Origin of the sequence: Sinorhizobium terangae (genome assembly GCF_009601505.1) — a bacterium.
GTDB classification, from domain to species: Bacteria; Pseudomonadota; Alphaproteobacteria; order Rhizobiales; family Rhizobiaceae; genus Sinorhizobium; species Sinorhizobium terangae.
The window spans coordinates 1-56387 of record NZ_WITC01000127.1; the positions used below are offsets into that span (position 1 = coordinate 1).

Genomic DNA, 56387 nt, shown 5'->3' on the forward strand with positions numbered 1-56387 from the left:
GGACTAAGCCGCTCGCGCGGCAATGGCGCTTGTGGCTGGCGGTGCGTTTCCTGATCGACGTCGGTTCTTTGTGTCTCGGGTTCCTGGCCTGACGATTGAGACTTCTCAATCTGATGGACAGGAGGGTCCGATGACAGAGGAGAAGACCACCGCGCTGCGTGAGCGGATGATCGAGGACATGCGCATCCGCGGGATGGGCGACAAGGCGCAGCAAGGCCACATCCGGGCGATCAAGGATTTCGCGGCCTTTCTGGGGCGCTCACCCGACACGGCGACGCCGGAGGAGTTGCGGGCCTACCAGCTACACATGACCAATGCCGGGGTGACGCCCTCGACATTCAATGTCCGGATCATCGCGCTCAGGTTCTTTTTCGGGATCACCTGCGGGCGCGAGGAGATGAAGCGGTACATGCAGTTCCAACGCAAACCGCAGAAGCTGCCGGTCGTCTTGAGCGTCGAGGAGGTCGCCGACCTGCTGGCCGCGGCTCCCGGGCCCGGGCTGAAGTATCGGGCGGCGCTCAGCATCAGCTATGGCGCCGGGCTGCGGGCGTCGGAGGTGTGCCACCTCAAGGTCACTGACATCGACAGCGAGCGCATGCTGATCCACGTCGAAGAAGGCAAGGGCGGCAAGGATCGCAAGGCCATGCTATCGCCGGGCTTGCTGGATCTGCTGCGCGATTACTGGCGGGAGGCGCGTCCGCGGGGATGGTTGTTTCCCGGCAAGCCGAAGATCAATCCGATCTCGCCGCGCCAGCTCAACCGGGCCTTCACCGCGGCCAAGCACATGGCGGGCATCGCCAAGCCCGCAACGCTGCATACCCTGCGCCACAGCTTCGCCACGCATCTGCTGGAGGCGAACACCGACGTGCGGGTGATCCAGGTTCTGCTCGGCCATGCCAAGCTGAGCAGCACCGCCCGCTACACCCACGTCGCCACCAAGTTGATCCGCGACACCATCAGCCCGTTCGAGCGCCTGAAGCAGTTGGAGGATCTCACCCTGAGGCGTCGGCTGGAATGAAGCGCGCGCCGGGGTGCCCCGGCAAAAGCTGGAGATCGCTGACATCTTCCGAGCCTATGGGCCTGCGTGGCGGCGAGCCAATGCCGGGCATGTCAGCCTGACCCAGCTCAAGGTCATGGCGGCGATCGAAGCCTGCCGAACCGAGGCGCTCGGCGGGCATGTGGCGGCTTGCACCAAGTGCGGGCATAACCACATCGCCTATAATTCCTGCAAGAACCGGCACTGTCCGAAGTGCCAGGGCCCCGCGGCGCGCGACTGGATGGCCGCCCGCGCCGAAGACCTGCTGTCGGTCGAGTATTTCCACGTGGTCTTCACCCTGCCGGCCGAGATCGCGCAGATCGCTTACTGGAACAAGAAAGCTGTCTACGACCTGCTGTTTCGGGTATCGGCCGAGACGCTGAGCACTATCGCCGCCGATCCCCGGCAGCTTGGCGCGCACATCGGCATGACCAGCGTGCTACACACCTGGGGATCGGCGCTGATCCATCACCCGCATGTGCACATCATCGTGCCCGGCGGCGGGCTGTCGCCGGATGGCACGCGGTGGATCTCATGCCGCCCCGGGTTCTTCCTGCCGGTGCGGGTTCTGTCGCGACTGTTCCGGCGGTTGTTTATCGCAGGGCTGCGGGCACTGCATTGCGCCGGCGATCTGAGGTTCTACGCTGATCTGACAGCTCTCGCAGAGGCTGACGCGTTCGCCGCCTGGCTGTGCGCAAATCAGAATGGGTCGTCTATGCCAAGCCGCCGTTCGGCGGTCCCGAAGCGGTGCTCGCCTATCTCAGCCGCTATACCCACCGGGTGGCGATCTCCAACAGCCGTCTGATCAGCGCCGATGCCGAGACCGTCACCTTCCGCTGGAAGGACTACCGGATCAAGACCGGCGACCGTCAGAAGGTGATGCGGCTGGCCACCGACGAGTTCATCCGCCGCTTCCTGCTCCATGTGCTGCCCGACGGTTTCCACCGCATCCGCCATTACGGCCTGCTCGCCAGTGCGGGCCGCAAGACCAAGGTCGCAAAGATCCGCGCTCTGCTCGGAGCGGAAACGGCCAAACACAATGATCCGCCAAGCGCTGAGACGATCCCGCTCACTCTGAGACAGCCATGCCCCGAGTGCGGTGGCCCGATGCGCATCATCGAGATCTTCCGACGCGGTCAGAAACCCAGAGCCCGGGCGCCACCGAGAAAGCAGGCCGCATGACAAGGTGCCCGTCACATTGGCCAAAGCCGACCCGAAAACACTCTGCATTCCGGGATCGGATCGCTTTGCGCCCAATAACACTGAGCATCGCAAAAGCGTCGAAATCGGCACCAACGAGACCGCCAGATCTGCTTCCGATCATCGCCTCCCACACCCTCGGGTCGGCGCCTTTGCGTCTGTCGGCAGCGCCGAAGTCCACAACAGACGCCCGCGGCCCCGCGCTTTCCCCATAGGTCCCACCCAGCCTCCGCGGCTTCCTCCTTCCAAGGTTTGTCAACGCGGGCCGCCCAACGCCAGCGGCAAACGTCGCGCTGCGGCCCGCATCGAAAAACCTTCAGGCAAGGTGCCGTTCGGCTCGTCTGCCAGAACGAACACGTTGCGCCGTGAGCAGACGTTCCCGGCGCCGCCTGAAACCGGACCTTCACTGCTACCGCCCGAATCGACCTTTCGGTGCATCCTATTGATGAAGTCCGACCGTACGCCTTGATCCACCGGTGGCCGCGTCCCATGCCAGAACGTCACCTTGGACCAGCCGCGTCCTCCATAGACGCGCGACCATCGGACTCACAGATGGTCATTTCAGCCAGCCGACGAACGACGCAGGCCGTGCGGTCCTCTTTGCTCGGGTCGTGCGGCCTAAGGACTTCTGGAGTATGCTGAAGAACCTTGCACTCCGAGTAGACGGAGGAGGAGCCATGGACGTCGGTGCCTGGCTGCGCGATCAAGGGCTGGGACAGTACGAAGAAACGTTCCGCCAAAACGACATCGATCCTGAAGTCCTAGGAGATCTTACGGCCGAGGACCTGATTGGGCTTGGCGTCGCTTCAGTCGGGCACCGTCGTAAACTGCTTGCTGCCATCGCCGCACTGCGAGAGGTCGCTCAACAACCGAGCGGCTCAGCCGGGGTTGGCGGAACACCTGTAACCCTACCGGAGCCGGAGCGCCGCCAGCTCACCGTGATGTTCGTCGACCTTGTCGACTCGACCAGGCTTTCCTCACGACTCGATCCAGAAGAAATGAGCGAACTGCTGCGGGCCTATCAGGGTGCGGTGGCGAGTGCTATAGCGCGCTTCGAGGGCCACGTTGCCAAGTACATGGGCGATGGCGTGCTCGCTTACTTTGGCTACCCGCGTGCTCACGAGGATGAGGCCGAACGAGCGGTGCGAGCGGGGCTTGCCGCCATTGACGCAGTGGGAAACCTGCAACCACCGCATGGGGAGACACTGCAAGCCCGCGTCGGCATCGCGACCGGCTTGGTGGTTGTCGGCGAACTGATTGGCGAAGGTGCAGCGCGTGAGGAGACGGTAATCGGCGAGACGCCCAATTTAGCGGCACGACTGCAAAGTGTCGCCGAGCCGGGAACGGTGGTGGTGTCATCCACCACCCGGCAGCTGATCGGCGGCCTGTTCGATCTCGCCGAGCTCGGCTCCCAACCAATGAAGGGCTTTCCTGCGTCCGTACCCGCTTGGCGCGTGCTCGGTGAAAGCTCTGCGGAAAGCCGTTTCGAAGCCCTGCACGGGGCGAGCTTGACTCCGCTCGTCGGTCGCGAGCACGAGATAGGACTCCTGCTTAAGCGCTGGGAAGCGGTCAAAGAAAGCGAAGGCCGTGTGGTGTTGCTAGCGGGCGAGCCCGGCATCGGCAAGTCGCGCCTTGTTCGTGCCCTGCGTCGGCGTCTCGAAGGCGAGCCCCATACGACTGTAAGTCACTACTGCTCGCCCTATCATCAGACCAGTCCGCTTCATCCGGTTATCCGCCTTCTGGAGCGGGCAGCTGGCTTCGCCGCGGAGGATCCCCCCGCAGTGAAACTGAGCAAGCTCGAAGCGCTGCTCACGCAATCGACCGAAGACGTCGCCGAAGCGGCCCCGTTGCTCGCGGCGTTGCTGTCTGTTCCAGCGGACGATCGCTATCTGCCGTTGGAGTTGAGCCCGCACCGGCAGAAGAAGCGGACGCTGGAGGTACTCGTTGATCAGCTCATCGGGCTCGCGGCGCGTCGGCCCGTCCTGGCAGTATATGAGGACGTGCATTGGGCAGATCCAACCTCGCTGGAGCTATTAGATCTCGTTGTTGATCGCGTGCAGGACTCGCCCGTGCTGGTGCTCATCACATTCCGCTCCGAGTTTCTCCCACTGTGGATGCACTATCCGCACGTTACGGCATTGACGCTTAGTCGTTTGAGCCGTCGGCAAGGCGCAGATATGGTCGAGAGCCTGACCGGCGGCAGGTCTCTGCCTGACGAAGTGCTCAACCAGATCGTCGGACAGACAGACGGCGTGCCGCTCTTCGTCGAGGAGCTCACGCGCGCGATACTGGAGACCAACTTGCTTAAAGACGAGGGCGATCACTACGCTCTCGCGAGTCCCGTGTCGGCGATCGCAATTCCAGCTACGCTTCAGGAATCGTTATTGGCTCGGCTCGACCGACTTGCGCCCGCCAGGGAGTTAGCGCAGGTGGCGGCCGCAATCGGTCGAGAATTCTCGCATGAGCTGCTCGTGACCGCCGCGCCGTTGCAGACGAGCGAGGTAGAGGAAGCACTGGACGACCTCATTGCTTCAGGATTGGTGTTCCGCCACGGGACTTCGCCGCAGGTGACCTACAGCTTCAAGCACGCACTCGTACGCGACGCTGCCTACGCGACCCTTGTGCGCACGAAACGACAACGGTTGCACGCGGCGATAGCCACAGCAATCGAGCAACGTTTCCCCGAAACTGTCCAGACGCAGCCCGAGCTTCTGGCCCAGCACTATGCGGAGGCCGGGCGGCTGGAACCTGCAGTCAATTACTGGCTCAGGGCCGGGCAAGCAGAGATTGCGCGCTCCGCAACCACCGAAGCGATTACACATCTGACAAGAGGGCTGGAACTGCTTGAAGGACTGCCTGATGATGCCGCGCGATGGCGGCAGGAACTCGAACTACAAGTCGCTCTCAGCGTCGCCCTGATGACAGCCAAGGGTTGGGCAGCGCCAGAGGTCGGCCGGGCCAACGCGCGAGCACGCGAATTATGCGAGCGGATCGGGGATAAAGGCAGGCTCTTCCCTGTCCTCTACGGGGAGTGGGTCTTCCACGTCGTGCGCGCCGAGCTGGAGGCGGGAAGGAAGGCGGGAGAGGAACTGCTCAAGCGCGCGCAGGAAGAACGGGAGGCGTCCGGGGAGACTGTCGGTAACCGCATCGCCGGAACCGATGCCTTCCTTCGCGGCGAGATTGCGACTGCCCGTAAATATCTGGAACGGTCGCTCGCCCTTTATGACCCGCAGCAACACCGCTCTCTTGCGTACCTGTTCGCCCAGGATCCTCGGGTGGCGGGACTATCGGTCCTCTCCTGGACCCTCTTCGCTCTCGGTTATCCCGAGCAGGCTGAGGCCAGGAGCAACGAGGCATTGGCGGACGCAAGGGAACTTTCCCACCGCAACACCCTCGGTTACGCCCTGCTTTACGGCTGCATCCTGTCACAGCTTCGCGGCGACTGGCGAGAAGCGCGAGATCGGGCGGATTCACTGATCACGCTCGCAAGAGCGCAGGGCTCTCCGCACTTCCTGGGTGCAGGCACGATCGTTCGAGGCTGGACGCTAGCAGAGACGGGTGAATTGCCGGCGGCCATCACCCAGGTTCGAGAGGGCTTGGCGTCGTGGCAGATGACTAGAGCGAGATTCCTGGTTCCATTCTTTTTGAGCTTGCTCGCGCGCGTCGAGACCCATGCCGGGGGAGCACAGCGGGCCTTGGATTTGCTGACCGACGCGCTGGATCGAGCGCGCGAAACGGGCGAGCGGTGGTTCGAGGCGGAATTGCATCGGCTGACGGGCGAGCTGATGCTTAAGCTGCCCGCGTTTGATCGTGCCGAGGCGGAAGCACGACTCCGGCACGCGGTCGAGATAGCGCGAGGGCAAAACGCTGACTTATGGGAGTTGCGCGCGGCGACAAGCCTAGGCCGACTATGGGTCGTGCAGAAGCGGTTTGGCGACGCTCATCACCTGCTTGCGCCACTCTACGGCAAGTTTACCGAGGGATTCGCGACATTGGATCTGCAATCGGCCCAACGGGTGCTTCGTGAGACAGCCGGCTTCCATGGCAAGTTATCCGACTAGTCAGCCGTTGCAATGTTCCGCCCTAGGCTGCGCTGACAGCACGTGGGACGGCAAGGATGTGGTGTGATCGAGCGTTACCACTGCAGTAGACGTTCGCTTTCCGGCAACGAATTAGAGCTCCTGAATATCCGATCCGGAGTCAAGACTGGTGGTTCTGCTCACTGAGGGAATCATCGTTTAGGGTCGAGAATTCGCGTTCCTCAGAGGTCGCAGCCTTTCACGGCTCCACTGATCTGTTTTCCGGACCAATCGAAGCGAAGCGCAATTCGGTGGTGCGAGCATCTGCCTCACGCTCTCACAAAACGATAAGCGTTGTGCTTACGCTCCGCGTATCCGAGACCCGGATAGCTCCAGTTCCGACAGGTCGATCGAGAGGACCTCGCCTTCGCCCGCGACTCTCGAGACCACCGCTCTGGCGACGGTGGACTTCGCCATTCCTCCGGGGCCCGCGACGGTCACCAGGCGTCCCTTGCCGAGCTGGTCGGTGATTGTCGCGAGAGAGTAGTCGCGTCCGAAGATTTGGGATTCCGGACGCTCGCGCTGAAGCTTGTGAGGCGGTAGGGAAGAAGCGGCCCTTGGACCGTGGTGCTCCACCGGGGCGATGAAGGTGTACCCGCGGCCGGGTATGTTTGCGATGAAGCGCGGCTCGCGTTGCGTGTCCCCTAATGCTTTCCTTAGCGCGGAGACGTGCACGCGGAGATTGGCCTCATCCACAAAAGTGTCGGGCCAGACTTGCCTCACAATCTCCGCGTTGGTCTTCAACTCGCCGGGATGGGAGATAAGAAACAGGAGGATATCCAGGGCGCGGCTTCCCGGCGGAACCACGCGCCCGTTCCGCGACAGGCAGCGCCTGACGGGCACTACCGAGAACGGCCCGAAATGGAATGCCTCTTCCACGTTAGCGTCCCCCTGCGAGAGCGTGCAGGTTGAGCCTAACGCGCCGGGGATGTCAAATTGCAAAGGCTCTTGGGGCTTGGCGGCTTCCGCCTTTGTGATCGGATCGACGATGCCGCCACATAGTCTTGAGCGTGGGCTTCCCCGATTCGGATACCTGAAGGCGCGCGATAATGAGGAGGTACGCTCGCTTTAACAAACAACGGAGCGGCTGCAATGGCGCGCAATCCGGGCAATCACCACGACTGCCTCCGATGACCGATGCGGTCGAGACGCGCCCTTTGTGCCGATACCGGCAAGGTGCGGAAGTGGGTCCAATATCGGCCGCATGCGCTACGGCCCGATCTGGATCTCTCCCTCGATCCGGGTGATCTCAAAGTCGCTGATCAGTATATCGAGCCTGATTTTCCAAAGGCCGGGGAGGGGCAGCAGGAGGTCGGACGTGCGCCAGGTTCCGTCCGTCGCCTTGCTCGCCTTGCGTTTGATCTCGGCGACACCGGCGGACGGGTTGGAGAAGACGAAAGTGACTTCCTTCGGGTCCAGCGCGGAGAAATCGCCGGCCATGACGAGGGCGGAGGCTTCGACCGGTCCCGGTCTTCCGGGTGTGATCGTTATTTCCGCCATCGCCTTCTCACCGTGAATGTGGACCGAGGCGGGCTCCGCTGCGACCGACACCAGCGCGCGCGGTGGCGGCGTGAAACGCCAGGAAGCCGCCACGCCGAAAATCATCAGCACCACAAGCGCCTCCGCTGCGATCGAGCGTACGAGATACCGTGTGGCGCCTTGATCGCCGGCTTCCACGCGGCCGGTCAGCACCCATCGATTGATTGCCGCCAGAGCAAAAAGAATGAGGAGGAGAGCGAGCTTGACCAGGAATACATTGCCATAGGCCGTGTCGAGAAGGGCCGACGGCTGGCCCACCTGCACGACCAGGAGCACGATGCCCGCCGCCACGAGAAGGGCGATGGAGAAGGGAATGAAAACGGAGAAGCGATGCAGGGCCTTGAGGGCATGCGCACGGCCGGTCTGGAACAGCCTTGCGATAGGCACCAGGGCACCGACCCAGAGCGTGATCGCGATCGCATGCAGGAAGACGCTCGGGCGCATCAGCCATTGCGGTTCGGCGGCGCTGGCATGGCCGCTGAGGGAGAGGGCAGCCGAACCCGTCAACAGCGCCAGGAGCGAGGTCCAGCGCGCGACCTGCCGCCGGCGCGAGAGCAGCGCGACGCCTGCAAGGGCGAGCGCGGCGATCATCACGACAACAGTCCTGCCGAAGCTTGTTCCGAGTCCGGTCGACCAAACCGATGGTTCGGCCAGCGCGGAAAGCGGCATGCCGAGCGCATCCAGCCCCTGAAGCCCGGCGGATAAACCTGTCCCTCCCAGCCCGATGCCAAGCATGGCCGTTATGAAGCGCAGCCCGGCTCGCGCGCCTTGCAGCAACCAGCTCAAGGCGAAGACGCCGCCGATGCCGAAGAACAGACCCGCATAGAGCGCCACCCGGCCCAGCCAAAGTGCGGCGCGCACCGGCCAGTCGATCACTTCGCCGGCGTAAGTGGACCTGCTTGGCGACCTTATCGAAAAGACGATCGAGCCGCCGACCGGATGCCCGTCTTCGGAGACGACGCGCCAAGACAAAACGTGCGTGCCTGCGGAGAGGTCAGGCGGTACCTCGATTTCCACCGTGCGGTCCCGGAGGGTAAACCGCTCGAGTGCGACTGCGGAGCCATCCGGCTTGACCAGTTTCAATGCCAGAGGCGACACCGGCTCGCTGAACGACAGCGCAAGCCTTGCGGGCGCAGCCGGAACGACTGCGCCATCCCGCGGCTCGGTCGCTGTCAACGACGCATGGGCGAGCGCCGCCGTCGCCAGAAACAGCCAGGCGAGAACAGCGATCGTTGCCCGGCCAAGACCGGGCGGGAATTTCATGGCCGCGAGCGTGTACACCGGGTAACCCAGACGTCGAAGGAGCCGGCGCCGAAGCGCCAGCTTATTGGCTCAATATTCAGCGCTCAATGTCCAGAGACTTTTTCGAGCAGTTTCAGGCCCGGCGCCGGCAATTCGAGGTCGTCGGACGACTGGCCGGCAGCCGGAATCTCGATCCAGCGCTCGGCGAGGCCGCCGGCGCACTCCTGCACGACCGGGAAATACAGCGTCTCGCCGGCCTTGAGGTCGGGCGTCAGGAAGACGCGCAGCGCGAATTCGTCGTACTCGTCGTCGGCGAGGCTTCCGCCGCTCCAGATCAACTCCTTCACGCCTTCGCTGGTCGGCGTGCCGTAGTAGTCATAGGACTTCGCGTAAGTGCCCTTGACCTTCTCGATGGTCCAGCCGGCCTTCGGCTGCGGCTTGACCGCAATGACGCCTTCGGGGATCTGCACCCGGACGGTCGTCGTCGGCTTGCCCTCGCAGCCGTGCGGCACCTGCAGGATCGCCTTGTAGGTCGAGCCGACGGGCGCCTCCTTGACCTGCAGGCTGACATGCGCCAGCGCGGCGCCGGTTCCAAGCGCCAGAATGGCTGCGGTCGCAATGAACGTCTTCAACATATTTCGTCTCCATGTCGCCGGCGGTTCGGCCCGGCGGTGATCAAAATGGCACGAGGGCCTGACAGAATGCCGGGTGTCTTCCGCCTGCGAATGCCAGGCGCGGTTTCTCGGCTTCATATTGGATTGGATGCGCTGGCGCGACTAAACGTTCGCGAAATCAGCGTGGCGTAGATATTTTCACGCCTTGCGCGGAGGCGCCCTTGGGCTTCCTTGAAACTCTTTCAGCCATTGGCGAAGTTCGGGACCATCCCTTGCTACAGGGAGATTGACGGGCGGCGCAGACGGCGCATCGAGAACGTAGAGCTGTCTCCCCGGGATCGCAGGATGCGCGAACATCCCGCAAGCGAGCGTGCAACAGTCCGGCTTTTTCGAGTGATCGGTCGATGGCGCCGGGTCATGCGTCCCGTGGTTCGCATCTGAAATGCAGAGCGGGTTTCCGAACGTATCCAGCCCGAGCGGCTTGGTGCCGGCCGCAAGCCCGCTTGCAGCCTGCAGAACGAGCATGCATGCGGCGACAAGCGCCACCCAAATGCTCTTTCTACTACGCAGGTGCTTCAGCATGATTGCTCCGATCGATCACCCATCTATCAGCGGAGACTCCATTTGAATATGCTCTCGGTCAAAGAAGTTCGAGGGAAATGCCTGCCCGGGAGGAGAAATCGCTGGAGATCCGCAGCATAAGTCCCTTGGCTGATCTCGAAGAGGCACATGCGCTTATCGATGCCATGAGCCAATGGCGCATCGATCAAAGGGTATTCTTGTAGATCCGACCGTCCTTCATGATGACCTTCAGATTGTTTCGGTCGGCGATCAGTGAGATGTCGGCCAGCGGGTCGCCACCGACCAGCAGCAGATCGGCGAGCGCGTCCGCTTCGATGACGCCGAGCTTGCCGGTATAGGGGCTCCGCGGCCCCGAGAGGGCAAGCAGTTCCGCATTGTCCGCAGTCGCCATCTTGAGTACTTCAGCCGGCGCATGCCACCGGATGAGCTTGGCGAGCTGCGCTCCCTGGCGGGCCGCGATCCTTTCCGAAAATAACGTGTCGGTGCCGAAAGCCGTCTTGACCCCGTGCTTCTTCGCAAGCTCGAAAGCTGTGTCCGTGCCGCTGATGACCTGCATCTGGGAAAAGCGTTGCGGCGACCCCTCCGGAAATGGTGCCGCGTCCTCGTCATCCAGAAACGGCTGAAGGCTCCACCAGATGCTCTTCTCCGCCATCAGCCTGGCGGAGTCCTCGTCGGCAAGATGCCCGTGCTCGATGCATTTGACACCCGCCGCGATCGCCAGGCGGATGGCTTTTGGCGTGTAGGCGTGCACCGTCACGTACGTGTTCCACCCCGCCGCCGCCTCGACCGCGGCGCGGAGCTCTGCTTCGGTATATTGCGTGGAGTCGAGCGGATCATGGTCGGAGGTGACGCCGCCGCCCGCCATCACCTTTATTTGGCTCGCACCCTGGAAAAGTTGCTCGCGCGTTCGCCGCAGCACCTCGTCGACCCCATCGGCGATGGCAGCCGCGCCGCTGCGCTCGGAAAAATGCAGCCGGTCGCCATCTTCGCGGGGCAGATCGTGAACGGTGCGAAAGTCTCCGTGGCCGGACGTTTGCGAGATCATCGCACCGGCCGGCCAGATGCGGGGACCGACGATCGCGCCATCGTCGATCGCCCGCTTCAGCGCGAACACGGGCCCACCGACATCCCGTGCGGTGGTGAAGCCCTGCATCAGGAAGTCGCCGGCAGCGCGCGCGGAGCGCAACGCCAGATAACTGGGATCGGCGGTCAGCGCCACCGCCAGGGGAATCGTCGAGAAGGCGAGATGCGTGTGGGCGTCGATCAGCCCCGGCATCAACACGCCGCCGGCGCCGTCTATCGTCAGCGCTTCCGCGGGCGCGCCGCCATCCTCCACCGATTTGATCCTGTTGCCTTCGACGAGCACCTTTACACCCTCGCGAAGGGTCGGGGAGGTACCATCGAAGAGGCGGATGTTGGTGAAGAGGATCGGTCGAGCCGGCGCAGGGGGAGGCGACTGCAACTGCGCCGACGCGGTTGTTCCCAGGCCGACACCGGTCACCATTGCTGCCACTCCGGTCATGAAAGTGCGCCGGGAAAAGCCAAGCTTGACGCGCTCGGCAATGTATCGGATTTCGGGCCTGTGGCAGAGGCATCCAATGTGGTCGGGTGGAGCCGTCGTTGCCGCCGAGCAGTCGAACATGACATTCCCCCCTCGCGATGATTACCAAACGAAGATCGGACGGCATGCGACGCCCGTAGTTACGCCGCCGCCAAGCTTCACTCACCTGCCGGAACATTGCCCAGACTGCCGGCTGGCAGCCTAATCCTCAAATCGGATCCGATCTAAAAACATGTAGTCATTCAAAGTGCTACGGCGACCTTTGCGCGCCTGAAAAGACGCGCGGCGCCGTAGGTCTATTTGTGTTGATTGCGACCGAGGACCTTGCCCATCAGCAGCATGATGCCTATCGCGATGAAAACGACGCCCGCGGCCATGTATCCTGCCGCCCCATAGCGGTAGCCTGACGCAGCCAGCAGGAAACCGATCACGACAAAGATCAATCCGCCGACCTTGCCGATCAACAGGCTGGACTTCTCATCCTCCAAGGCCATGATGACATCCCCGTCGCGTGGAGCCGGCATGAATATACAACGTCTGCGCGCTCCGGTCGAGCAAAAGCGGACACGCATACCTTGTGCCGGCGACCTCTCGGTCCGGCCGGCGCTCGCGCCCGCGACAGCACGATTGCATCCTTTCGGGCGCCTCAGGCCAACACGGCCACGCCCTTGTCGGTCTCGCCGGTTCCGGCGGCGGACCATCGCTCCGCTGCAAGCTCAATGAACGCCTTGACCAGCGGCGAAAGGTGCCGGCTGCTCGGGTACAGGACATAGAGGCCACCGGCCGGCGTCGTGTAATCGTGAAGAACGCGACGCAACCGCCCGTCGTTGATAAGCCCCTCGGCCATCCTTTGGGGCACCTGGGCGATGCCGTAGCCGGCGATCGCGGCGGCAACGACCGCCTGCATTTCATTGGCGGCGAAGCGTCCTGCCACGGTGACCGCTTCCTGGCCGTGCGGCCCGTCCAGCATCCAGTGCGCGCTGGCAGCGGAGGGGCCTGCGATGACGCACTCGTGGCGGGTGAGGTCCGCCGGTCCGTCGGGAACCCCTGAGTGCGCGACATAGTCCGGGCTGGCGCACAGGAGCCTGTGCGTGGATCCCAGCTTGCGGGCGATCAGGGTAGAGTCTGCAAGGATGCCGGTGCGGAAAGCGAGATCGATTCCGTTTTCGACCAGGTTGAGACTTTCGTCGGTCAGGCGCAGTTCGACCTTGGTTTTCGGATACATTGCAAGAAAGTCGACCACTGCGCGGGTAAGGAAATGGCCGCCGAAGCCGACAGGAGCGGAAATGCGAATTGTGCCTGACGGCTCCGCCCTCGCTTCCGCGAGGCGTAGATTCGCTTCCTCGATCGTCCTGAGCGCCTGGCTGCTCTGCTCATAATAGAGACGCCCGGCGTCGGTCATGTTGAGGCTGCGCGTCGTACGCTGGAGCAAGCGGACACCGACCTCACGCTCGAGCGCGGCAATGCGGCGGCTGACGGTCGTCTTGGGCATGCGGAGCTGGCGTGCCGCAGCGGTAAAACTGCCGGCTTCGACGACGCGAGCGAACACCACGATATCGTTGAGATCGAGCATTGTATCCTGCTGTGGGACAAAGTTTTCCAATTATAGGCCATTATGGACCAATGCGGCAGGCCCTAGCTTTGCTCTTATTGAAAACAAAGGAGCGGACACATGACCACCAAGCGAAACGTTCTCGTCACCGGCGCCACCGGCCAGCAGGGAGGCGCCGTCGCGCATGCACTGCTCACCAGAGGACACCGCGTCAAGGCGTTGACCCGCAAGCCGGACAGCGATGCCGCGCGGCAACTGGCGTCGGCGGGTGCGGATGTCGTGGCCGGCGATCTCGGTGACGCGGCCTCCATTCAAAAGGCCGCAAGCCACGTCGACGCCATGTACCTGATGGGCAACAGCTATGAGGCGGGCACGGAGGACGAGACCCGCCAGGGGATCATTGCCGCCGATGCGGCGAAGGCCGCCGGCGTCGGGCACCTGATCTATTCTTCCGTGGCCGATGCCGACAAGAAGACGGGCATTCCCCACTTCGAAAGCAAGTATCTCGTCGAGAAGCATGTCGCCGGGCTCGGCATCCCTTACACGATCAGCGCGCCGGTCGCCTTCATGGAGAATATCGTCGCTCCGTGGTCGATCGATGCACTGCGCCAGGGCACCTACGCCTTCGCAATGCCCGCCCGTCGCTTCCTGCAGCTTGTGGCCCTTGCGGATATCGGCGCCTTCGTTGCCGCCCTTGTCGAGCGGCGCGAGCATGTGTTCGGCACGCGCTTTGATGTTGCCGGGGACGAACTGTCCGGCGAGGAACAGGCGAAAATCCTCTCGCAAGCGATTGGTCGCACCATCAACTACCAAGAAATCCCGATCGATGTGGCTCGCCAGCAAAACGAGGATGCGGCGCGTATGTTCGAATGGTTCGACCGCGTCGGCTACGACGCCGATGTCGCGGCATTGCGCCGGGAGTTTCCGGAGGTTCACTGGCACAGCTTTGCCGACTGGGCGCGCGCGTTCGATTGGAGCGCTCTTGAGCGGACCTCCGCTGCCAGCTGAGTTCCCTTGCGGTGATCGTCATTCCCGTGCTTGTGACAGGCGAGGGCGATCGAACGTGAAGGTCCTCCGCGCCGCGGCCGCGGCGCTACTGGACACCTTTTGACAGGCATAGGAGTAGCTATAGCCCAGGCGGTTGGGATCTCCCGGGCGCGTCGAAGAATGCCTCCGCAAGGCGTGGCTAATTTTCGCTACTTTGAGATGCGGTGCTCCGGTGGCAAACTCAAATCAGACGGGAAATTTTCCTCCCGCATTTCGCCCACGCCTGGCCCCTCCCAATGGGCGAAAGACCTCGGAGCCCCGGGTTCCCCTACCGGGGCTTTTTCTTGGTACCTTCGAAAAAACTCCAAGGACTACTGCGCCCGTCCGCCCTCTCAACAGTTCGCCCGGTCTCGACACGAGAACCAAAATCGTCTCGGCTGCCCGGTCTCCGATTGGACCGCAGCTCAGCCCCGGCGCAGGACCCAGCGGAGCGCGGCGGCGATCGATAGGCCGAGGAGCGGCCAGACGGCCCAGAAAGTTCCGTCGAAGGTGAGGAGGTTGACGGCGATGACGATGAGGGCGGCGAGAGCAAGCAGGCCGAAGACGCGGTCGATATCCGTTCTCCGGCGCAGCCAGAGCAGGGCGTAGACGATCGCAAAGCCGAGCAACGGCCAGACGGCCCAGAGCACGCCGTCCCAGGTGAGGAGGTTTATCGCGACGACCGCGGCGGCGAGAATGGCGAAGACCGCGAACTTGCGGGCGCGGGGCGCTGCGGGAGAGGTCTCGGAAGGCGCTTGCGGCCGGGCGGCTCCGGCACCGGATCGTCGGCCCCAGGTGCCGGCGGGTGCCGCTGGTCCCGAGCCTTGAGACGCTGTGCTTGTCCCGGTGGGCGCCCGTGACCGTGCTGCGTCGGAAGTGGGTTGCCCGTCCCGTCCACCATCCTCCCGGTTGCCGATCCTGACCGCGTAGCTCGCGACGCCGCCCTCGATGTTCTTCACCTCGAGCTGGCCGAGGAAGTCGAAGCTGACAGCGACCTTGTTGCGCACCTGGTCGTAGACGGTGTTGGAGATGACGATGCCGCCGGCGGATGCCGTGGCCTGCAGGCGGGCGGCGATATTGACGCCGTCGCCGTAGAGGTCGTCGCCCTCGGCGATCACGTCGCCGAGATTGATGCCGATGCGAAAGCGCATCTGCGTCTCGCTCGGCCGATCGGCGTTAAGACCGGCGAGCTCGTTCTGCACATCGACCGCGGCGCGCACCGCCTCGACCACGCTCGGGAATTCGGCGATTAGCCCGTCGCCCCAGGTGTTGACGACCCGGCCGCCATGCACCTCGATCAGCCGCGCCATGGCATCGCGGTAGCGCTTCAGGGTCGCGAGCGTGCCTTCCTCGTCCGCCCCCATCAGGCGCGAATAATCCTGGACGTCGGCCGAGAAGATCGTCGTCAGCTTGCGGCGGGTTTCGGACATGTCCATTCGTCCTTGCTTCGGGTCCGTCTACAGCGTCGACCGATCGCCTCTGATCGGGAAAGCTGCCCGGCGGAGCTCACGTCTGTTTAGAGCGTGATCCGATCAGCTTGCAATGGCGAAATCGGGGACGCGAGTGTCGATACTCCCCTCTGCCCGGCCGGGCAGAGGGGAGTGCAGCCGGGACGGTGAGGAGCTGCTACGACGCGCGAACTCCCGGCGGCCGAGTATGCGGTAGGGCCGCCCGACGTTCCCGCTTCCAGGACTGCAACCATCTGGCGGAACAAGTTCGGCCGCTGCGGATTTGTGGTCTTCATGAAGAACATAGCTTTTCTAGCAGCATCGCTGACATTGGGCCTCTGCGGCTCCGTCGATGCCGGGGAGCTTAAGCCGGAAGCCATCAACAAGGCTGCGCTCGCCTCGATCCCGCCCGAACGACCGTCCAAGGCCTCGCCGCGACCGGATCCGGCCATCGTCCATCTCCAGGTTCTTTTGGACCGCGCGGGTTCGTCTCCCGGAGTGATCGACGGCTACTATGGCGAGAATGTCACTAAGGCGATCGCCGGGTTCGAAGCCATGCAACGCCTTCCCGTGGATGGAAAGCCGGACCCCGAAGTTATTGGCCGGCTTCCCGACGAAAAGCCGGTCATCGAGCCCTACGTCGTTACCAAGGAGGATGCCGAGGAACTCGTCGAGCGCATTCCCGCAGACTACGCCAAGCAGGCCGAGATGAAGCACCTCGGATATACGAGCGTGGCGGAGAGGCTGTCGGAGCGATTCCACATGGACATCGACCTCTTGAAGGCGCTCAATCCGGGCTCGGCGTTCGCCGTCGGGGACAGGGTGTCGGTTGCAATGCCCGGCGCCTCGAAGTCGGGCAAGGGCAAGGTCAAGCGGATCGAGGCGCGCAGGCGAGCGGGCCAGGTCGCGGCGTTCGCGGACGACGGCTCGCTGATTGCCGCCTATCCTGCCACGATCGGCAGCGAAGAGACACCTTCGCCTTCCGGAACGCACAAGGTGAAAGGGGTCGCTCGACAGCCCGTCTACGTCTACAACCCGAAAATCAACTTCAAGCAGGGCGATAACACCAAGCGCCTGACACTGCCCGGCGGTCCCAACGGCCCGGTGGGCAGCGTCTGGATCGATCTGACCAAGCCAACCTATGGGATTCACGGCACGCCGGAACCCTCGCTCGTCGACAAGGTGGGCTCACACGGATGCGTGCGGCTGGCAAACTGGGACGCCGAGGAACTGGCGGGGATGGTCAAGCCGGGGGTCGTCGTCGAGTTCACGGACTGACGGCACGGCAAGGGGCCTCCTGCCCGCTTGATGACAAGGCTTCGCGTTCTCCTGAAAAGCGAGTTCACAGCGCTACAGCGCCGCGCGTCTTTTTAGACGCGCAAAGGGCGCTGTAGCACTTTGAATTGCTGCATGTTCTTGTCCTTTAATCGGTTACGATCAAAGGCGACATGCAGTAGGGCGTCGTGGCTGGAGCGTGATGTCGCCTGCACCGAGGCTCCGACCAAATGGACGCGAACCCGCTCCGCTTATTTCTGTCGAGGTTGCGAAAGCTCTCCTCCGGCCGAAGCCAGCTTTCCCGACCGCTTGGCCGCGACCGCTTCGACCAATGTCCGGGCGGCGTTGCGGACCTCTTCCTGCACAGCCTCGTCGGCATCGAGCTCCTCGTGGCTCGATGCGTAGGGTTTCCAGTAGCCGATGTAGCGATCCAGTTCCGCCAAAGGGCCGGCCGGTTCGAGGTGCATGTAGCAAAGCCAATCCGACAGGCTGCGCCGAACGTTCTCGACACCCTCCACGTCGCCATGCACGATTACGGAAAAAAGTCGCCCGGCCAGATGTCGAGGATAGTTCCAGCCTTCGAGCTCGATCGCCTTGGCGAGCTTCGCATCCTTGCCCTTCGTCAGGGTCGGATCGGGGTTGCCGCCGTCGGCGCAAACCAACCGGTCCATCATCAGTTTTACCGGCGAGGAGACGTGATACCAGTTCACCGGCGTCACGATCAGGATGCCGTGTGCCTCGACCCACATCGGATAGATCTCGTTCATCCAGTCGTCGACCTGCCCGAGCGAATAGTTCGGATAGCAGGAGCACGGCCAGTGACAGAGCGCGGGAGAAGTGGAGAAGCATGCCTTGCAGGGGTGGATCGTTCGTCCGTATTCCGAAGCGAGACGATGCAACTCCAGCACGGTCGTCTTCACCCCAGCCGCCTGGTCCATCGTCTCCTGCGCGATCTTCATCAGTCGGTAGGATTTCGACATTTCGCCGGGACAGGTGTGTTCGCTACGGGACGACCCGGAAATCAACAGGATGCGCGCCGGACCATCGGCGTCCATATAACGCTCTTGCGCGGCATGAACCGCATCGCGCGCCGCAAGCCAATCCACGGACAGCTCGTATTCCGCATCGCTGAACGCAGCACCAGCCTTGCGGGTGCGCGGCGATTTTCGCTGATGCTCATAGGCGTCCCATGCCGCCGAAGCGATCTTGTCCAGTTCGGATCGAAGGCTATCGAATGCCGGATCCTGAAACCGGCTGAGGAAGCGGCGGCGAAATTCGGTCTCCGCGAGTCTCGGACTTGGAGTTCCCTTGCGCGGCTCGATGGCTGCCGGCGACGGCTTTGTGGGGTTTTTGGACATCGCACACCTGCGTCGTTGGAAGACTTGTGAGCTGTAATCGAGCACTATGCCGATTGTTCCAACCGCCCACTTCGGGCGCTGTCTGTGAGAGCGATGATCGGCGGGGTACCCAAGGGGCGTCATGCTGATGTGGGCGAGTTGGGCCGCTTCGAGACGTTCTCGCCGTCTGATGCTAGAGTGTCGCCTTGACCGGAGGGCGTCCATTTCTGGCTCTATATCTAAGCGCGAGGCGTCGAAATCAGCACAGACGAGGTCAGGGCTATGCACCAGTTCACAGTCACCGTCACAGAAAAGTTCGAGGCAGACACGGCCGAGGAGGCCGCCTTGCTCATGTATCAACAGCTGACCAAAGAGCCGGCGCCGCTCAATTATTCGGTCACGGATGAGACAAGGATCACCACCAGTCTGACGCTGGAGCGGGAAAAGGCGGACGAGTTCGCCAGCGTCGATCACACCGCAGATCCCGGCAATTGGTAGCGCCTGGCCGAAGCGCTGAAACCTCGCCATTCACGACGCGGGCGCGCCGTGGCTGGCAGCTGTGAGGAGCACAGGAATGAGGGAGTTCTGGGCTACAGCAGAGCAAAAATCTGCCGGTAAATGTAACGTAACCTGTTGCTGGTGCTGCGCGGCCGACTAGCGCGCGTCATTTCCTGCCGCCACAGAACGAGAATGTACGCGGTGATAATTTCCCGGACGCAGGGCTAACGACAAGCGGAAAGCACTTCGATATAGATTGTCTGACCTTCAAATGGCTGAAATGCGAGACGGCTTAATATACTTCTTTCGGGTTACAGTACTACTCAGAAATATTCGTTTCCTGAACTATGGAATATGGTAAGAGGTAGAAGGGGATAGGGGATTCTACTGCAGTAGCTGATGCTCGGCGTGAGCGCGGCTCGGGGGAATCAAAATAAGTTTTCAAGATGTTTGCCGGGCCAGCCATTTGAGAAGCGCTGGTCGGGGAGGGCGAGGCGTATGAGTAGTTTTCGCCCGATGAGGGGCTCCGGCTTCAGCGAGGGGAAACCGGCCGACATCGGCCGGTTTCCCACCCTCTTCGAGAACGCGATTTCGTCGCGACGAATTTCCCAAATCTTAAAGAACGCGGGGCGCTCAAGGGGATGGGAAAGGTAACTGAATTTTTTCAACGCATTCAAACAGGTTGCATCGATCGATGCACCAGCAACGGGGGTTAGGGGGCAAGTAGAATGAGTTTCTTCACGACAAGCTTCATGACGGACGGGTCGTATGACTCCAGTCTCAGCCAGTCCGCGCAGGGGCAGCTCTCGTCGAGCTACACCGACGCGCTCACGGAAGCGCTGCAAGATGTAACCGTCGCCGACTACATCGGCTTCCTGGCCAATCAGGGCGGCCTTTCGGTTGATGACGCGCTTGCCGTAAAGGCTGCGGTCATCGCCGGGGATTTCACGCTTTCGGACCTTTTCGCAGCCGCCCAGAGCAAGCTCGGCCCTGTCGACGGCGCCAGCATCACGGATCCGGCACCGACGATGCTGGTCAACGGCGTTGAGATCGACCTGACCGCGATCCTCACCGGTATCGACACCGAAACCTGGTCGACGGTGCAGGCGAGCGGCAAGAAGCTCGACACGATCTATCATACCCGGGAGTTCTACACGGATACGCAGGAGCCGGCCGACTACGATGCCGGCTGGTCCAGCGACAACCAGCCTCCGAGTGCCGAACCGATCCTGAAGGAACTGACCGAAGACGTTGCTGCGTCTCCGATCGACCTCCTTGCAACCGCTTCCGATCCGGATGGCGATACGCTTTCCGTCGTCGCCGGCAGCCTGAGTTTTTCGGTTGACGGCGATGCGGGGTCCACGACACCTCCCGCCTACATCACTGTCGTCGACAACATCGTAACGGTCGATACGTCGCACCCGGATCTCCAGCCCGGAGGGGCAATCGATCTGAAGCTCGGCGAGACGCTCACGGTGGTCGTCAATTACACCATCGAGGATGGCCAGGGCGGCACGACCACCAATGCATTGACCATCGAAATAGCCGGTTCTGCGGACATCTACACCGGTACCGAGTCCTTCACCTTCCAGAAAATCGGCGGCGATATCACCGAACGGTCGTTTTCGGGCTCTTTCACGGTGGATGTGGACGGTTTCGATGGCATCGTCACCGTGAGCGGGGATGCCGATCTGAACAGCGTAAGAGAGAGCCTCGGGGGCACGGTCGACAGTGGCTCGTTCAGCATTGTCGGCACCGAGTCGAACAGCAGCACAACAGAAACGCTGAACCCGTATTCCAAGACGGTGGTCCTCAGCGACGCCGATTTCACCGACGGAACGATCGCGTTCAATGGTACGTTCAGCCAGCAGGTCGCGAACGGCTCCACTGTCGCCGTCCAGCTCGAATATAACTACTGGGCCTGAAGCCCGGCAACTGCAAACCACATGGCCCGGCAACCGACCGGGCCATGTGTCATCTGCTGCGGGTGAAACTTGGCGCAGTGGGGCGGCATGGTTCAGCGTTCCGCCGCCGACGTCGTCCGTCATCCTCGAGGGTCAAGCCCGAGGATGGGTATGGGAGTGACGGTGAGTCCGGCGTTGGCGCAAAGCCAGGGTGCGTCGGCGCCGTGCATGTCTCACCTTTCAGTCTCCATAGTGATGGGTGTACTCGCCTGCTTCAAAATCCGCGAACCGCAGGGGCCAGCGCTTTCCGGGCCAGACATAATCCACCCGGCCGTCCTCGGGCCGGTAGACGGCGGTGTAGAGGGTCGGGAAGCGCGGGTTTCGCGCATGGACCGGCGGCTGTAGGAAGCGGTCGGTCAGGCCTTCGAGCGACATCGAAGGTTCGTCCAGCGCCTGCAGGAGCGCGCGCTGCCGCGCCAGCGAATTTGGCGGGGCCCGTTCGGAGCGCTGATGGTTGGCGCATGCCTTGAGGCGGGTGATGACCGGCCGCTGGCCGGGGCCGAGGAAGAGGGTCGCGTATGTGCCCGATCGATCGAGCAGTGTCACGTTCTGCGCAAGCGCCACCGGGATACGGCAAAGAGTCTCTACGGCCTCACTGACGCGACGGCAGGTTTCGAGCACGTAGCGGACCATGAGAATGATCGAAAAGCCGCGGCCCTGGAGGCGGCCGCCACCAAGCGTTACGCTCGCGACCAGCCCTTCCTCGTTCATTCCGTCGACGCAGCCTCCCCAGGGGCGCTGCGCCTTCGCGATCACCTTGAGACCCGACCACGCGGTGAGCTCGAAGCGATCCGAAACGATATCGGGCGGATAGTCGAAGTTGCGGATGAGCGCCGGGCCTTCTTTTCCGAGCCAGACCGCCTGGCTGCAGCCGTAGCCTTCCGGCGCGGGGCGATAGTGGCTGAGCATCCGGTGCGCGAGCTCGTCGTCGCCAACGAGAGCGCAGACATGCTCGTAGTGCGGGAGGAGCTCGGGCATGTGCTGCGCAAGCGCTGCGCGACATTCGCTGACAGTAGGCGCGGCGGGGCGTGACGTGACGGCCCGGCCGAAATACCAGCTCTCCACACCGGCCCGACCGGCTGTGAAGCGGGAAAGCCAGTCTTTCCCGGGCCGATCCTCCCGCGCTGATACGAAGGTCTTCTCCATGGCGGAGTATAGGGAGGGAATTCCGCGGATGCAACGTGGACGTGGAGGCGCGGTTGCCGCGCCACCCCTCAGCCTCGGCCGCTATGCGCAACACCTCGACGTGTTCGAGGGGCCGCAGCAGCTCGATTGTGAGGCTGTGGCCTGCTCGGCGAGCCATCGGTCGCGAGGTTTGCAGCTCGCGGGTCGGGGCGAAAGGCGAACCAAAAGGGCTTCGTCCCGCTCGACGGGCTCGTCGGCGCAGTAAAGCTGCATCGGCCTCACGCCATCACTGACCTCGAACGTCAATTTGGCCGATCCGTCGAGGGCGACGTGTTCGGAGACTTTCCTGATGATGGCCGAGAACTTCCCGGCTGGCATGTGCGTGCGTTCGCCGCCGTCGACGTCCCATAACTGGACGAAGATTTCCGTCCATGCCTCGGGGTTCGCGCCGCAATCGAGGGCGGAGAACTGGCCAGCCTTCACTTCCGTGACGTGGTATCCGGGGCGGACGATCTTTCCGTCATATTCGAAGACGAGCGGCTTGGCCGCAGTTTCCTTCAGCCGCTCGAGCAGCGATCCGAGTGTGATGTCGCTTTGCGCATGCTGGCTATTGTCGATCAGTGTCATTTCGGTTATTCCTCGTTTCAATAGTTTTAGGATTCTTGAAATATGGAAGAACGTCAAGCCCTGATGTCATTCGCGGCACTGTCTCAGGAGACCCGGTTGGGGATCGTCAGGACACTCGTGGTGGCGGGTCCAGGCGGCATGGCCGCCGGCGCGATCGCGGAGACGATGGGCGTCTCGCCGTCGAACGTCTCCTTCCACCTGAAGGAGCTGGAGCGGGCCGGACTGATTGCCCAGAGGCGCGAATCCCGCTCGATCGTCTACAGCGCCAGCTACGACGCGCTTGCCGAACTGCTGAAGTTCCTGATGGAGGATTGCTGCGTCGGGCACCCCAGCGTGCGTGCGCCATTGACCGGCGCCGACGATGGTTGCTGCGCGGTGTCTTCCGCGTCGGCCGAAGGCGAGAATGTCTGACATGAAGCCCGGCATCCCCGCGGCCATCGTCGCCGCGCTCGGCCTCACGCAGATCATCGGCTACGGCACGCTCTATTACAGCTTCAGCATCCTGGCGCCGGGGATGGCACGCGACCTCGGCCTGAGCGTCGAGCAGGTGTTCGGCATCTTTTCCGCCTCGCTGTTTGCGGGCGGGCTTTCGGCTCCATTCGTCGGGGGATTGATGGATCGGTTGGGCGCGGCGATGATCATGACCATTGGCTCGGCCGTCTCGGCGCTCGCCCTCCTGCTGTGCGCCTGGTCCCCCTCGATAGCGGTGTTTGCACTCTCCATCGTCCTCCTGGAAGTTGCATCCGGCATGGTGCAATACCAGGCGGCTTTCGCCGCGCTCGTCGAAAGCCGCCCAATGGCGGCGTCACGCAGTATCACCTATCTCACATCGATCGGGGGCTTCGCCTCGACAATCTTCTGGCCGATCTCCGCGAGCCTTCACGAGCATTTCTCCTGGCGGGAAATCTACATCGCCTACGCGGTGTTGAATCTGATCGTCTGCCTTCCGCTTCATCATTGGATCATGCGGAGCAGGAGGTCCGAAGCGGCCAAATTCACCGGCAAGGACGGCCACGCGGTTGTCGGTGCGCTTCCGGTCGAGGTCAGGCGGCGCGGCATGCTCCTTGTGTCACTGGCTTTTGCCCTGCAGGGGTTCACGCTTTCGGCGATGCTGACCCACATGGTTCCGATGCTGGGAGCGATCGGTTTCGGGACGGCAGCGGTCGTGATCGGCTCGCTGTTCGGGCCCTCGCAGGTCCTGAGCAGGCTGATCAACATGGCATTCGGCAAAAACCTGGCGCCGCCTGTACTCGCGACGCTGTCCGCCGCGCTCATCGTTGCCGGCGTTCTTATCCTCGGCCTGTCCGGAACCTGGCTGCCCGGGGCGGTGGCTTTCGCGATCTTCCTTGGCCTTGGGTCCGGTATCAACAGCGTAGCGCAGGGCTCCCTGCCACTCTGCTACGGAGCGATAACGGACCGCATGGCCGCCGCACGGCTGGCTGCGGGCGCAATGGCACCGTTCGTTTTCTCCGTGTTGATGGAGCGTTTCGGAAGCGACGTCGCCTTGATGGCCAACGCCTGCCTTGGTGCAGTCGGCATGGCCGCCTTCGTCGCGGTGGCGTCGTCCGCCAAGCGCACGGCCACCGCAACGTCGTGAAGCTCGATCGAGCTCAGAGCGGACTACAGCGCCGCGCGTCTTATCAGACGCGCAAAGGTCGCTGTAGCACTTTGAATTGCTGATGTTTTTGTCCTTAAATCGGCTAGGATTTAAGGAGACATGCAGTAAGCTTTCCAAGTTGAGCCTCAAACCTCGGCTCTCTGGATCCACTCTGCAATTTTTGCCGCCGCATCTGACGGGGTCAAACGCGTCACATCGAGCTTTAGCAAGTTCGTCTCATCTATACCTGCGAGGATTTTGCCCTGTATGTGGTTTCTCCTCGCCATTTCAGCATCGCGCGGTTTCCGCATCGCGGCCCGCGCGCCTGCCTCGATACGGCGAATGTTCTCTTCAAGATCGCAGTGCAGATGCACGACGAAGAACGGTGCCCGCTCGCGGCCAAGGCGCACAATCCGCTGCCACTCTGCGTCGCCCCAATCGCTGCTTCCGGCAAGAACCGTCGTTAGTACGACGGGGATTTCGGCCGGAAGTTTCAGAATCAGGTTATGCGCGACCGCTTCGATCTTTTCGACGGTTTCGATGAAATCCGGCGATTTGAATTCCGTCAGCGCGAAAGCGACATTGTAAACACTATGGATGTCCAGCAGCCGGCCCGAGATCTTTGATATGAGTTCCTGACCGATCGTCAGCTTCCCCACGCCAGGGTAGCCGTTCAAGACAATGATCATGGCTGCTCCTCTTAATGAAGTTGCATGAATACAAAGCTTGGTTGTATAGCGTTGATCTACCACGCCGTGTTTGCCTTGACGACTGCCTGGTCCAAGCGGCCACTCGGCGACACCGTCGGGCAATCGGACCGTGCCGTCATGGCTGGCGATCGAAACGATCCGAGACGATATCGGGCGGGGGTAGGGGATTGGACTTCAGATTTTTTTGAACCTGCTCGATCAGCAAAAGCAGGGCAATGGTAATCATCGCCGCTCCGGAAACTGGCACACTATGCGGGCGACCATCGGGCGGGTCCGCAAGACGATCTTGGAACCGACGCCGACCAGCAGACCAGAGCACAGTTGATCATGTGCAAAATCCCCATGGCGACGATCTGGGTGGATGCGGCGCAGTAGCGAGCGCGCGCTGCCGCTCAATACCCAACCGAGAGATACTTCGATGCGAAGAGTTCCGCGAGCTCCTGCCGGCAGTCGACCAACGGTCGTACCTCTTGGCTGGCTTTTGCAATCGCCATGGCACCGGAGTAGGTGGCGATCACCAGTGTCGCCAGGCTGCGAGGATCTATGCCGGTAACCCGTTTTGACTCGACATCCTCCTGAAACTTTGCCGACAGCGCCTCCTGCCAGCCGGCGAAAACACCGCTCAGCGCCTCGCGCATCTCTTCATCGTGCGGGGAAATCTCCATCGCCATATTATTGAGGGGGCAGCCGGAAACCGAGCCCTTTAGCGTCAGTTCGCCGATGATGTTTTCGAAGATGAGATCGATGGCCGCTGGCGCGTCCGCACAGGTTTGAAGCGGCTCGATCCATGTCTGCCGGACGGCTTCGGCCACCCGATCGCGGATAACTGCCAATCCGAGTTCGCGCTTTGCCGGAAAATGATGCGCCATGGCCCCACCAGATACTGAAGCCTTTTCCCGCAGTTCCAGCATGCCCGTAGCGAGGTAGCCCTGAGCAACGAAGGCATCATAGGCCGCGTCGACAATCCTGCGACGCACCGCGCGGGGGTCATTGGTTCTCTTGTTTCCTGCCATGGTAGCCACTTGCAAACTCCATCAAGAGTAGCAGGTTGACAAAACAGGTCAATCGTCCTCTTATTGAGACAGGACAATCGACCTGTTTTTGTGGGGCTACCATGCATACCGTCTTCGAACTCCGCCGCTACCGACTCCGTCCAGGCGGGAGGGAAGCCTTGATCGGGCTGTTTGACAACGAATTTATCGAACCGCAGGAAGCGCTCGGCATGCGCGTCGAAGGCGAGTTCCGCGATCTTGACGATCCGGATGCCTTCGTGTGGGTTCGCTCTTTCGCAGACATGGAGGCCCGAACGGAGGCGCTCAAATCCTTTTATTCGAGCGCGATCTGGAAGAAACATGGGCCGGCTGCCAACGAGACGATGCTCAACTCAGATAACGTGTTGCTGCTAAAGCCTGTTGGCGGCGTGATGCCGTTCTCCCACAACCGGGCGAGAAAAGAGGAGGTGGAGCAGCAAGAAGCTGAAGGCCTCGTCATCGCGACTATCTGCTCTCTGGCCCCCGGAACGGAGGACGAATTCGCCGCGCTCTTCATCCAGGAGGCGCTTCCGGTTTTGCAGGATGCCGGCGCTCGCGTTGATGCTGTTCTTGTCACTGAGCGGAGCACGAATGGCTTTCCGCGACTCCCCGTCCGCGAGGGCGAGACGGTGCTTGTTTGGTTCGAATGCCATAAGGACGAGGCTGGCCTGGCCCGCTACCGAGAGCGCTTAGGACAGAACGCCAAATGGACGGAAGAGGTCTATCCACGAATGGACGGCCAGTGTTGGCGAAGGATCGAGGTGGCACGCTTGACGCCGACGCCGCGATCACTTTGCACTTGGTAGATTGGCGCAGTGCTGCTGCTGCCGCGTCCGCAGTAACGAAATCGGGAACGCCTGCGGTCTTGCCACGGCTTTAATTTTTGCTTTAAAAACAAGCGCCTCCGGGACCAGCCGATCCGAGGGCAGGGCGACCATCATCATTTTCAGATGGCCGGGTTTCGTCGCAACATGCAGAGCAGCGGACGGACGGATGGCGAAAGACTATGCACCTCGCCTGGGCAAGTTCACAGGCCTGGAGCAGCCGGCAACCTTGACGTTCGGGACCTTTCAGGCGCCGGAATTTTCCGCCGCGCGGCTGATTGGAGAATTTGCCGAAGGAGGGACGCCGGTAAGGCTCGAAACCAGCGATGCCTACCTCGTGTGCACCGAACGAAATCAATTGCCGTCCTGGCACTATTGGATCGATGGGCGACCCGCTCAGATGTCTGCCCGTGTGACTGGGCAATCCCTTTTGCGCGATCTCAACCAGGAGCACTCTTCGCTGGCGTTTGGATGTACCGACTGTCTTTCCTTCTACATTTCCCGGCACGCGCTGCAAAAATTTCAGGAGGAGCACGGGCTCAGGCCGACCGGCGAGCTCAGGACCGCCGGGGGCACCGCCCTCGACGATACGGTCGTCCACAGCCTCGGCGAGTGCCTGTTGCCGGTATTCAAGGAGCCCGCGGCGGCCAGCCGAGTGTTTATCGACCACATCGGCATGGCGTTGATGTCACATCTGTCATTGAGCTATGGCGTGCACGACGGGCAGGGACGGCTGCCTCGAGGAGGTCTCGCGCCCTGGCAGGAGCGCCGTGCCAAGGACTTGCTGATGGCGAACGTGAGCGGCAGCATCAGCCTTGAGGAACTGGCGAAAGGATGCGGACTTTCCAGGAGCCATTTCGCGCGTGCTTTCAAGGTGACGACGGGATCAACGCCGCTTCAGTGGCTCGCGCAACAGCGCATCGCGCTCGCTCAAGGGCATCTTCGATATTCGTCCTTGTCCCTCCATGACATCGCCGAGCAATGCGGGTTCTCCGACCAGGGCCATTTCAGCCGCGTCTTTTCGCAGCATGTCGGAGAGACGCCGGGTCGCTGGCGACGCTCGGTGTTGAAATGATCCAGGGCCCTTCAGGATCAAATGGAAGCAGTTCTGTTGTGGCCAGCAAAGGCCATCGTCGCTACCATCGGCAATGCGGAAGCGGTATCGTCACTGATGGCGGGACTTGCGCCGTGCGGCAGGCTGGTGCTGCTTGATGCGGACAAGGACCCGTTGCCTGTGTCGGCCGGTCATCTCGTCGTGGCCGAGCGCAGCGTACTCGGATCGATCACCGGCACGCCTTGCGAGAACGAGAGGGCCCTCGACTTCAGTGTCCTGACCGGCGGGCGCACCCAATCGAGACGATGCCGCTCAAGAAGCCAGCCCTGCCAGAAGATGAAGTCCGGTGACGCCAGGTTCCGGAAGTCATGTCTATGAAGGAGATCAGTCATGCGCATAAACGACGACCTGTCGAAACCAGTCATCGTCCATGGCGCGAAGCTGGACTGGGTGCCAAGTCCCGCGGCCGGTGTGGACCGGCGCATGCTCTTCCGCGTCGGCGGCGAGGTCGCCCGCGCCACCTCGATCGTGCGCTATGCTCAAGGCAGCGCTTTCCCTCGCCACATACACAGCGGCGGCGAAGAGATCCTCGTGCTGGAAGGAGTCTTCCAGGATGAGCATGGCGACTACCCGGCGGGCTGCTACTTCCGCAATCCGCCCGGCACCTCGCATATCCCCGCCGCGAAGGAAGGCTGCACCATCTTCGTGCGGCTCTGGCAGTACCGTGACGGGGATCATACCCAGATCGTTCGCCAGCCCGGCGAGGGCCAACATACAACGCCCCGCCCGGGCGCCAGCGCCGCGACCATCCTGTTCGATGATAGCCGGGAGGAAGTCCGGCTCGAAGACTGGCGGGCCGACGAAACCGTCACGGTCGCAAACACGCGCGGGTTGGAGTTCCTCGTCCTCTCGGGCAGGCTGACCATCGGTGGCGAAACACTGAAGCCACAGAGTTGGGGCCGTTTGCCGGCCGGCGCCGACCTGACGGCGACCATCGGCCCGGAAGGCGCACGGATCTGGCTGAAGGACGCGCCTCTGATGCACCCGGATGTGCTCCAGATGCCAGAATAGTCCTCGCCCGCAGACACTTAAGTGAGAGCTTGACTTTTTGCCAGGCGCACCGTTACTTAAGTGTATGGTTGAACGTTCTGAGCAACTCGACAGGGCCTTTCACGCGCTCGCAGATGCGACGCGCCGGGGGATTCTCGATCGCCTCTCACGGGGGCCGGCCTCGGTGAGCGAGTTGGCCAAGCCTTACAACACCTCGCTTGCCGCGATCCATCAGCACGTCCAGGTGCTCGAGGCGAGCGGGCTCGTGGTGACGGAAAAGCGCGGTCGCACGCGCGAATGCCGGATCTCCAGCGAGGCGGTCCGGCGTGTCGAAAGCTGGTTGAACGAGCGCCGCCAGGTCTGGGAGAGCCGGTTCGATCGGCTCGGCGAACTCATCGAAAGCAGTGAATTCAAGGGTGAAGCCGGACCTTCGGATCCGGCGGCGGGAGGAGACCATTGATGACGGAAGTGCCTTTCTTTCACGGTACGTTCACACTGAAACGCGTGTGGGCGGCCCCGCCCAGCCGGGTATTCGGCGCATGGTCCGATCCGCACCTCAAGGCACAGTGGTTCACCGGCCCGGCGGAACGTTGGACATTGCTGCGCCGGTCGATGGATTTTCGCGTGGGCGGGCTGGAGGTACTCGAAGGCCGCTTCAACGAAAGCGGCCTGGTAACGCGTTTCGAGGCCCGCTTCCATGTGATCGAGCCCGCCCGGCGCCTCGTCTATGCCTATGACCTGCATCACTCCGGACGCTTCCATTCCGTCACCTTGTCGAGTCTGGAACTCGAAGCGCAAGGGGAGGGAACCCGCGTCTCCTACACCGAGCAGATCGTGTTTCTGGACGGCAAGGACGGCACTGCCGATCGATGCCACGGGACCGGAATCCAGTTCGACATGATCGAAACCACCCTTCAACTAGGCGGAGACGCGCAATGACGATTGCACTTTACGGGCACCCGTTTGCCTCGTTCGTATGGAAACCGCTGATCGCGCTCTACGAGCGGAACGTGACTTTCGAATTCCGGATGGTCGATCCCGCCAATCCGGAGAATCAGGCGCGGATGGGCGAACTCTCGCCGACGGGACAATTTCCCGCGTTGGTCGATAGGGACAGGGAAGTCACGCAAAGCAACGCGGTGATCGAATATCTCGACCTGTTCCATGGAAGTGGGACGCCGATGGTGCCGGAGGATCCGCGCGAAGCGCTCGAGGCGCGCATGATGACGGACGTGTTCGACGACTATATCCATGCGCCGATGCAGCGGATTGTCGGAAATGCCCTGCGCAGCGAAGGTGAGCGCGACCCGCGCGGCGTAATCGACGCGCGTGCCCTGCTCGACCGGTGCTACGCCTGGCTGGAGCCACGCCTGCAAGCGAAGGAATGGGCCGCTTGCGGTCGGTTCACGATTGCCGATTGTGCCGCCGCACCGGCGCTTTTCTATGCCGACTGGGTTCATCCGATTCCCGAACACCATGCAGCGCTCGCCGCCTACAGGGCACGGCTTCTCGCCCGCCCCTCGGTGGCACGGGTCGTCGACGAGGCACGCCCTTATCGGAGCTTTTTTCCGTTGGGAGCACCCGATCGAGATTAGTTCTCGCAAGGCCCGCCGCAAGCGCGTCGGCAGGAATGCCTGGAGGCAAGTGACCATGGTAGAATATAATAGGTTACTCGCTGTTTTAGGCCGTGTGGACGAATGTTGATCCGGCATAGGGCTGCGAAACAACGACGGCGTTGCCTCGGACTGTCCATCAAGCTTTGCCATAGGGCGAGGTATCACCGGAATGCCGCCGTCGAGCAACGAGGAGCCCTGTCCCGGGTGGTTGCCATATCGGGGTGAAGAACCCATGGAACGACGCGACAAGGAACAGGAGAACCTTTCTCGGCTTGAACGGGCCGCGCAACAGACTGCTGATCCACAGACCATGCAGCAGAAGGCGAACAAGCCCGAGGAAAAATCTCGCTTCAGCTTTCGTAAGGCAGACGTCTGGTGGATGGTTGGCTTCGCTGCCGCCGCCTTGCTGCTTTTTGGCATCCAGGTGCTGCTCAGTTGGCGCATAGAATGGCTTGACGCACCTTTGCAGGTGCGCGTGCGGAACTACGTCAGGGGCGCCCTTGTCATTTTCGTTTTGCTGACCGTGGCGAACGTTATCGAGGTCTTTCTGATAGGCCGAATTCCCAATCGTGTTTCGCGTTTCAACCTGAAACGTATTTTTCGATTGGTCGTCGTCATCGCCATCGTCTTCGTGGCCATTTCAGTTTTATTTGTGAACTGGTACGGGGCGGTGGTTTCGCTCGGCCTGATTTCATTGATTCTCGGCTTTGCGCTGCAAATGCCGATCGCCAGCTTCATCGCGTGGATTTATATTCTGGCCAGGGCGCCTTATCGCGTTGGTGACCGCATTCGCATCGGCGATGCCCATGGCGATGTCGTTGATGTCAGCTATCTCGACACGACGTTATGGGAATTCGGCGGCGAATATCTTTGGACCGACCATCCGAGTGGACGCATCATCAAGTTTCCGAACTCCACCGTGTTTGACACGCCGGTCTTCAACTACTCCTGGCCGCTGTTTCCCTATGTCTGGAACGAAATCAAGTTCCAGCTCGCCTATGAAAGCGATTTGGAATTCGTGGCGCTAGTCATGAGAGAGGTAGTGGAAGAGCAGATCGGGGATATCATGAGCCAGAAGGTGAAGGTCTATAAGCACATGCTATCGAAAACGCCGGTGGACGAACTCGAAGTGAGGGAGCATCCCGTGGTTCATTTTCGCGTCAGTGAAAACACCTGGCTCGAGGCCATCGTGCGTTACCTCGTGCCGCCGAAGGAAGCGGGGCGTACCAAAACACGCTTGATCAAGGAAATGTTGGCGCGAATGAATGCAAAGCCTGATCGCGTGCTATTTCCGAAGAGCAATTTGAGGTGAACTTCCCGACGCCGGCGAACGGCTTGGAAGCGACAGCACTTTCGTCCAAAGCGGCCACACACCGCCACGACGCCATTGACCGTATGGTATCCTGAGCGTCGTGGTGTTCTGCGACAACAGGGAGGAGGTGGAACGGTGTTTTCATACGCTGCTCGCCTTGTAGCAATCGTGGCGCTTGTGGCCGGGCTCTGGCAGATCGTGCTCGGGCTGGTCATATCGACAGGTTATCTGGATCCGGATCTCGTGTCGCGGTTCACGACGGTTTCATCGTTGGGCGAAGCGATCGATGAAGGGCTGTACTGGATCATGTTCGCTGTCGCGCTCGGAACGCTCGCGGAGATAGGATTGGCTGTTCGCAAGCGGCGCGAATGAATGCCGGCGCACGTAGTATCTGTTTCCTTGAATCGCAGCGGATTTACGGACAGACACCCAGTAATTCAAAGTGCTGCAGCGTCCTTTGCGCGTCTCATACGACACGCGGCGCTGTGGTTGCGAGCGCCGTGCTCAGGCTTGCGGGGGTCGAGTCCACAAGCAACTGGAAGAACATGCCAGCCGCGTCTCGGGGGTTGGTGGCGGCAAACCAATGAGGCTCGGTCATCACGACGACGCGTCCCTTCGCGTCGCGCTCATCCTGCTTCGGACTCGTAAATCGCGCATGCCGCCCCGGTTTTCGAACAGAAAGCGATTTCGAATACACCGGACGGTTTGCCGTCCGGCACGTCATAGATTTGCAGCACGTAACCCTTGAAGCTTCGACGGTCGCCGCGCTGATCGAGTTCACGCAGGATCGATGGGCTGAGCTTGTCCCGGTCGACCGGTAACGGTGGCGTCCAGAAAGGACCCAATGCCGCATCTTCGAGCTTCGCGCAGACGCGCATCTCTCTCGCTCCTGTGGGGTAGAGGGCGCTCTTTTAGGGTGGACGCAGCGAAAGTACCAATTTCAGGCCGGTTGTGACAAGCGCTGCAGCTTTTCGATGGTTTGCTGGGCGCCTGATAGGACGCACGGCGCTGTTGCCTAAGAAAGAGGAGGTCCCAGAGCGGTTTAGAAGGGACAATCGCGGTAGGCTCTGGGACCACTTTTCGCGCCAACTGCGGTGTCGGGGACTATTGGTATCGTTGGCGCTCTATCGTCACAATATGTTTCAGACGGAGGGCTCGCAACCGTCCTAGGACCTTTGGCTTTGCCGCTCGGACTTAAGTCCTGCGGCTGGAACAGTTCTCTCGTTACGCTCGTTGACCTTTCATCCAACAGAGGAGGTAACAATGAGAAAACTTATACTCATCGCTGCGGCAGCTGCCCTCCTGGGTGGCCCCGCGATCGCTCAGAATAGCAACAATGGCAACCGCGGCACCGCTGCAGGTATCGCCGGCGGTGCGGCGACGGGCGCCATTATCGGTGGCCCGGTCGGTGCTGGCGTTGGCGCCGTTGTCGGAGGCGCACTTGGCGGCGCTCTGGCACCGCCGCCGCCAAGAGTGATTACCCAGGTCCAACAGATGCCCGCACCGCCATCGGTCGTCATTCGCAAACGGATCGCCGTTGGCCAGCCTCTTCCCGAGACGGTCGCGCTGACTCCTATTCCGGACGCTCCGGAATACTCGGTGGCCGTGGTCAACGACCAGCGGGTGATCGTCGAACCGAGGTCGCGTACCGTGGTCCAGATCGTCAGATGACGGCCTGACCTACAGCGTCCCGCCTCTTGCCAGATGCGCGAAGGACGCTGTGGTACTTTGAGTTACTGCCTATGCAGTAGCCATCCGTTTTCATGAACATACCGAAAGTTGTGGCGCGATCATCGGGCAACATCTTTCACCAACAGGAGCCCGCCGCCCTCCCGGCGGGTTCTCCCCACAAGTTCATGCAAAAATCGAATATGGGACCTTTGTCCCTTGTCCTGCTGGACCAAAGTCCATGGATCGCGGGGCGAAAGAGGACGATACTTCCGCTCTTTGGGAGGGTGCCGGCGGCATGCACCGACACAAACCTATAGTGATTTCAGTATTGATTTAGAGCGGGGGCCTTCGGCAAGGAAAGCGTAGGGCCCCGCTTGTGGGCGCGCGGCGGGCCCTCAATAGGGCCGTCGGTTTGAAAGGTGCGCCGCTTCTCCTTGGTAGCTTTTCTCGTTCGTCCCAATGAACAGCGCGACGTTTCTCGCGACTTGTGCGACAATGAGCGATGAGATGTCCCTGATCCCGTGGTGAGGTCAGATGTACGTCAATCGACGCCTGGATGCAGCGGAAAGGCGCATCGCCGAGGGCGCCCGTCATGTGCTGATCCAGCGGGAAATCATTGTCAAATTAAAGCATCTTGGCAGCGACACCAGCATCGCTCGCCAGCTGCTGTTCACGTTTGAAATGAACTTGGCTTTCTACATCGTCGAGCGCGACCGACTCATCAGGGAAATGAAGGCGCTCGCGGGAAAAACACCGTAGACCTTTGGCGCATCGGTCATTCAGAGCATGGGGCGGGCGCTACTGCATTTTTCCTTAAATCGTAGCCGATTTAAGAAAAAAGCATGCAGCAATTCAAGGTGCTGCAGCGTCCTTTGCGCGTCTGATAAGACGCGCGGCGCTGTAGTCGATCCTGCATTGGGACGGGGTCGGGTAAAGGCGATCTCCCCGCCCGTCACTGAGTTCCTGACAGACGCTGCCGCAGGAAAGGCACGGTAAGCATTTTCAAGAGCGCCGGATCGCGAATGCCGAGGTGATAATTGAAGATCAGGCGCGTGAGTGTACCCTCTGCCACGGTGCTGGCGCGGAGCATCTGATGATCCTCGAGCAACTCCTCGAACACTGCGCTGAGCATGTCGACATCGGGAAGGGGAATGTGCGGTCTGATCGGCATAGCTCATCTTCCTCCGTTGGCACGACAGCGCTATGACGCTAGCAGGGCGCTGAATATTCCCGCAGATGGCCAGATGATGCGTTCTGGTGCGAGGCGCTGGCTATTAAATATATTAATCAGGGCGTCAGTACGCGCCGTTCTGCCCGTCGGATGCGCTAAAGCGGAATGAGGAGAAGTGTGCACGGTGTTCGCCCCCGTTACACTCTACCTCATTACGATCGACCACGTTCATGATTTTTGGGTCGATTCAACCTAAAATTATCGTGATCGCCTGCCTTAAATCGATTCCGGAGTGAAGAATCGCGCTCTCGTCGACCGGCGGCCCGTTGCGGTTGCAATTCCGCGTCATCGGAATGACGACACACTTGTTACTCGCACTCCTCGAGATCCCGGGTCAGACTGAACCTACGAACAACAACGGGCGAGGAGCCGCCGTGACGCGCGGCGCATCGCTCCGGATCAGGAGGTTCAGAAACAATGATTACGCCAGCCGAGAATACACGCAAAGCCGGAAACCCTGCCATGCGCACCCCGCCGGTCGTGTCGCCCGGGGCGTGGGAGGCGGCCCGGCAGAAGCTGTTGGTCAAGGAGAAAGCTCAGACCCGCGCCCGTGACGCGCTCGCCGCCGAACGCCGGCGAATGCCGTGGATGGCCGTCACGAAAGACTATGCGTTCGAGGGGCCTGACGGCAAGGTCAGTCTCGCTGACCTCTTCGACGGCCGGCACCAGCTGATCGTTTACCGCGCCTTCTACGAGCCGGGCGTGTTCGGCTGGCCCGAGCACGCCTGCCGCGGCTGCTCCATGGTGGCCGACCAGGTGGCTCATCTCGCGCACCTCAATGCCCGCGACACGACGCTCGTCTTCGTTTCGCGCGCACCGCAGGAGGAGATCAAGCGGCTGAAGGCGCGAATGGGCTGGGACATGCCGTGGTTCACCATCACCGACAGCTTCGACGCCGATTTCGGCGTGGACGAGTGGCACGGCACCAACGTGTTCTACCGCGACGGGGACCGCATCTTCCGCACCTATTTCATCAACAATCGCGGCGACGAGCAGATGGGGGGAACCTGGAACTACCTCGACATCACGCCGCTCGGACGGCAGGAGGTCTGGGAGGACTCGCCTGAGGGCTACCCCCAGACCCCGACCTACAAGTGGTGGAACTGGCACGACAGCTACATCGCGGATGCCGCGCCCGACAAGAAATGGGTCGAGGTGTCGGACGCCGGCGAGGCGGCGATGCGGAAGCATGACACGGACAAGAGGTGAGCGGGTAGCGACGACGGCTGGTCGGGTGAGGCGACCAGCCGCCTACGGCAGCTGCGACCCCATGAGGATCGCCGTCAGATGGACTTGAGCGAGACGCGCTTTTCCAACTTGGCGGCATCTTCCTTGCGTTCGCTGTAGCGGTCGACAAGATAGTCGGAGGCATCGCGGGTCAGCAGCGTGAACTTGACCAACTCCTCGCAGACGTCAACGACGCGGTCGTAGTGGGACGACGGCTTCATGCGTCCGTCTGAGTCGAACTCCTCGTACGCCTTGGCGACGGACGACTGGTTCGGAATCGTGATCATCCGCATCCAGCGGCCGAGCAGGCGAAGCGTGTTGACGGCGTTGAACGACTGCGAGCCGCCAGACACCTGCATAACGGCGAGGGTCTTGCCTTGGGTCGGCCGTATCGAGCCGATCGAAAGCGGTATCCAGTCGATCTGCGCCTTCATGATTCCGGTGATCGCCCCGTGGCGTTCCGGGCTCACCCAGACCTGGCCCTCCGACCATTCGGACAGGTCGCGCAGTTCCTGGACCTTCGGATGGCTGGCGGGCGCGTCGTCCGGAAGCGGCAGGCCGGAAGGGTCGAAGAAGCGCACTTCGGCTCCGAAATGCTCCAGCAACCGTCCGGCCTCCTGGGCAAGGAGCCGCGAATAGGACACCTGACGAAGCGATCCATAGAGGATCAGGATGCGCGGCGGATGGGTCGAGAATGGCGGCCGGAGCGCGTCGACGTCCGGCTTGAGGAGATGGCGCAGATCGGCGGCAGGAAGATCAGACAATGCGGCGGCCTTCTTCATCAAGAACCTTCTCTCCATCTTCCTTGACGAACGGTCCCTTGAACGCCTCGGCGGGCAGGATGTCGAGAACGGCCTCGGACGGCCGTGCCAGCCGGGTGCCCATCGGAGTGACGACGAAGGGGCGGTTGATGAGGATCGGATGCTCCAGCATTGCCGACAGGAGCTGCTCATCGGAGAGTGCCGGATCGTCCAGACCGAGCTCCGCATAGGGCGTTCCCTTCTCCCGGATGGCCTCACGGACGGAGAAGCCGGCGTCGCGGATCATCTTCGCGAGTTCCTCGCGGGTCGGCGGCGTTTTCAAGTAGTCGATGACCTTTGGCTCGATGCCGGCGTGGCGGATCAGGGCCAGTGTGTTACGCGAAGTCCCGCATGCGGGGTTGTGATAAATGGTGACGTCCATGGTCATTCGGCTTCCTTGACGGTTATGGGAGACACTGCCGTGTTTCGTTCGGCGAACATCCATCCGACGACGGCTGTGGCGACGAGTGCGCCGACGACTTCGGCGACTATGAAGCCCGGCACGTCCGTTGGGCGGATGCCCGAAAATGTGTTCGAGAATGCGCGGGCGACGGCGACGGCGGGGTTCGCGAACGAGGTCGACGCCGTGAACCAGTAGGCCGCCGTGATATAGAGGCCGACCAGCCACGGAATGGCGTCGGCGCGGAAGCGCAGGCCCGCGAGGATCGTGAGGACGAGTCCGAAGGTGGCAACCGCCTCGGCGATCCACTGGCCTGTTCCCGTGCGGACCGTTTCCGACACCTGGAACAGGGGAAGGTCGAACATGGCATGGGCGATCAACGTGCCGGCGATGCCGCCCACGGCCTGGGCGAGGATGTAGAGCACGGCCGCCGTCGCCTCGATCTCGCGCCTTGCCGCAAACACCATCGTCACGGCCGGATTGAAGTGCGCGCCGGAGATGGGGCCGAGAATGCTGATGAGGACGACGAGGATCGCGCCCGTCGGCATCGTGTTGCCGAGCAGCGAGACCGCCACGTCGTCGGAGAGACGGTCGGCCATGATCCCGGAGCCGACGACGGTCGCGACAAGAATTGCGGTGCCAAGGGCTTCCGCGGCAAGGCGGCGTTTGAGATCGAATGCCATGCTTCAGCCAGCCTTCGGAATATCGCGACCGATCTCGTCCAGCCTTCTTTGCAGGGCGAGCTTGTCGAGGCTCGTCATCGGCAGGCTGACAAAGATCGAGATGCGGTTGTTCAGCATCCGGTAGGTCTCGGCGAAGGAAAAGTGCCGCTCGGTCTCGCTGCCCTCGGCCGCGGCCGGATCAGGCACGCCCCAGTGCGCGGTCATCGGCTGACCGGGCCAGACCGGACAGGCCTCGGCGGCGGCCCTGTCGCAAACGGTGAACACGAAATCCAGTTGCGGCGCACCGGGAACGGCAAACTCATCCCAGGCCTTCGATCGGGCAAAGGATGTGTCGTAGTTCAGTCCCTTGAGGAGCTGCATGGCAAACGGATGCACCTCGCCCTTCGGATGCGACCCCGCCGAGTAAGCCTTGAACCTGCCCATGCCGAGCCTGTTCAGAATGGCTTCGGCGATGATGGAGCGGGCCGAGTTGCCCGTGCACAGAAAGAGGACGTTGTAGACCCTATCGCTCATGTCATTCTCCCAACTTGTCTCATCGTGTTTGCGCCTCCTCCTTGGGAGTGCAGCATGGGGTCAGATCGGTAATCAACGGCGCGCAGAGATTGGCGTTGCCGCCGCAGCAATCCTGCAGGAGGTAGAGCATCACGGACCGGAACCGATCGAGATCGACGCGGTAGATGATCGAGCGGCTTTGCCGCTCACCGCGAACCAACCCCGCCTGCGAAAGCGTCGCGAGATGCGCCGACATGGTGTTTTGCGGCACGTCGGCCAGTCTGGCCAGCTCACCCGCCGGCACCCCTTCGGGTTCGCGTTCGACCAGCAGGCGAAACGTCCTCAGGCGCGTCGGCTGCGCAAGGGCGGCTAGGGCAGTGATCGCTTGGTTTTCATCCATATATCCAGAATAATGGATGCATATGGCAAGTCAATGACGCTGCCACCCTTAAACTAAAGTGAGGTCCGCGTTCAGCATTCCTCGGGCGGCTTGAGGTGCCGGAATTGCAGCAGCAACAGGAGGTCGTAGGTGATCTTCAGTCCGGCGCAGATGAGGAGCGGCGAGGCGCGATAGGACGCAGCAAAGAGAGCGCCCGCAAGCGCTGGGCTGGCGGCTGCGGCAAGACTGCGCGGCACCGAGGTGAAGCTTGCGGCAGCAGCGCGTTCCGCCTCTGTTACGACTGCCATCACATAGGACGAGCGTGTCGGCACGTCCATCTGCGACAGTGCCGCTCGGATGAGCAGCAGGACAAGCACCAATGGGAGGCTCGGCGCGAATGCCGCAAGCGCCAGGGCGATGCTGGAGGGAATGTGCGTAAACACCATGGTGTTGATGAGCCCGACCCGCTTCGATAACCACGCGGCGACGGGAAACGAGAACGCCGACAGCACGCCCGTCCAGAAGAAAAACACACCGGCTTCAAAGAGCGAGAGGTTGAACCGCTCGAACAGCCAGAGGGCGAGCAGCGACTGGACCACGAATCCGCCGGCGAATGCATCGAGGCTGAACAGGGCTGCAAGCTTCAGGACGATGGCACGCGAGGGGCCGAGTGCCGTGGTTTTGTCGGATTCGCGGCTCGCGGGGCGAGACGGTATCCGTGCATAAAGAAGGCCGCCAAGGATGCCCACGACCGCGTAGAGAACGAACATCAGCTTGATGGCTGCCAGATGCCCCAGCGCCAGGCGCGTCATCAGGTCGGGCAGTGCCGCGGCGAGTGCGCCGACTGCGCTTGCGAGCGCGCCGACGAGGCTGTAGCGAGCGAACATCCTCGTGCGCTCGACACTCGCTACTTCGCGGGTGAGCACCGCATGCTCCAGCGGCACGAAGACGCTCACACTGCCGGCGGAGGGATTGATCGTGCCGGCAAATGCGACCACGAGCAGCAGCGCATAATCGTTGATCATGGACATGGCCACACCGCTGGCGACCATCAGGCTGGCGGCTGCCAAAAGCAGACCGCGCAGATCATGGCGGGCGCCGAGAAACCCGATGGCGATCGTCAGGAGGGCAGAGCCAAAGAGCGATGCTGTCGCGATGACGCCGACTTGCAGCGACGAAAAGCCGAGGGCGAGCAGGTAGACTGGCAACAGGATGGCGACGAAACCGTCGCCAAAGTCGCGCAGAGCCCGCGCTGCGAAAAGATATGTGGCCGGATGAATGCCTTGCACCGGAGTAGCTCCGCTCTAAACCCACCCCATCAGCAATCCACAGAAGAGGCCGGTGAGGGAAGAGCCGGCCAAGACCGTCAGCATGCCTATGTTGAAGCGGAACACTGCGACCATCGCCGCGAGCGTCAGGATCAGCGATGCCACGTTGACGGAACTCAGGACCGGAACGTCGATCGTCATGCCGAGCCAATGCGCTTCATAGAGTTCGCGAAACAGCACGTGCAAGGCGAACCAGACCGCCAGGTTGAGGATGACGCCGACGACCGCGGCCGTGATCGCGGCCAGTGCGGCCGACAGAGCCTTGTTGCTGCGCATCGTCTCCATGAAGGGTGCGCCAAGGAAAATCCAGAGAAAGCAGGGCACGAAGGTCACCCAGGTCGTCAGCAGTCCACCCAACGTGCCGGCAAGCAAAGGATTGAGGGAACCCGGCTCCCGGTAAGCGCCCATGAACCCAACGAACTGCGTCACCATGATCAGCGGGCCGGGCGTTGTCTCCGCCATGCCGAGACCGTCAAGCATCTCGCCGGGCTTCAGCCAATGATAGTGCTCGACCGCCTGCTGGGCGACGTAGGAGAGAACGGCGTAGGCGCCGCCGAAGGTGACCATGGCCATCTTGGAAAAGAAGATCGAGATGTCCGTGAAGACGTTGCCCTGTCCCAGAAATACCAACAGGGCGAAAACGGGCCCGCCCCAGAGCAGCAGTCCGACCGCGGCGACCTTGAGCGGCCAGCTCATCGGTGGGCGGGCGTGGGGCGGAATCTCTTCGCCAAGTGCGCTGTCGACGTCGGCGACCTGTCTGCCGCCGACCTTGCCGTGGCCATTGCTCGCAAGAAACGCCGCCCAGCCGGCCCGGCCGCCAAAATAGCCGATGACGCCCGCGGCCAGCACGACCATGGGGAAGGGGGCACGGAACAGGAAAAGCGCGATGAATGCCCCGGCGGCGAGCGCCAGCATGACGTTGTTCTTGAGCGCCCGCCGGCCGATGCGAATGACCGCCTCGAGCACGATTGCCAGAACCGCGGCCTTCAATCCGAAGAACAGCGCCTGGACGGCTCCGACATTTCCGAAGATGGCGTAGATCCAGCTTAACGCCATGATGGCGACGGCGCCGGGAAGCACGAAAAGGGTCCCGGCGACCAGCCCGCCCTTGGTCTTGTGCAGGAGCCAGCCGATATAGATCGCAAGCTGCTGCGCCTCCGGCCCCGGCAGCAGCGTGCAGTAATTGAGCGCGTGCAGGAACCGCGTTTCGCCGATCCAGCACTTCTCCTCGACGATGATGCGATGCATTATCGCAATCTGCCCGGCGGGGCCGCCGAAGCTCAAGGCAGCCACGCGCGCCCAGACGCGGAGCGCCTCGGAGAAGGAAATACCGTGGCTCAACTGGTGCTCAGATGCGGGGCTGGTGTTTCGCAGAATCCCGGTCAACATCACGCTCCCTTTTTCGGCCAGTTGTGCGTTTCGTCGGTGGCGTCGCGGCACCAGCGGTAAAACGCGTCGTAAAGAAGCAGGCCTGCCTCAAGTTGTTCATTGTCGTCCGCGTACATACGCGACAGGCCGAGCGATGCGGCAAGAAGGCCGGGAGCTTGCGGTGAGAGGTCCAGGCGCGCCGTGTCGGCGCCGCGCACAATCGTTGCAAGGTGGAGCAGGGGATCCGTCGCAAGCCCGAACTCCTCAACCATCACATCGAACGTACAGAGTTCGCCGCGATGGCTCAAGCGGATCGGGGCGTCGATGTCGAACGGCGTCGCCTGGAAGCGATCCGCGACCGCCTCGACTTCCGATGGGGCAACGAACAGGAACACCGCGTTGGGATCGATGAAGCGTCGGATGAGCCAAGGGCAGGCAATCCGGTCGATCTTCGGCCGCGATCGTGTCACCCAGACGGTGCGCCCCTGTTCATCGCGCTTGGGCAAGACGGAGGCGGGAACCGCCGGGTATCCGGACCCGGCCCAGGCTTCGAAGCCGCCCTCGAGCACATCGGCTTTAATGCCGGCGTGGCGGAGCCAGGCGGCAATGCCGTGACTGAGCTTCTTGCCGCGATGGCAGATGACAATCACCGACTGACCGTAGAGGTCATCGATCCAGAGCTGCAATTCGCGGTAATCGCGCCGGACCGAGCCGGGGACCAGCCGCGGATCGGCTGCGAAATCCTCGTCGGTGCGCACATCGATAAGAGCCGGGCATTTCGGGGTGCCGATAAGGCGGGCAAGCTTTTCGGATGAAATTTCGAGAAGTGACGGCATGGCGCGTCCTCCGTCTAGCGGTTGATCGGACGCGATGCTTCGGCTGTCGCCTCGTGGGGTGATCGCAACCCCATGCGGGGTGTTTTCCGCTCTTCAGCCGGCGCTGTCAAGCAAGATAGCCGCAAAGCATCCCGCGATCAGAGCGCGTCGCGCTCGGTGCGCAGGTTGGAGACGACGCGCCGATTCTGAACCTGGCAGGAGCGGTCCGTGCAGTCACGAACCTCGCGGTCGTTGCCGTAACCCTTGGCCCACAGGCGGTTGGCATCTACGCCCTTCGAGACGAGATAGGCCATCACCGCGTCGGCGCGTTTCTGCGACAGCGTTTCCATGTTTGACGCGGACCCGGAATCGTCGGCAAATCCCTGCAGCTTGACCAGCCAACGCGGGTTGCTGTTGAGCCAGATGGCTTGCTTGTCCAACGTCGCCATGGCGACGGAATCGAGCGCGGACGAGTCCTTCGTGAAGTAGGTCCGCCGGCCGACATTCAGGATGAAGTCCTCTTCGCTGCCGGCCACGACATTTTCGAAACCGGGCGCCGGATCGTTGGTCTGTCCGGTGATCGGCGCCGCGGTCGGCTCTTCCAACGCGGCGATTTCAGTGGTGGTGTTGCAGGCGGCGAGCGTCAGAAGCATGGCCGCGGCGGCGAGCAGCCTCGTGCATCCGGTCAAAGCAGACATCAGCGTGATATTCCTCATTCGACCGGGCCTCATTCGACCGCAGTTGCCTGGCTGACCTCAGCGGCACTTTCGGCCTGGTCGGCAATGTGCGGCAGCACTTGCACCGCGGTGCCGATGGGGCAGCGCTGATAAAGATCGATTGCATCTTCGTTGAACATGCGGATGCAACCGCTGGAGGCATCCCTGCCGATGCTGCCCGGCTCCAGCGTCCCATGCAAGCGATAGCCGGTATCTACACCATCGCGAAGCAGGTACATGGCGCGCGGGCCAAGCGGATTCTTCGGCGAGCCTCCCTCGACCGATTCAGGCAGTTCGGGGTGGCGCTCACGCATCTCTGGCGGCGGCGTCCAGCGTGGCCAGAGCGACTTCCGATCGATCGTGGCGCGGCCATACCATTTGAAGCCCTCGCGGCCGACACCGACGCCGTAGCGGATGGCGGTCTTGTTCTCCATGATCAGGTAGAGAAAATGGTGCCTGGTATCGACAACGACTGTGCCGATCGGCTCACTGCTGAAATATTTGACAACCTGGCGGCGCCACTTCTTGTCGATCTTGGCAAAGTTGGTGCTTCGGTACGTCACACCATTGTCGACGGCGGTGCCGGAAAAATAGGAAGACGCCGCTGCGAGTGTGGGTTTCTGGATCGTTACGGTCCCAAGTGACGCCAACCCACCAAGCACAATATCCCTGCGCGTCCACTCCATCGGCCATATCCCCCTCAAAAGCCAAGCAGCGAAGTGGCAGTAAATCAGATTTTTCATTTGCCACAACATAAAATTGCGGGGCTTTGGGGGGGTAAGCGAGGCGAACGAATGATGTCAGCGCAGCTTCTTGATTTTGGCCTCCTCGACAGCGGCAATGAAGGATGCGCGGGCCTGCTCCCACGGATAGATGCCGAACATTGCATCGGTGCACTGATTGAGCGCGGTCAGGTAAGCGGCTCCCTGTTCGATGGTCCAATGCTCATTGAGCAGGCGAACCGCATGAGCTGGCGTCCAGACGATCTCGACTCGCTCGCCCAATTGGACGATGACGGCTTCTCCCCAGTTTTCGTTCATTGCCTCAACTCTGCGGTCAATGCGGGCCTAACCGTACACGCAGGCAATGGTTCCTGCGAACCGGAGTGTCCTGACGATAAAGTCACTAGCGCAGCCTCCTACTCGAAGGCAGGCGCAACCGTAGCCTTCGCAACTGTGGCCGCGGTCCAGAGCACGCCAGCCCAGCCGGCAGAAGGCGGAGCAGCGAGGCCCCAATCCAGAAGGCGAGCATCGTCGCGCTCACCTTCCGAAAGTTACTCGGCAGTCGGAGGGAGGGTCTCGGAGGACTCGCCCGCATGCGAGCCGAAGGGGGCCCGCTCTGGGAAAAAGCCAGGAAATTGACAGCGGTACGGTGGGTTTTCCTTTATTATGACAATAACAATTGTGATACTTTGATGACAGGCAGCCGGCGCATGCGTTTGGGGGGCTGCCGCGGAGAATGTCCTGCTCCGAAGGGGGGAAGATCATTTGGGCTGATGCTGGCTCGGCAGATTTGCCGATAGGGAGGCTTGTCTCGTCAGCGATTACCATCGAAGCGTTAGAGGGGGCGGAAAGGGAGACCTGACATGGCTTTACTCGAAGACGCATTGAAAGGTAACGTCCTCACCAGCGTTGCCGTCGGCGTTGGCGCACTGATGCTCGCGCCGATCGTTGTTCCCATAGCAAGACCGATGATCAAGGCCGTCATCAAGGCCGGCCTGGTTGCCTATGATCAGGGCCGGATTGCTGCGGCTGAACTCGGCGAAGGCTACGAAGATCTCGTGGCTGAAGCGCGTGCCGAAATGGGGAGTCCCAACGGTGGGACGGAGCCCGCTAAACGTCCGGCGGCGAAATCAACATCGTAACGGCGAAAAGCAGAGACAGACACGTAATCACCACATCGCCGGCAGCCTGCCGCATGTTTCTTGAATCGTAGCCGGTTCACCGACATGCAGCAATTCAACTTGCTACAGCGCCCATCCGATAAGACGCGCGGTGCTAGAGAAGCTGCCGGCGAGGGACGGTCGTATGCCCCAAATGGCAACAGGTGGGCCACGCAGGCGCGAAAGGCCCGGGTCGAGCAGCGGCGGCGCACACGGTCGCCAAGGCGACCTTCAGGATCAGCCGCAAGGTGTGGCCGTTGCCGATGCCGTTGCGCCAACGCCTGTCTCCATCCGGCTGGTGCACGCCGCGGCACCCGGGAGAGCGCGTCTTCATATCGATGCGCTCGTGGAAAGCAACCAGGTTCAGAGATTTCTCGAGCGTACTCTCCCTGCGATTGGCGGCGTTTCCGGTGCCGCGGCGAGTCCGCTCACCGGCAATCTGCTCGTTCATTACGATCCAGCCACGCCACTCGAGGCGATCATCGGGCGGATCATCGAGCTCCTGCAAAGCGGCATCGGGCCGTCCGACGACGATTCCCGTGACAAAAAGGGCTGGCACCATCTGGACACGGAAGCGGTAGCGACCGACCTAGCGACGTCCCGCACACGTGGATTATCCGAAGACGAGGCGCGGGAGCGCCTGGTGGCTGCGGGAAGCAACGCTCTACCAGCGCTTCCAACGCGCTCCAACCTCGGCATCTTTCTCGCCCAGTTCGATAGCGTACCCGTCGCGCTGCTGGCCGGTGCGGCGGTCGTCTCCCTCGTCACCGGAGCCTTGCTCGAGGTCGGGGCGATTTTGGCGGTGATGGGGGTGAACGCCGCCATTGGCTACAGGACCGAGACCGGAACCGAGCGGATCATCCAGAGCCTGAACCTGCCGGCGCCGCAGGCCGCGAGAGTAATTCGCGATGGCGATCCGCACGAGGTGGCGGCGGAGACGCTTGTCCCGGGCGATGTTCTGATGCTGGAGCGCGGCATGGTGGTGCCGGCCGACGCGCGCCTGTCCGCCGTGCGCGGACTGACCGTCAGCGAGGCGGGATTGACCGGCGAGAGCATGCCGGTCCGCAAATCCGATGCGCCCGTAGCCGTGACGCTTCCGCTCGCGGAGCGGACCAGTATGGTCTACCGCGGCACGGTGGTGACGGGCGGGAGCGGCACAGCCATTGTTGTGGCGACGGGCGCGCGGACCGAGATCGGAAGAGTTCAACAGCTCGTCGGCGCAACCTTGGCGCCGCAAACACCCATGCAGCGGCAAATGGGCGAACTGGGGCGACAACTCGGATGGCTGACGCTCTATGCGGGCGGACTCATTGTCGGCATCGGCTGGTTGCGCGGGATCGCGCTCTACCAAGCCGCCCGATCGGCCTTGTCCCTTGTCGTGGCCGCGGTTCCAGAGGGTCTGCCCGTGCTCGCTGTTACGACACTCGCGCTCGGTGTCGAGGACCTGCGACGACGCAATATTCTCGTGCGCCGGCTCGAAGCTGTGGAGCCGATGGCAGCCGTGCAGGTCGCCTGCTTCGACAAGACCGGCACCCTGACCTTCGGCCGCATGTCCGTGGAAGTCGCCGTCTGCGGAGACCAGATTTACCAGGCTGGAGAGGGCAGTCGGCTCGACGGCCATGATGATGCCGTGGCGCACCCAAACGGAAACGACTGCTTGAGAAGGCTGCTCACGATCGGCTGTCTCTGCAGCGAGGCGGAGGTCGAGGCAGACGAAGGCGACAGTATCCTCAACGGTTCGGCTACCGAGAAGGCGCTCGTCCAGGCAGCGATCGACAGTGAAATTGACGTTGCCGCATTGCGTCGAGGGTTCCCGAAGGTGTCTCTGCAGCAACGCACCGAAACCTACCGTTTTATGGCGAGCGCGCATGCCAACAACGGTCGCCTGCTTCTCGCCGTGAAAGGAAGCCCTCTCGAAGTTCTCGATCGCTGCCGGTGGGAGGGACTGGCCGGCGGTGGGCGCAGGCCTCTGACGCCGGAGCGCCGCGACCGGATCGAGGGAATCAACGCCGAACTGGCGGATCGCGCGCTGCGGGTTCTCGGTTTTGCCTATCGCGATGTTGGCGACGAAACGCAAGACGAACCGGCGGTTGCGGAACTGACATGGGTTGGCCTCGCCGGCCTGGCCGATCCCGTCCGCCCGGGTTTGAAATCGCTGATGGCGGAGCTTCATCGGGCCGGACTCCAGACGATCATTCTGACCGGCGATCAGCGGGCGACGGCCCGAGCCGTCGCCCATAAGGTCGGCCTGAACGGGACGGGAGACATTGACATTGTCGACGCCGTCGACGTTGACCGCATGACGGAGGCCGAATTGGCGGTTGCGGCGCGCCGGGCGCAGGCCTTCTCGCGCGTCGGCCCCGCACAGAAGCTCAAGATCATTCGTGCCCTGCAGCAATCGGGAGCCACGGTGGCGATGATCGGCGACGGTATCAACGACAGTCCGGCGCTGCGCGCAGCCGATGTCGGTATCGCTTTGGGTCGGGACCCGTACGCAGCGGCACGCGAGACGGCGGACGTCTATCTCGCCACGGATGATCTGGGCGGCCTCATTCCGGCAATCGAGAGAGGCCGCACCACCTTCACGAATATCCGCAAGGCGATACACTATCTCTTCAGCACGAATTTCAGCGAGGTCCTCGTCATGCTGTGTGGCATGGCCGTGGGCCTTGGCGAGGTCCTCTCGCCGATGCAACTCCTGTGGATCAATCTCATCTCCGACGTGCTGCCGGGACTCGGTCTCGCGATGGAGCCGCCGGAAGCCGCCGGCATGCAGGACGGGCCCATGGTCGCGGACAAAGCCCTGCCTGGAGTCCAGAATCTCGCCTCGCTCACCAGCGAGGCGGCGCTGCTCGGCTCAGGCGCCATGGCGGCAGGCCTCTACGGCGCGATGCGCTATGGGACTGCTTCGCCGATCGTGCGGACCATGACCTTCGGCGCTCTGGTGACGGCCCAACTGCTCCATGCGATCACCTGCCGCTCGTCCACGCGTAGTGTTTTCGATCGCGGATCCAGCCCCGCCAACCCGGCACTCACGGGCATTCTGGCCGGTTCGGTGGCGGCGCAGTCGGCTGCCTTGTTCGTGCCCGGCATCCGCAGACTGCTCGGCCTCGCACCGCTCGGCATCCTTGATGCAGGCATCATGCTCGCCGGCGGAACGCTTCCGTTTGCAATCGCCGAGGTGCGCAAGTCGGCTCTCAGCGCCAGCACGAGCCATGCGAGCGCGCCGCTCACCTTCACGCGAGCGCCAATGGCGCCTGCCAATGAGTCCCGCCCCAGGCTGTTGGAGGCGCCGGCCAACGTGTCATGGCTACGTCCGCATGGTGCGAAGTAACCAGACGCCACATCACATGACAGCAGCTCAATTGGTTTGGGGATGCTTTTCGCCCTCTTTCCTGTGACGAGAACACGAATGAGGGCAGGGGGTTGCGGCACCGCGACCGGCTACTGCATGATCCTTAAATCGGAATCGATTTAAGGATCATGCAGCCATTCAAATTGTTACAGCGACCTTAGCGCGTCCGATTGGACGCGCGGCCCTGTAGGCGCGCGGCATTTTCGCGGGTTCCCTTCAAGACGGCGTTATTGATGGGGTGGATCGAAACAACTACGCCGCGGCGGGAAGGCGTTGCTCCGCAATTTCCAGGCCGGCCGGTGCGACAGGCGTGGCTGCGGGGCCCGCGAGCCAGAGCGCAGAGCGGGTTGCTGCCTTGACACCCAGTTCGACCATCAGACCTCCCGGCTGGCGCGAGATCAACGCCAGCGCGACCTTTACGATCAGCGCGCCGAGATCCATTTCGCCCCCTGACAGCGTGCGAATGTGTGCATCGATCCGCGCGACAGGCGGCAGCGTCTGGCGCTCGCAGACGGGTTCAGGTCGGGCATTTGCGAGATCGAGCCCGTGGTTCAGGGCGGTCACGTCACACGGTTCGTTATGCTCGATCAGAACCGTTGCGGTGAGTGGGTTGACCTGGACGGCGAGAACGCCTTCGCAGGCTAGGAGATTTGCCCGAAGTTCGTTGAAGTACGCTGCGTGATGTCGTCGTGCCGGGATCCTGATGCGCACTCGCCCCCGTGCGCGATGGATGATCTGGGCATAATTTCTGCTCGGCATTGCTCGTCTGCTCATCGTGTTCCGGAATTTCCAGCCCCACATGGGGTCCGCGTTGCGGTCCATATAGGCCGCGAGCATGACAGTATGACTACAGTCGGAATGGCCTTTAGCGCCGCGCGTTCAATCGGATGCCACAGTACACGACAGCAGCCAGCTTCTGCCTCGTTGGTTGGGTACGGCAATGCATCTCCTCCTGCCCTCGTTCCAGGCGAAATACCAATTGAGCTGCCGTCGCGTATTGTGATCGGACGCGCAAAGGTTGCTGTCGCATCCGATTTGAGCAGCCATGCAGTAGCCGCTCCGCACGAAGAATGCGGCTACCCGATCAATTGAGAGGTGAGAAAGATAAGGCTGCCGGCGAGGGCGCCGACGATGGTGCCGTTCATGCGGATGTACTGGAGATCGCTGCCGACGACGAGTTCCAGGCGCTCCACGAGCGTCGGACTGTCCCAGCTTCTGACGACTTCCGTCACAAACTTGCCGATCTCGTGACGCCAGGAGACCAGATATACGGCGAGTTCCTCCAGAAACGCGTCCATATGTTTCAGCATGGCCTGGTCGGTCGCAAGCGTCTTGCCGATGAGCATGCAGATCTTCTCAACGGCCGCGCGTGCTTTCGAGGTTGGCTGCGACAGGTCTTCGAGCATCACTCGCGAGGTCTCTTGCCAAACGGCGGCGACCCAGGCCTGAACATCCGGATGCTCGAGGATACGATTTTTGGACGCGTTGATCTGCTTGCGCTGCTCCGGGGAATTGATGAGCTCATTGATCAGATGGGCGAGCGCCTCGCGAAACTTAAATCGCACCTCGCTCTCCGGCTCCCTGAGGTCGTTGAGGAGATCGGCACAGCCGGTGATGATCGCGTCGGCAATTTTCCGGTTTATGGTCTTCGGGATCCACCAGCGACTGCGTTGCTGAACCAGAAGGTAGATCTGGTCGCGGTTGTCTTCGAGCCACTGGGCGGCGACGCCCAGGACGCGTTCGAACAGGACATCCGCTTCGCCGCTTGCGGTAACCATGTGAATCACGCGGCCCATGACGGGCGCGATATCTGTTTGCCGGAGCTGCCTGCCGAGCGTGCGCCGGACGAACTCGCGCAGGTCGTGACTATCAAGAGAGCGAACGAGGTAGGGCATCGCTGCGACGACGGCGTTTGCGATGACCGGTGCAGTCTCCGGGGTCGACAGCCATCTCGCAAAACGCTGCGCCGCGTTGGCGCTCTTGAGCTTGCGCAGCAACACTTCCTGGGTCAGGAAGTGACGTTCAATGAAACGGCCAAGGGTCTGCCCGATGCGCTCCTTGCTGTTCGGGATAATGGCCGTGTGCGGAATGGGAATGCCCAACGGGTGCCGAAAAAGCGCCGTCACCGCGAACCAATCGGCAAGCCCGCCGACAATTCCCGCCTCGGCCGTGGCGCGAAGCAGCCTTGTGGCGAAGCCGGGGTCGGCAACGAAATGTGTTCCGACAAAGACGGCGCCCATGGTGACAAGAAGCGATGTCGCCAGGGTGCGATTGCGCTTGAGGCGCCGCCGCAGGAAATCTTCGGAACGAGGCGGCGGTAGGGTGCCTGAAGCCGGGGTTGGGGTATCAAGTGATCGAATGCGATCCGGTGCCATGGCATAACCTCTCTGATCGACGCGCTGCCGGGGCTCAGCCTACAGCGACCTTTGCACGTCCGATTGGACGAGCGGCGCCGTAGAAAACTTTTCAACACCCGACAACCACAGAATCAACAAGCATGGCAACAGCTGCTATAATGTTCGTTCGGGCGTGGATCGCTGCCCGTGGTCAGGCGTGGGTGTCTAACGATACCCTGATACATCCGTGTTGGTCACCCTTTGGGGGAGATGGACGACATGCTGCCGATCGCCTTCCTTGAACATGAGTCACCCGGGCGCGTGCGCCTGAAAGTTCCTTCCAAGCGTGGCGATGCATCATTCTTCCAGGGCGTCGCGCGGGATCTCGCCGACAACGGCGTTATCGCCGAGCTGAAGACGAACCATCAGACAGGTAGTATCACCATATGGCACTCGAGTGATATCGACGCGCTCCGCGACGACGCCGCGGCCCGCCGTATCTTCGAGCTTCGTGCCGAGCGACCCGGCACACTCAGCAACCGCGCCGTCGTGCGCGCGCTGAAACCCGTGGGTCACACCGGTCTTCTCAAGGCGGCTGGCGCGGGGCTTCTCGGGTTCGGTCTTTTGCAGGTCTTGCGAAGGCGAACATTGGGCCCTGCAAGCGAATTCTTCTGGCATTCTTACGCAGCGCACCGCCTCCTGGGGAGCCCTATGTTGTCCTCGGCTCTGGGAGGGATCGGCCTTCTGCAGCTCATGCGGGGGCGCGTGCTCGGATCGGCTTCGGGATTGTTGTTCTATGCCGTGGTGGTTCACTCCCTAGTCCATGCCGTCGAGAAAGAGCGCGAGCGCGCCGAGTGACAGACTCGGCCCAACGTCGGCTACCTGCGTCTTTTCAGCCGCACAAAGTCGCTGTAGCACTTTGAATTGCTACGGCGCTTTCATGAGCCTCTGACAGGCGTCACCTGTTCTTCCATCACCCGTTTCTCGCCATGCTTTCGTGGAGGCGAGATCTGAGAAAGGCTGAGGCAGGTAACGGAGGTTTGTCGAGACCGCTGGCCAAATAGGACCAGCTTACAGTCCTTCCACATTTCAGTTAGGGGCTGGCAGATTCTAAGACCCTTGCGTCCGTCTTATAAGACTAAAGTCCGTGGCGCGGAGCAGCCGGCTCCCGTAAACTCCTATTATAGTAAATAGGATGACCTCTGTTGTCGGTCTGTGCCAAAGGCATGGGCCGTTTTTTTCTGCATCCAGTAGAAAAAACTACAATACCCAAAAAAGCATCCAGAATGCCCTTGCCATGTAAAGAATGTAGCCTCGAACGATTGTCCGCGTACGAGGCTAATAACTTACGCCACCCTTACTAGACCGTTGGATATATTTACAAATCTTGGTGGGAATGTGAAGTTTCGGCTGCAACTCACTCAGGATGCCAGGCGTTGGTCGACCTGATCACAAAACCCAGTGATTCCGCGGTTGAACTGCATGCTACGCTCTTGACGAGTGGCCATCTCGTCTACATCCACTATTTTCGTGCAGTGGCAATTCTTCAGATTCTCGTTCTGCATGCATGTCGTGTCTTCATGCTGCGGGGCTTTGACGAGCAAGTTCCTCCGTCGAATCGCTTCTTAATCGTGAACGACATTCTGTTTCATGACACGACGATGTATTTGGCGATAATATCCGGAATAATTTATTCAACGCGTCTTTCAAAGAGACCCACCTTTCTGTTTTACAAGCAGCGATTCCTAAGAGTCGTCGTGCCATATATCGTGATGTCTATGCTGTTCTCGACGCTACTATTCTTCAGATGGAACGGCGTTGAGGGCATCCACGATTTAATCGCGCTCACAAAGTTTCTTTCCTACAACGTTCTTTGGGGCGAAGCTCAAAACACCTATTGGTATATCCCGGTGGTTGTACTGCTCTACGCGCTCAGTCCGATCCTTCATCGGCTGCTTACCACTGCCGCGAGATACCCGATGCTAATTGCGGCCGTTACCTTGCCGCTCTTTTTCTCTCGGACAGGAACCGACGTCACGATCGCCACGTGCATCTTCTTCACCGGCACCTACGTCATCGGCCTGTACATGGGTGAGGACGTGGAGGGACGTTTGGGCGCGATCGCCCGATATCTGCCGCTGCTCGGCGTTGTTGCGGCTATCACGACGGCTTTACTCTGGTTCCTATACACTCATGGCATAGACAAATGGGGGCCGACATCGCTGCGGGAGAGCGTACATTTTGTCCAAAAGCTCGCTCTTGGCGCTCTCATCCTGATCTGGCTTTGGCGACGGTGCAAGGACCTTCCCCTGGTGGTTGCACGCACTTTGGATCTGGTCGCATTGAGTGCTTTCGGACTTTATCTGCTGCACGGCTTCGTTTTTCGCATCTGTCTTCGGATCGCGTCCGCTGTTGTTGCATCACCGGATTCGACCTGGAACTTGATCGGCGGAGGAGCCATCATCTTCTGTCTCGGATTGCTCAGCTGCCTAGTGATCATCTTCCTGTTGCGCGTACTGCTCGGCAAGCATTCACGCTTGTTGGTTGGCTGAAGCGTACCGATCGCAAACGCTGCATGATTTATCCTTAAATCGGAATCGATTTAAGGATAAATCATGCAGCAAATCAAAGTGCTACAGCGGCCTTGGCGCGTCCGATTGGACGCGCGGGCACTGTAAAGCGCGTCGCGTTCATCGGACGCATGCGACACGCTTTAGGTCACTGCTTTTATGCGTGTCGCTCAAAACCGCTGCGCACTTTTGGGCGACATGTATTAGCCCAAAACATGGGAGGACAGGTGCAGGCCCGCCGCCCTTCAACCTCTTGTTCGCCTCGCTCGGCGCCGGTACCGCAGCGACTCTCAAGATGTACGTCGCGGAGAAGGGCTGGCAGCTCGCGTCTCTTGATGTGGAGCGTCCGCATTGTAGAGGGGAATGCCATTGATGGTCCGCACCTCGAGGGTGGTGTCACCTGGCATGAATAATGCGGCCGCGCAAGCAGGCCGCGGGGCTTCCCATCGAAGTTATTGTTCGATACGGTAGAACGATGCGATGGCGTTTCGACGATATCCTGGCGTTTGTTCGCGTGATGGAGGCTGGCAGCATCACGGCCGCCGCCGAGCGCATGAATCTATCTAAGTCTGTCGTCAGCAAGCGTATCAGTGATCTGGAGCACGCTTTGGGCGTCGAGCTTTTTCGGCGGTCGACCCGTCAGGTTCGACCGACAGAAAATGGCGAGGCTTTCCACGAGCGCATTGTCCCGCTGCTGCACGAGATCAATGAAACAGCAGAAAGCCTGTCAGCAAAAGGGCAGAGGCCCCTGCAAGGGCAGCTCCGCATCACGGCACCAATGTCGTTTGGTATCATGTATCTCGGTCCGTTGATTGCAGAATTTGCGCGGCGCCATTCTGAATTGGAGATGGCCATCGATTATGAGGATCGTCTCGTTGACCTCGTTCACGGCGGTTACGATCTTGGCATCCGCATAGGGCATCTGAAAGATTCTCGCCTGAAGGCGCGCAAGCTTTGCGAATGTACGCGGCTCGTCTGCTGTAGTCCGAGCTATGCAAAGGCACACGGGCTTCCAAAGAGTGTCGCCGAACTCACCGAGCACACCTGCATCGATTACGCCTACGTTCACGCCAATCGCATCTGGGATTTCGAAAGCGAAAGGGCCGGTGGGAAGCCCGTATCGGTCACCATGCGTAGTCGAATCGTCACGAACAATGGCGAAGCAATGAGAGATATGGCGGTGCGGGGGTGGGGATCGTATCAATGCCGATGTTCCTCGTAGCCAAGGAGCTGCGCGAAGGAACGCTTATCCCGGCGCTGCCCCCTGGCACCGTGCAACCCCCTTATACGATAGCCGCGATCTATCCGCCAACACATCACGTATCTACAAAGATCCGGATGTTTATCGACTACCTTGTGAAATTCTTCACCCCGCCGCTTCCTTGGGAGGGGCTGATGGAAGTTGCTGAGCAGTCGCCATTGCTGGCTTCGCGAGTGTCGGCAGACGACGACGCCATCTAGAACGGTTGCCGTATCGCGTCTGGCTATACCCTTGGCTTGTACTGCGGGAAGGCGCTACCTTACGATGCGCTGCACGCCGGCAGCCCCTTTAAGGCTTCCGACATCACCGACAGCTACCCGACGCTTGCTGTGATAGCGTCGCTGGGGGCCCGATTGTTTCGATCTGCCCTGACACAGGGTTCTGTAAGCGCTAGTCTTAGTCTAGCAAAGCGGTTTCAACTCGCGTTAATTTAGCTCGCGCCCCTTCAGTTCTAGAAACACACCAAGGCGCCACCACAGCCCAAGAGGAAGGATTACTCCATGACCGCACCCGCTAATTTCAATGGGGCTCGTCCGGTGATCGACCCCAAGGACGCCGCGATGCTGTTGATCGATCATCAAAGTGGTCTCTTCCAAACCGTGGCCGATATGCCGATGCCGGTATTGCGTAATCACGCTATCGCGCTCGCCAAAATGGCCACGCTCTGCAAGATACCGGTAATTACAACAGCGTCTGTTCCGCAGGGACCCAATGGCCCCCTGATTCCCGAGATTCATGAGGCCGCACCGCACGCTCAATATGTCGCGCGCACGGGTCAGATCAACGCCTGGGACAACCCAGATTTCGTTGAGGCTGTGCGAAAGACTGGAAAGAAGACGCTGATCGTCGCAGGCACGGTCACGAGCGTATGCATGGCGTTCCCCGCAATCAGTGCCGTTCAGGAGGGCTATAAAGTATTCGCGGTTGTCGACGCCTCTGGCACCTACTCCAAGATGGCGCAGGAGATCAGGCTGGCTCGCATCGTGCAGGCTGGTGTCGTCCCGACAGACACCGCCGCTGTCGCGTCTGAGCTGCAGAGCACTTGGCACCGCGACGATGCCCAGCAGTGGGCCGAGCTGTACACCCTGATCTTCCCGCCCTACAAGCTGCTGATCGAAAGCTATGCAAAGGCGCAAGAAGTCATACAGAAGAACGAGCAGCTCGACTCCAGTCGCGCATAGGCACTCTCCAACCTCAATCGGAGAGCTGACAGCACTATCAAGGCGACGAATGATGCGAGGCCGCCGTGATCAACGATCTTCCGGCAGGACCAAAACATCGATTTGAATTGCGAAGTGAGAAGGACGTGACCGTTGATCTACGCGATCTAAGGTGGGCACTGGTCACGTCCCAACACCGCAGCCTGAGGCCTTCTGCGGCTTTCGGTAACAGGGTCACTCTCTTTGCCAGCGACGATCATGTCACCTTCGCAGTAAACGGCATGAATTTCTCCGACAGCTCTGGCAAAACCACTTTGTCTCTCTCAGCCAACACAACGTGAAGATCGAGACCAGGCCGTGCCAGATTATGCGCGTAATTCTCCAAGTTGAGCGGACTCCATGCCTTTCGGAGATCGGTGAGCTCAATTACGGGCTCAAGGCTGTCACGTATCGATCGGGTCGCGCGCCCCCCGTCCAAACCATGTCTGCGAGACTACCCGCCGTCAAAAATAATGAGGCCTTCGATACACCCGGATCATGCGCAGCGATCAATCCCGCAACCCATGAGCCAAGGCTCATGCCGAGAACCGAGACCTCTCGATAGTCTTCGCTCTTCAGCCAGCGGATGAGCTTTCGCCCGTCCCATACGGCCTGCCTTACAGATTGGATCGTTCGGCCGAGATTCGAACTAAGCATATAATCGGCGTACAGCGAGCCGGGACGGCTGCGCTCGAAGTGATAAGGCATAGCAATCTCGACAACCGTGATCCCACGCTGCGAGAAAACTTGGCAATCTGACGATTTCGGGCGCTGG

General features: G+C 61.5%; 53 protein-coding genes and 3 pseudogenes (1 of these 56 running past the window's edge). 27 read left to right on the forward strand and 29 right to left on the reverse strand.

Going from position 1 to position 56387, the window contains the following annotated elements:
• The first annotated feature begins 130 nt into the window (after positions 1-130).
• From GHK62_RS30630 to GHK62_RS30640, 3 genes and pseudogenes are all read left to right on the forward strand, one after another.
• On the forward strand, positions 131-1018 hold the full coding sequence (locus GHK62_RS30630) for a tyrosine-type recombinase/integrase (RefSeq protein WP_153437046.1): 888 nt from the start codon (positions 131-133) through the stop codon (positions 1016-1018).
• Between the two features lie 13 nt (positions 1019-1031).
• A pseudogene (locus GHK62_RS30635) lies at positions 1032-2218 on the forward strand (IS91 family transposase).
• 695 nt (positions 2219-2913) lie between these two features.
• Complete coding sequence (locus GHK62_RS30640; protein ID WP_167528407.1) at positions 2914-6297, forward strand: AAA family ATPase; 3384 nt, start codon at positions 2914-2916, stop codon at positions 6295-6297.
• A 318-nt stretch (positions 6298-6615) separates the two neighbouring features.
• On the opposite strand, the gene GHK62_RS30645 is transcribed toward GHK62_RS30640, so the two are convergent.
• The 7 genes from GHK62_RS30645 to GHK62_RS30675 form a co-directional block, all read right to left on the reverse strand.
• Positions 6616-7194, reverse strand: coding sequence for a winged helix-turn-helix domain-containing protein (locus tag GHK62_RS30645; RefSeq protein WP_184109012.1), 579 nt, complete (start codon positions 7192-7194; stop codon positions 6616-6618).
• A gap of 330 nt (positions 7195-7524) precedes the next feature.
• Positions 7525-9135: a copper resistance CopC/CopD family protein gene (locus GHK62_RS30650; RefSeq protein ID WP_283061267.1), complete on the reverse strand. Its 1611-nt coding sequence runs from the start codon at positions 9133-9135 to the stop codon at positions 7525-7527.
• A gap of 65 nt (positions 9136-9200) precedes the next feature.
• Positions 9201-9731 (reverse strand): YcnI family copper-binding membrane protein, encoded by a 531-nt coding sequence (locus GHK62_RS30655; protein ID WP_153442722.1) that lies wholly within the window; start codon positions 9729-9731, stop codon positions 9201-9203.
• Between the two features lie 177 nt (positions 9732-9908).
• On the reverse strand, positions 9909-10292 hold the full coding sequence (locus tag GHK62_RS33910; protein WP_184109010.1) for a DUF2946 family protein: 384 nt from the start codon (positions 10290-10292) through the stop codon (positions 9909-9911).
• Positions 10293-10476: 184 nt separating this feature from the next.
• The gene (locus GHK62_RS30665) at positions 10477-11934 is read right to left on the reverse strand and encodes a metal-dependent hydrolase family protein (protein ID WP_153442724.1); all 1458 of its coding nucleotides are present in this window, start codon (positions 11932-11934) and stop codon (positions 10477-10479) included.
• A gap of 215 nt (positions 11935-12149) precedes the next feature.
• A complete protein-coding gene (locus tag GHK62_RS30670; RefSeq protein ID WP_153442726.1) occupies positions 12150-12347 on the reverse strand; it encodes a hypothetical protein in 198 nt (65 codons plus the stop codon).
• Positions 12348-12499: 152 nt separating this feature from the next.
• Entirely contained in the window at positions 12500-13426 is a 927-nt protein-coding gene (locus GHK62_RS30675; protein WP_153442728.1) for a LysR family transcriptional regulator, read from the reverse strand.
• Between the two features lie 99 nt (positions 13427-13525).
• Here GHK62_RS30675 and GHK62_RS30680 point away from each other — a divergent pair, with 99 nt between their 5' ends.
• On the forward strand, positions 13526-14413 hold the full coding sequence (locus tag GHK62_RS30680) for an NmrA/HSCARG family protein (protein ID WP_153442729.1): 888 nt from the start codon (positions 13526-13528) through the stop codon (positions 14411-14413).
• 443 nt (positions 14414-14856) lie between these two features.
• Here GHK62_RS30680 and GHK62_RS30685 read toward each other — a convergent pair whose 3' ends face one another.
• Positions 14857-15861, reverse strand: coding sequence for an adenylate/guanylate cyclase domain-containing protein (locus GHK62_RS30685; RefSeq protein ID WP_153442731.1), 1005 nt, complete (start codon positions 15859-15861; stop codon positions 14857-14859).
• 312 nt (positions 15862-16173) lie between these two features.
• Between GHK62_RS30685 and GHK62_RS30690 the strand changes: the two genes are divergently transcribed.
• Positions 16174-17157 (forward strand): L,D-transpeptidase family protein, encoded by a 984-nt coding sequence (locus tag GHK62_RS30690; RefSeq protein ID WP_153442733.1) that lies wholly within the window; start codon positions 16174-16176, stop codon positions 17155-17157.
• A 248-nt stretch (positions 17158-17405) separates the two neighbouring features.
• Here GHK62_RS30690 and GHK62_RS30695 read toward each other — a convergent pair whose 3' ends face one another.
• Positions 17406-18512 (reverse strand): flavodoxin family protein, encoded by a 1107-nt coding sequence (locus tag GHK62_RS30695; protein ID WP_153442734.1) that lies wholly within the window; start codon positions 18510-18512, stop codon positions 17406-17408.
• A 261-nt stretch (positions 18513-18773) separates the two neighbouring features.
• Here GHK62_RS30695 and GHK62_RS30700 point away from each other — a divergent pair, with 261 nt between their 5' ends.
• Together GHK62_RS30700 and GHK62_RS30705 are read left to right on the forward strand one after the other, a co-directional pair.
• A complete protein-coding gene (locus tag GHK62_RS30700) occupies positions 18774-18989 on the forward strand; it encodes a hypothetical protein (RefSeq protein ID WP_153442736.1) in 216 nt (71 codons plus the stop codon).
• A 728-nt stretch (positions 18990-19717) separates the two neighbouring features.
• On the forward strand, positions 19718-20914 hold the full coding sequence (locus tag GHK62_RS30705) for a hypothetical protein (protein ID WP_153442738.1): 1197 nt from the start codon (positions 19718-19720) through the stop codon (positions 20912-20914).
• 219 nt (positions 20915-21133) lie between these two features.
• Here the strand turns inward: GHK62_RS30705 and GHK62_RS30710 are convergent, their stop codons facing one another.
• Entirely contained in the window at positions 21134-22099 is a 966-nt protein-coding gene (locus tag GHK62_RS30710; RefSeq protein ID WP_153442739.1) for a C45 family autoproteolytic acyltransferase/hydrolase, read from the reverse strand.
• An 81-nt stretch (positions 22100-22180) separates the two neighbouring features.
• Complete coding sequence (locus tag GHK62_RS30715; RefSeq protein WP_153442741.1) at positions 22181-22705, reverse strand: DUF6428 family protein; 525 nt, start codon at positions 22703-22705, stop codon at positions 22181-22183.
• A gap of 42 nt (positions 22706-22747) precedes the next feature.
• Between GHK62_RS30715 and GHK62_RS30720 the strand changes: the two genes are divergently transcribed.
• Positions 22748-23116: an ArsR/SmtB family transcription factor gene (locus GHK62_RS30720; RefSeq protein ID WP_153442743.1), complete on the forward strand. Its 369-nt coding sequence runs from the start codon at positions 22748-22750 to the stop codon at positions 23114-23116.
• Position 23117: 1 nt separating this feature from the next.
• A complete protein-coding gene (gene arsK / locus GHK62_RS30725) occupies positions 23118-24302 on the forward strand; it encodes an arsenite efflux MFS transporter ArsK (RefSeq protein ID WP_153442834.1) in 1185 nt (394 codons plus the stop codon).
• A gap of 146 nt (positions 24303-24448) precedes the next feature.
• Here the strand turns inward: arsK and GHK62_RS30730 are convergent, their stop codons facing one another.
• The gene (locus GHK62_RS30730) at positions 24449-25114 is read right to left on the reverse strand and encodes an AAA family ATPase (RefSeq protein WP_234887116.1); all 666 of its coding nucleotides are present in this window, start codon (positions 25112-25114) and stop codon (positions 24449-24451) included.
• Positions 25115-25404: 290 nt separating this feature from the next.
• Positions 25405-26025, reverse strand: a complete 621-nt coding sequence (locus GHK62_RS30735) for a TetR/AcrR family transcriptional regulator (protein WP_153442745.1) — start codon at positions 26023-26025, stop codon at positions 25405-25407.
• Between the two features lie 35 nt (positions 26026-26060).
• Between GHK62_RS30735 and GHK62_RS30740 the strand changes: the two genes are divergently transcribed.
• The 9 genes from GHK62_RS30740 to GHK62_RS30780 all read left to right on the forward strand — a co-directional run bounded on the left by GHK62_RS30740 (position 26061) and on the right by GHK62_RS30780 (position 32271).
• Positions 26061-26849, forward strand: a complete 789-nt coding sequence (locus GHK62_RS30740) for an NIPSNAP family protein (protein WP_234887117.1) — start codon at positions 26061-26063, stop codon at positions 26847-26849.
• 187 nt (positions 26850-27036) lie between these two features.
• The gene (locus GHK62_RS30745; RefSeq protein ID WP_153442747.1) at positions 27037-27942 is read left to right on the forward strand and encodes a helix-turn-helix domain-containing protein; all 906 of its coding nucleotides are present in this window, start codon (positions 27037-27039) and stop codon (positions 27940-27942) included.
• 36 nt (positions 27943-27978) lie between these two features.
• Positions 27979-28299 (forward strand): MDR/zinc-dependent alcohol dehydrogenase-like family protein, encoded by a 321-nt coding sequence (locus GHK62_RS30750; protein ID WP_153442749.1) that lies wholly within the window; start codon positions 27979-27981, stop codon positions 28297-28299.
• A 12-nt stretch (positions 28300-28311) separates the two neighbouring features.
• Positions 28312-28992, forward strand: a complete 681-nt coding sequence (locus tag GHK62_RS30755) for a cupin domain-containing protein (RefSeq protein ID WP_153442751.1) — start codon at positions 28312-28314, stop codon at positions 28990-28992.
• Positions 28993-29056: 64 nt separating this feature from the next.
• Positions 29057-29431, forward strand: coding sequence for an ArsR/SmtB family transcription factor (locus GHK62_RS30760; protein ID WP_153442753.1), 375 nt, complete (start codon positions 29057-29059; stop codon positions 29429-29431).
• Positions 29431-29910 (forward strand): SRPBCC family protein, encoded by a 480-nt coding sequence (locus GHK62_RS30765; RefSeq protein WP_153442755.1) that lies wholly within the window; start codon positions 29431-29433, stop codon positions 29908-29910. The genes GHK62_RS30760 and GHK62_RS30765 overlap by 1 nt, the downstream gene beginning before the upstream one ends.
• A complete protein-coding gene (locus GHK62_RS30770; protein WP_153442757.1) occupies positions 29907-30566 on the forward strand; it encodes a glutathione S-transferase family protein in 660 nt (219 codons plus the stop codon). Before GHK62_RS30765 ends, GHK62_RS30770 begins: the two co-directional genes overlap by 4 nt.
• A gap of 253 nt (positions 30567-30819) precedes the next feature.
• Positions 30820-31899, forward strand: a complete 1080-nt coding sequence (locus GHK62_RS30775) for a mechanosensitive ion channel family protein (RefSeq protein ID WP_153442759.1) — start codon at positions 30820-30822, stop codon at positions 31897-31899.
• A 135-nt stretch (positions 31900-32034) separates the two neighbouring features.
• The gene (locus GHK62_RS30780; RefSeq protein ID WP_153442761.1) at positions 32035-32271 is read left to right on the forward strand and encodes a hypothetical protein; all 237 of its coding nucleotides are present in this window, start codon (positions 32035-32037) and stop codon (positions 32269-32271) included.
• A 254-nt stretch (positions 32272-32525) separates the two neighbouring features.
• Here GHK62_RS30780 and GHK62_RS30785 read toward each other — a convergent pair whose 3' ends face one another.
• Positions 32526-32777, reverse strand: coding sequence for a hypothetical protein (locus GHK62_RS30785; RefSeq protein ID WP_153442763.1), 252 nt, complete (start codon positions 32775-32777; stop codon positions 32526-32528).
• A gap of 385 nt (positions 32778-33162) precedes the next feature.
• On the opposite strand from GHK62_RS30785, the gene GHK62_RS30790 reads away from it, so the two are divergent.
• Positions 33163-33570: a DUF1236 domain-containing protein gene (locus tag GHK62_RS30790; protein ID WP_153442765.1), complete on the forward strand. Its 408-nt coding sequence runs from the start codon at positions 33163-33165 to the stop codon at positions 33568-33570.
• Between the two features lie 534 nt (positions 33571-34104).
• Positions 34105-34329, forward strand: a complete 225-nt coding sequence (locus GHK62_RS30795) for a hypothetical protein (protein ID WP_153442767.1) — start codon at positions 34105-34107, stop codon at positions 34327-34329.
• A 193-nt stretch (positions 34330-34522) separates the two neighbouring features.
• Here the strand turns inward: GHK62_RS30795 and GHK62_RS30800 are convergent, their stop codons facing one another.
• Positions 34523-34741 (reverse strand): hypothetical protein, encoded by a 219-nt coding sequence (locus tag GHK62_RS30800; protein WP_153442769.1) that lies wholly within the window; start codon positions 34739-34741, stop codon positions 34523-34525.
• A gap of 477 nt (positions 34742-35218) precedes the next feature.
• Between GHK62_RS30800 and GHK62_RS30805 the strand changes: the two genes are divergently transcribed.
• Positions 35219-36010 carry a DUF899 domain-containing protein gene (locus GHK62_RS30805; protein WP_167528408.1) on the forward strand — a complete coding sequence of 264 codons (792 nt, stop codon included), beginning with the start codon at positions 35219-35221 and terminating at the stop codon, positions 36008-36010.
• Positions 36011-36084: 74 nt separating this feature from the next.
• Here the strand turns inward: GHK62_RS30805 and arsH are convergent, their stop codons facing one another.
• From arsH to GHK62_RS30860, 11 genes are all read right to left on the reverse strand, one after another.
• Positions 36085-36810 (reverse strand): arsenical resistance protein ArsH, encoded by a 726-nt coding sequence (gene arsH, locus GHK62_RS30810; RefSeq protein ID WP_167528409.1) that lies wholly within the window; start codon positions 36808-36810, stop codon positions 36085-36087.
• Positions 36785-37216, reverse strand: a complete 432-nt coding sequence (gene arsC / locus GHK62_RS30815) for an arsenate reductase (glutaredoxin) (protein WP_167528410.1) — start codon at positions 37214-37216, stop codon at positions 36785-36787. Before arsC ends, arsH begins: the two co-directional genes overlap by 26 nt.
• Positions 37213-37911, reverse strand: coding sequence for an aquaporin (locus tag GHK62_RS30820; RefSeq protein WP_153442773.1), 699 nt, complete (start codon positions 37909-37911; stop codon positions 37213-37215). Before GHK62_RS30820 ends, arsC begins: the two co-directional genes overlap by 4 nt.
• Before the next feature lie 3 nt (positions 37912-37914).
• Positions 37915-38424 carry an arsenate reductase ArsC gene (locus GHK62_RS30825; RefSeq protein ID WP_153442775.1) on the reverse strand — a complete coding sequence of 170 codons (510 nt, stop codon included), beginning with the start codon at positions 38422-38424 and terminating at the stop codon, positions 37915-37917.
• A 19-nt stretch (positions 38425-38443) separates the two neighbouring features.
• Positions 38444-38803, reverse strand: coding sequence for an ArsR/SmtB family transcription factor (locus GHK62_RS30830; RefSeq protein ID WP_153442777.1), 360 nt, complete (start codon positions 38801-38803; stop codon positions 38444-38446).
• Between the two features lie 71 nt (positions 38804-38874).
• Positions 38875-40071: an MFS transporter gene (locus GHK62_RS30835; protein ID WP_184109008.1), complete on the reverse strand. Its 1197-nt coding sequence runs from the start codon at positions 40069-40071 to the stop codon at positions 38875-38877.
• Between the two features lie 15 nt (positions 40072-40086).
• Positions 40087-41499 (reverse strand): chromate efflux transporter, encoded by a 1413-nt coding sequence (gene chrA, locus GHK62_RS30840; protein WP_153442779.1) that lies wholly within the window; start codon positions 41497-41499, stop codon positions 40087-40089.
• Positions 41499-42314, reverse strand: a complete 816-nt coding sequence (locus tag GHK62_RS30845) for a chromate resistance protein ChrB domain-containing protein (protein WP_153442781.1) — start codon at positions 42312-42314, stop codon at positions 41499-41501. Before GHK62_RS30845 ends, chrA begins: the two co-directional genes overlap by 1 nt.
• A gap of 137 nt (positions 42315-42451) precedes the next feature.
• A complete protein-coding gene (locus GHK62_RS30850) occupies positions 42452-43009 on the reverse strand; it encodes an OmpA family protein (RefSeq protein WP_167528411.1) in 558 nt (185 codons plus the stop codon).
• A gap of 11 nt (positions 43010-43020) precedes the next feature.
• Complete coding sequence (locus GHK62_RS30855; RefSeq protein ID WP_153442785.1) at positions 43021-43695, reverse strand: L,D-transpeptidase; 675 nt, start codon at positions 43693-43695, stop codon at positions 43021-43023.
• Between the two features lie 114 nt (positions 43696-43809).
• A complete protein-coding gene (locus GHK62_RS30860; protein ID WP_153442787.1) occupies positions 43810-44049 on the reverse strand; it encodes a DUF982 domain-containing protein in 240 nt (79 codons plus the stop codon).
• 545 nt (positions 44050-44594) lie between these two features.
• Here GHK62_RS30860 and GHK62_RS30865 point away from each other — a divergent pair.
• The gene (locus GHK62_RS30865) at positions 44595-44873 is read left to right on the forward strand and encodes a DUF5132 domain-containing protein (protein ID WP_153442789.1); all 279 of its coding nucleotides are present in this window, start codon (positions 44595-44597) and stop codon (positions 44871-44873) included.
• A gap of 163 nt (positions 44874-45036) precedes the next feature.
• A complete protein-coding gene (locus GHK62_RS30870; protein ID WP_153442791.1) occupies positions 45037-48225 on the forward strand; it encodes a cation-translocating P-type ATPase in 3189 nt (1062 codons plus the stop codon).
• Positions 48226-48498: 273 nt separating this feature from the next.
• On the opposite strand, the gene GHK62_RS30875 is transcribed toward GHK62_RS30870, so the two are convergent.
• Complete coding sequence (locus GHK62_RS30875; protein ID WP_153442794.1) at positions 48499-49005, reverse strand: hypothetical protein; 507 nt, start codon at positions 49003-49005, stop codon at positions 48499-48501.
• Positions 49006-49322: 317 nt separating this feature from the next.
• Positions 49323-50621, reverse strand: coding sequence for a DUF445 domain-containing protein (locus GHK62_RS30880; protein ID WP_153442797.1), 1299 nt, complete (start codon positions 50619-50621; stop codon positions 49323-49325).
• 240 nt (positions 50622-50861) lie between these two features.
• Here GHK62_RS30880 and GHK62_RS30885 point away from each other — a divergent pair, with 240 nt between their 5' ends.
• The 4 genes and pseudogenes from GHK62_RS30885 to GHK62_RS30900 all read left to right on the forward strand — a co-directional run bounded on the left by GHK62_RS30885 (position 50862) and on the right by GHK62_RS30900 (position 55594).
• Positions 50862-51440 (forward strand): hypothetical protein, encoded by a 579-nt coding sequence (locus tag GHK62_RS30885; RefSeq protein ID WP_153442800.1) that lies wholly within the window; start codon positions 50862-50864, stop codon positions 51438-51440.
• A 578-nt stretch (positions 51441-52018) separates the two neighbouring features.
• Positions 52019-53134: an acyltransferase family protein gene (locus GHK62_RS30890; protein WP_153442802.1), complete on the forward strand. Its 1116-nt coding sequence runs from the start codon at positions 52019-52021 to the stop codon at positions 53132-53134.
• 535 nt (positions 53135-53669) lie between these two features.
• A pseudogene (locus tag GHK62_RS30895) lies at positions 53670-54613 on the forward strand (LysR family transcriptional regulator).
• Between the two features lie 300 nt (positions 54614-54913).
• The gene (locus GHK62_RS30900) at positions 54914-55594 is read left to right on the forward strand and encodes a hydrolase (protein ID WP_153442803.1); all 681 of its coding nucleotides are present in this window, start codon (positions 54914-54916) and stop codon (positions 55592-55594) included.
• Positions 55595-55853: 259 nt separating this feature from the next.
• Here the strand turns inward: GHK62_RS30900 and GHK62_RS30905 are convergent.
• Positions 55854-56387, reverse strand: a pseudogene (locus GHK62_RS30905) (RcgR family putative quorum lactone hydrolase) (its annotated part continues 343 nt past the right edge of the window); the annotation flags it as partial.

Bases quoted from the DNA above. Each gene is read 5' to 3' on its own strand.
- arsH (WP_167528409.1), bottom strand. From the start codon at position 36,810: ATGAAGAAGGCCGCCGCATTGTCTGATCTTCCTGCCGCCGATCTGCGC.
- GHK62_RS30640 (WP_167528407.1), top strand. From the start codon at position 2,914: ATGGACGTCGGTGCCTGGCTGCGCGATCAAGGGCTGGGACAGTACGAA.
- GHK62_RS30900 (WP_153442803.1), top strand. From the start codon at position 54,914: ATGACCGCACCCGCTAATTTCAATGGGGCTCGTCCGGTGATCGACCCC.
- GHK62_RS30705 (WP_153442738.1), top strand. From the start codon at position 19,718: ATGAGTTTCTTCACGACAAGCTTCATGACGGACGGGTCGTATGACTCC.
- GHK62_RS30830 (WP_153442777.1), bottom strand. From the start codon at position 38,803: ATGGATGAAAACCAAGCGATCACTGCCCTAGCCGCCCTTGCGCAGCCG.
- GHK62_RS30765 (WP_153442755.1), top strand. From the start codon at position 29,431: ATGACGGAAGTGCCTTTCTTTCACGGTACGTTCACACTGAAACGCGTG.
- arsC (WP_167528410.1), bottom strand. From the start codon at position 37,216: ATGACCATGGACGTCACCATTTATCACAACCCCGCATGCGGGACTTCG.
- GHK62_RS30665 (WP_153442724.1), bottom strand. From the start codon at position 11,934: ATGTTCGACTGCTCGGCGGCAACGACGGCTCCACCCGACCACATTGGA.
- GHK62_RS30855 (WP_153442785.1), bottom strand. From the start codon at position 43,695: ATGGAGTGGACGCGCAGGGATATTGTGCTTGGTGGGTTGGCGTCACTT.
- GHK62_RS30875 (WP_153442794.1), bottom strand. From the start codon at position 49,005: ATGCCGAGCAGAAATTATGCCCAGATCATCCATCGCGCACGGGGGCGA.
- GHK62_RS30755 (WP_153442751.1), top strand. From the start codon at position 28,312: ATGCGCATAAACGACGACCTGTCGAAACCAGTCATCGTCCATGGCGCG.
- GHK62_RS30655 (WP_153442722.1), bottom strand. From the start codon at position 9,731: ATGTTGAAGACGTTCATTGCGACCGCAGCCATTCTGGCGCTTGGAACC.
- GHK62_RS30845 (WP_153442781.1), bottom strand. From the start codon at position 42,314: ATGCCGTCACTTCTCGAAATTTCATCCGAAAAGCTTGCCCGCCTTATC.
- GHK62_RS30775 (WP_153442759.1), top strand. From the start codon at position 30,820: ATGGAACGACGCGACAAGGAACAGGAGAACCTTTCTCGGCTTGAACGG.
- GHK62_RS30865 (WP_153442789.1), top strand. From the start codon at position 44,595: ATGGCTTTACTCGAAGACGCATTGAAAGGTAACGTCCTCACCAGCGTT.
- GHK62_RS30745 (WP_153442747.1), top strand. From the start codon at position 27,037: ATGGCGAAAGACTATGCACCTCGCCTGGGCAAGTTCACAGGCCTGGAG.
- GHK62_RS30870 (WP_153442791.1), top strand. From the start codon at position 45,037: ATGCCCCAAATGGCAACAGGTGGGCCACGCAGGCGCGAAAGGCCCGGG.
- GHK62_RS30770 (WP_153442757.1), top strand. From the start codon at position 29,907: ATGACGATTGCACTTTACGGGCACCCGTTTGCCTCGTTCGTATGGAAA.
- arsK (WP_153442834.1), top strand. From the start codon at position 23,118: ATGAAGCCCGGCATCCCCGCGGCCATCGTCGCCGCGCTCGGCCTCACG.
- GHK62_RS30850 (WP_167528411.1), bottom strand. From the start codon at position 43,009: ATGAGGAATATCACGCTGATGTCTGCTTTGACCGGATGCACGAGGCTG.
- GHK62_RS30825 (WP_153442775.1), bottom strand. From the start codon at position 38,424: ATGAGCGATAGGGTCTACAACGTCCTCTTTCTGTGCACGGGCAACTCG.
- GHK62_RS30735 (WP_153442745.1), bottom strand. From the start codon at position 26,025: ATGGCAGGAAACAAGAGAACCAATGACCCCCGCGCGGTGCGTCGCAGG.
- GHK62_RS30885 (WP_153442800.1), top strand. From the start codon at position 50,862: ATGCTGCCGATCGCCTTCCTTGAACATGAGTCACCCGGGCGCGTGCGC.
- GHK62_RS30630 (WP_153437046.1), top strand. From the start codon at position 131: ATGACAGAGGAGAAGACCACCGCGCTGCGTGAGCGGATGATCGAGGAC.
- GHK62_RS30800 (WP_153442769.1), bottom strand. From the start codon at position 34,741: ATGCCGATCAGACCGCACATTCCCCTTCCCGATGTCGACATGCTCAGC.
- chrA (WP_153442779.1), bottom strand. From the start codon at position 41,499: ATGTTGACCGGGATTCTGCGAAACACCAGCCCCGCATCTGAGCACCAG.
- GHK62_RS30790 (WP_153442765.1), top strand. From the start codon at position 33,163: ATGAGAAAACTTATACTCATCGCTGCGGCAGCTGCCCTCCTGGGTGGC.
- GHK62_RS30785 (WP_153442763.1), bottom strand. From the start codon at position 32,777: ATGCGCGTCTGCGCGAAGCTCGAAGATGCGGCATTGGGTCCTTTCTGG.
- GHK62_RS30675 (WP_153442728.1), bottom strand. From the start codon at position 13,426: ATGCTCGATCTCAACGATATCGTGGTGTTCGCTCGCGTCGTCGAAGCC.
- GHK62_RS30690 (WP_153442733.1), top strand. From the start codon at position 16,174: ATGAAGAACATAGCTTTTCTAGCAGCATCGCTGACATTGGGCCTCTGC.
- GHK62_RS30805 (WP_167528408.1), top strand. From the start codon at position 35,219: ATGATTACGCCAGCCGAGAATACACGCAAAGCCGGAAACCCTGCCATG.
- GHK62_RS30760 (WP_153442753.1), top strand. From the start codon at position 29,057: ATGGTTGAACGTTCTGAGCAACTCGACAGGGCCTTTCACGCGCTCGCA.
- GHK62_RS30795 (WP_153442767.1), top strand. From the start codon at position 34,105: ATGTACGTCAATCGACGCCTGGATGCAGCGGAAAGGCGCATCGCCGAG.
- GHK62_RS30670 (WP_153442726.1), bottom strand. From the start codon at position 12,347: ATGGCCTTGGAGGATGAGAAGTCCAGCCTGTTGATCGGCAAGGTCGGC.
- GHK62_RS30860 (WP_153442787.1), bottom strand. From the start codon at position 44,049: ATGAACGAAAACTGGGGAGAAGCCGTCATCGTCCAATTGGGCGAGCGA.
- GHK62_RS33910 (WP_184109010.1), bottom strand. From the start codon at position 10,292: ATGCTGAAGCACCTGCGTAGTAGAAAGAGCATTTGGGTGGCGCTTGTC.
- GHK62_RS30680 (WP_153442729.1), top strand. From the start codon at position 13,526: ATGACCACCAAGCGAAACGTTCTCGTCACCGGCGCCACCGGCCAGCAG.
- GHK62_RS30710 (WP_153442739.1), bottom strand. From the start codon at position 22,099: ATGGAGAAGACCTTCGTATCAGCGCGGGAGGATCGGCCCGGGAAAGAC.
- GHK62_RS30685 (WP_153442731.1), bottom strand. From the start codon at position 15,861: ATGTCCGAAACCCGCCGCAAGCTGACGACGATCTTCTCGGCCGACGTC.
- GHK62_RS30695 (WP_153442734.1), bottom strand. From the start codon at position 18,512: ATGTCCAAAAACCCCACAAAGCCGTCGCCGGCAGCCATCGAGCCGCGC.
- GHK62_RS30720 (WP_153442743.1), top strand. From the start codon at position 22,748: ATGGAAGAACGTCAAGCCCTGATGTCATTCGCGGCACTGTCTCAGGAG.
- GHK62_RS30820 (WP_153442773.1), bottom strand. From the start codon at position 37,911: ATGGCATTCGATCTCAAACGCCGCCTTGCCGCGGAAGCCCTTGGCACC.
- GHK62_RS30715 (WP_153442741.1), bottom strand. From the start codon at position 22,705: ATGACACTGATCGACAATAGCCAGCATGCGCAAAGCGACATCACACTC.
- GHK62_RS30880 (WP_153442797.1), bottom strand. From the start codon at position 50,621: ATGGCACCGGATCGCATTCGATCACTTGATACCCCAACCCCGGCTTCA.
- GHK62_RS30700 (WP_153442736.1), top strand. From the start codon at position 18,774: ATGCACCAGTTCACAGTCACCGTCACAGAAAAGTTCGAGGCAGACACG.